This window comes from Streptomyces sp. A1136, assembly GCF_004795055.1.
GTDB lineage: Bacteria > Actinomycetota > Actinomycetes > Streptomycetales > Streptomycetaceae > Streptomyces.
The window spans coordinates 342168-399227 of sequence record NZ_SSBJ01000001.1 but is presented as its reverse complement, the minus strand read 5'-3'; the positions used below and the strand labels follow the sequence as shown (position 1 = coordinate 399227).

44 protein-coding genes, 10 tRNA genes, 1 other RNA gene and 1 pseudogene (2 of these 56 running past the window's edge) are annotated in these 57060 nt (G+C 72.6%); 28 read left to right on the top strand and 28 right to left on the bottom strand.

Going from position 1 to position 57060, the window contains the following annotated elements; translation table 11 throughout:
- Nucleotides 1-138 carry the end of an MFS transporter gene (locus E6R62_RS01885; RefSeq protein WP_136210623.1) on the top strand. It extends 1152 nt beyond the left edge of the window, so only the last 138 of its 1290 coding nucleotides appear in the window; the start codon falls outside the window, past its left edge; its stop codon occupies nt 136-138.
- 84 nt (nt 139-222) lie between these two features.
- Here the strand turns inward: E6R62_RS01885 and E6R62_RS01880 are convergent, their stop codons facing one another.
- Nucleotides 223-1956, bottom strand: coding sequence for an ATP-binding SpoIIE family protein phosphatase (locus tag E6R62_RS01880; protein WP_136210679.1), 1734 nt, complete (start codon nt 1954-1956; stop codon nt 223-225).
- Nucleotides 1957-2112: 156 nt separating this feature from the next.
- Nucleotides 2113-3564 (bottom strand): NAD(P)/FAD-dependent oxidoreductase, encoded by a 1452-nt coding sequence (locus E6R62_RS01875; RefSeq protein ID WP_136210621.1) that lies wholly within the window; start codon nt 3562-3564, stop codon nt 2113-2115.
- 341 nt (nt 3565-3905) lie between these two features.
- Here E6R62_RS01875 and E6R62_RS01870 point away from each other — a divergent pair, with 341 nt between their 5' ends.
- On the top strand, nt 3906-4670 hold the full coding sequence (locus tag E6R62_RS01870) for a TetR/AcrR family transcriptional regulator (protein WP_136210619.1): 765 nt from the start codon (nt 3906-3908) through the stop codon (nt 4668-4670).
- A 312-nt stretch (nt 4671-4982) separates the two neighbouring features.
- Nucleotides 4983-6902 carry a sigma-70 family RNA polymerase sigma factor gene (locus E6R62_RS01865; protein WP_136210617.1) on the top strand — a complete coding sequence of 640 codons (1920 nt, stop codon included), beginning with the start codon at nt 4983-4985 and terminating at the stop codon, nt 6900-6902.
- A 661-nt stretch (nt 6903-7563) separates the two neighbouring features.
- On the opposite strand, the gene E6R62_RS01860 is transcribed toward E6R62_RS01865, so the two are convergent.
- Nucleotides 7564-9822 carry an asparagine synthase-related protein gene (locus tag E6R62_RS01860; RefSeq protein WP_240801426.1) on the bottom strand — a complete coding sequence of 753 codons (2259 nt, stop codon included), beginning with the start codon at nt 9820-9822 and terminating at the stop codon, nt 7564-7566.
- A gap of 655 nt (nt 9823-10477) precedes the next feature.
- Here E6R62_RS01860 and E6R62_RS01855 point away from each other — a divergent pair.
- From E6R62_RS01855 to E6R62_RS01840, 4 genes are all read left to right on the top strand, one after another.
- Nucleotides 10478-12169 carry a sporulation protein gene (locus tag E6R62_RS01855; protein WP_136210613.1) on the top strand — a complete coding sequence of 564 codons (1692 nt, stop codon included), beginning with the start codon at nt 10478-10480 and terminating at the stop codon, nt 12167-12169.
- Nucleotides 12170-12236: 67 nt separating this feature from the next.
- Complete coding sequence (lhgO, locus tag E6R62_RS01850) at nt 12237-13439, top strand: L-2-hydroxyglutarate oxidase (RefSeq protein ID WP_136210678.1); 1203 nt, start codon at nt 12237-12239, stop codon at nt 13437-13439.
- A gap of 416 nt (nt 13440-13855) precedes the next feature.
- On the top strand, nt 13856-14668 hold the full coding sequence (gene trmB, locus E6R62_RS01845) for a tRNA (guanosine(46)-N7)-methyltransferase TrmB (RefSeq protein WP_240801425.1): 813 nt from the start codon (nt 13856-13858) through the stop codon (nt 14666-14668).
- Between the two features lie 67 nt (nt 14669-14735).
- Nucleotides 14736-16019 (top strand): PrsW family intramembrane metalloprotease, encoded by a 1284-nt coding sequence (locus E6R62_RS01840; RefSeq protein WP_240801433.1) that lies wholly within the window; start codon nt 14736-14738, stop codon nt 16017-16019.
- A gap of 50 nt (nt 16020-16069) precedes the next feature.
- Here the strand turns inward: E6R62_RS01840 and E6R62_RS01835 are convergent, their stop codons facing one another.
- From E6R62_RS01835 to E6R62_RS01825, 3 genes are all read right to left on the bottom strand, one after another.
- Nucleotides 16070-17122 (bottom strand): M23 family metallopeptidase, encoded by a 1053-nt coding sequence (locus E6R62_RS01835; protein WP_136210609.1) that lies wholly within the window; start codon nt 17120-17122, stop codon nt 16070-16072.
- A gap of 347 nt (nt 17123-17469) precedes the next feature.
- Entirely contained in the window at nt 17470-18639 is a 1170-nt protein-coding gene (locus tag E6R62_RS01830) for a PP2C family protein-serine/threonine phosphatase (protein ID WP_240801432.1), read from the bottom strand.
- Nucleotides 18640-18904: 265 nt separating this feature from the next.
- A tRNA-Met gene (locus E6R62_RS01825) sits at nt 18905-18978 on the bottom strand.
- Nucleotides 18979-19303: 325 nt separating this feature from the next.
- On the opposite strand from E6R62_RS01825, the gene E6R62_RS01820 reads away from it, so the two are divergent.
- Nucleotides 19304-19376 (top strand) — tRNA-Lys (locus E6R62_RS01820).
- Nucleotides 19377-19523: 147 nt separating this feature from the next.
- Here the strand turns inward: E6R62_RS01820 and E6R62_RS01815 are convergent.
- Nucleotides 19524-21800, bottom strand: a complete 2277-nt coding sequence (locus E6R62_RS01815) for a DEAD/DEAH box helicase (RefSeq protein ID WP_240801424.1) — start codon at nt 21798-21800, stop codon at nt 19524-19526.
- 274 nt (nt 21801-22074) lie between these two features.
- On the opposite strand from E6R62_RS01815, the gene E6R62_RS01810 reads away from it, so the two are divergent.
- Nucleotides 22075-22338 carry a hypothetical protein gene (locus E6R62_RS01810; protein ID WP_136210605.1) on the top strand — a complete coding sequence of 88 codons (264 nt, stop codon included), beginning with the start codon at nt 22075-22077 and terminating at the stop codon, nt 22336-22338.
- A gap of 434 nt (nt 22339-22772) precedes the next feature.
- On the opposite strand, the gene E6R62_RS01805 is transcribed toward E6R62_RS01810, so the two are convergent.
- From E6R62_RS01805 to E6R62_RS01795, 3 genes are read right to left on the bottom strand one after another with little or no spacing between them, the layout of a single operon-like run.
- Complete coding sequence (locus E6R62_RS01805; RefSeq protein ID WP_136210603.1) at nt 22773-23147, bottom strand: CrcB family protein; 375 nt, start codon at nt 23145-23147, stop codon at nt 22773-22775.
- Nucleotides 23144-23617, bottom strand: a complete 474-nt coding sequence (locus E6R62_RS01800) for a CrcB family protein (protein WP_136210601.1) — start codon at nt 23615-23617, stop codon at nt 23144-23146. Before E6R62_RS01800 ends, E6R62_RS01805 begins: the two co-directional genes overlap by 4 nt.
- Nucleotides 23614-23964: a metallopeptidase family protein gene (locus tag E6R62_RS01795; RefSeq protein WP_206308618.1), complete on the bottom strand. Its 351-nt coding sequence runs from the start codon at nt 23962-23964 to the stop codon at nt 23614-23616. The genes E6R62_RS01800 and E6R62_RS01795 overlap by 4 nt, the downstream gene beginning before the upstream one ends.
- Before the next feature lie 111 nt (nt 23965-24075).
- On the opposite strand from E6R62_RS01795, the gene E6R62_RS01790 reads away from it, so the two are divergent.
- The 3 genes from E6R62_RS01790 to E6R62_RS01780 all read left to right on the top strand — a co-directional run bounded on the left by E6R62_RS01790 (nt 24076) and on the right by E6R62_RS01780 (nt 24359).
- Nucleotides 24076-24148 (top strand) — tRNA-Glu (locus E6R62_RS01790).
- Nucleotides 24149-24186: 38 nt separating this feature from the next.
- Nucleotides 24187-24260, top strand: a tRNA-Asp gene (locus tag E6R62_RS01785).
- Between the two features lie 22 nt (nt 24261-24282).
- A tRNA-Phe gene (locus E6R62_RS01780) sits at nt 24283-24359 on the top strand.
- A 37-nt stretch (nt 24360-24396) separates the two neighbouring features.
- Here E6R62_RS01780 and E6R62_RS01775 read toward each other — a convergent pair.
- Genes E6R62_RS01775 through E6R62_RS01765 form a run of 3 tightly spaced genes read right to left on the bottom strand, consistent with a single transcriptional unit; the run spans nt 24397 to nt 26412 of the window.
- Complete coding sequence (locus E6R62_RS01775) at nt 24397-25257, bottom strand: cytochrome c biogenesis CcdA family protein (RefSeq protein ID WP_136210597.1); 861 nt, start codon at nt 25255-25257, stop codon at nt 24397-24399.
- Nucleotides 25254-25985 (bottom strand): thioredoxin domain-containing protein, encoded by a 732-nt coding sequence (locus tag E6R62_RS01770; protein WP_136210595.1) that lies wholly within the window; start codon nt 25983-25985, stop codon nt 25254-25256. The genes E6R62_RS01775 and E6R62_RS01770 overlap by 4 nt, the downstream gene beginning before the upstream one ends.
- Nucleotides 25986-26043: 58 nt before the next feature.
- A complete protein-coding gene (locus tag E6R62_RS01765) occupies nt 26044-26412 on the bottom strand; it encodes a hypothetical protein (protein ID WP_206308617.1) in 369 nt (122 codons plus the stop codon).
- 118 nt (nt 26413-26530) lie between these two features.
- On the opposite strand from E6R62_RS01765, the gene hrpA reads away from it, so the two are divergent.
- Both hrpA and E6R62_RS01755 read left to right on the top strand, forming a co-directional pair.
- Nucleotides 26531-30484 (top strand): ATP-dependent RNA helicase HrpA, encoded by a 3954-nt coding sequence (gene hrpA, locus E6R62_RS01760; protein ID WP_136210593.1) that lies wholly within the window; start codon nt 26531-26533, stop codon nt 30482-30484.
- A 70-nt stretch (nt 30485-30554) separates the two neighbouring features.
- Nucleotides 30555-30628 (top strand) — tRNA-Asp (locus E6R62_RS01755).
- A gap of 630 nt (nt 30629-31258) precedes the next feature.
- On the opposite strand, the gene bldC is transcribed toward E6R62_RS01755, so the two are convergent.
- Together bldC and E6R62_RS01745 are read right to left on the bottom strand one after the other, a co-directional pair.
- Nucleotides 31259-31465, bottom strand: coding sequence for a developmental transcriptional regulator BldC (bldC, locus tag E6R62_RS01750; RefSeq protein ID WP_003949541.1), 207 nt, complete (start codon nt 31463-31465; stop codon nt 31259-31261).
- Nucleotides 31466-32146: 681 nt separating this feature from the next.
- Nucleotides 32147-33001, bottom strand: a complete 855-nt coding sequence (locus tag E6R62_RS01745; protein ID WP_206308616.1) for a hypothetical protein — start codon at nt 32999-33001, stop codon at nt 32147-32149.
- A 195-nt stretch (nt 33002-33196) separates the two neighbouring features.
- Here E6R62_RS01745 and E6R62_RS01740 point away from each other — a divergent pair, with 195 nt between their 5' ends.
- Nucleotides 33197-34306, top strand: a complete 1110-nt coding sequence (locus E6R62_RS01740) for a Glu/Leu/Phe/Val dehydrogenase dimerization domain-containing protein (protein WP_136210591.1) — start codon at nt 33197-33199, stop codon at nt 34304-34306.
- Nucleotides 34307-34617: 311 nt separating this feature from the next.
- On the top strand, nt 34618-34881 hold the full coding sequence (locus E6R62_RS01735; RefSeq protein WP_136210589.1) for a DUF3073 domain-containing protein: 264 nt from the start codon (nt 34618-34620) through the stop codon (nt 34879-34881).
- A 94-nt stretch (nt 34882-34975) separates the two neighbouring features.
- Here E6R62_RS01735 and purM read toward each other — a convergent pair whose 3' ends face one another.
- Nucleotides 34976-36046: a phosphoribosylformylglycinamidine cyclo-ligase gene (purM, locus tag E6R62_RS01730; RefSeq protein WP_136210587.1), complete on the bottom strand. Its 1071-nt coding sequence runs from the start codon at nt 36044-36046 to the stop codon at nt 34976-34978.
- A gap of 136 nt (nt 36047-36182) precedes the next feature.
- Nucleotides 36183-37700 carry an amidophosphoribosyltransferase gene (gene purF, locus E6R62_RS01725; RefSeq protein ID WP_136210585.1) on the bottom strand — a complete coding sequence of 506 codons (1518 nt, stop codon included), beginning with the start codon at nt 37698-37700 and terminating at the stop codon, nt 36183-36185.
- Between the two features lie 147 nt (nt 37701-37847).
- Between purF and E6R62_RS42165 the strand changes: the two genes are divergently transcribed.
- Both E6R62_RS42165 and E6R62_RS01720 read left to right on the top strand, forming a co-directional pair.
- Nucleotides 37848-37943: a putative leader peptide gene (locus E6R62_RS42165; RefSeq protein WP_368773865.1), complete on the top strand. Its 96-nt coding sequence runs from the start codon at nt 37848-37850 to the stop codon at nt 37941-37943.
- A 183-nt stretch (nt 37944-38126) separates the two neighbouring features.
- Entirely contained in the window at nt 38127-39569 is a 1443-nt protein-coding gene (locus E6R62_RS01720; RefSeq protein WP_136210583.1) for a sulfatase, read from the top strand.
- A 4-nt stretch (nt 39570-39573) separates the two neighbouring features.
- Here E6R62_RS01720 and E6R62_RS01715 read toward each other — a convergent pair whose 3' ends face one another.
- The 5 genes from E6R62_RS01715 to purS all read right to left on the bottom strand — a co-directional run bounded on the left by E6R62_RS01715 (nt 39574) and on the right by purS (nt 44216).
- The gene (locus E6R62_RS01715) at nt 39574-40083 is read right to left on the bottom strand and encodes an META domain-containing protein (RefSeq protein WP_136210581.1); all 510 of its coding nucleotides are present in this window, start codon (nt 40081-40083) and stop codon (nt 39574-39576) included.
- Nucleotides 40084-40121: 38 nt separating this feature from the next.
- Nucleotides 40122-40913: a maleylpyruvate isomerase family mycothiol-dependent enzyme gene (locus tag E6R62_RS01710; protein WP_136210579.1), complete on the bottom strand. Its 792-nt coding sequence runs from the start codon at nt 40911-40913 to the stop codon at nt 40122-40124.
- Nucleotides 40914-41041: 128 nt separating this feature from the next.
- Nucleotides 41042-43291 carry a phosphoribosylformylglycinamidine synthase subunit PurL gene (gene purL, locus E6R62_RS01705; RefSeq protein ID WP_136210577.1) on the bottom strand — a complete coding sequence of 750 codons (2250 nt, stop codon included), beginning with the start codon at nt 43289-43291 and terminating at the stop codon, nt 41042-41044.
- Nucleotides 43288-43968, bottom strand: coding sequence for a phosphoribosylformylglycinamidine synthase subunit PurQ (purQ, locus tag E6R62_RS01700; protein ID WP_136210575.1), 681 nt, complete (start codon nt 43966-43968; stop codon nt 43288-43290). Before purQ ends, purL begins: the two co-directional genes overlap by 4 nt.
- Nucleotides 43969-43970: 2 nt before the next feature.
- The gene (purS, locus tag E6R62_RS01695) at nt 43971-44216 is read right to left on the bottom strand and encodes a phosphoribosylformylglycinamidine synthase subunit PurS (RefSeq protein WP_042801325.1); all 246 of its coding nucleotides are present in this window, start codon (nt 44214-44216) and stop codon (nt 43971-43973) included.
- A 349-nt stretch (nt 44217-44565) separates the two neighbouring features.
- Between purS and E6R62_RS01690 the strand changes: the two genes are divergently transcribed.
- From E6R62_RS01690 to E6R62_RS01665, 6 genes are all read left to right on the top strand, one after another.
- On the top strand, nt 44566-44883 hold the full coding sequence (locus E6R62_RS01690) for an Lsr2 family protein (protein WP_136210573.1): 318 nt from the start codon (nt 44566-44568) through the stop codon (nt 44881-44883).
- Nucleotides 44884-44971: 88 nt separating this feature from the next.
- Nucleotides 44972-45043 (top strand) — tRNA-Gly (locus E6R62_RS01685).
- A gap of 80 nt (nt 45044-45123) precedes the next feature.
- Nucleotides 45124-45196: transfer RNA gene (locus E6R62_RS01680), tRNA-Gly, on the top strand.
- Nucleotides 45197-45282: 86 nt separating this feature from the next.
- Nucleotides 45283-46524: a sensor histidine kinase gene (locus E6R62_RS01675; protein WP_168713939.1), complete on the top strand. Its 1242-nt coding sequence runs from the start codon at nt 45283-45285 to the stop codon at nt 46522-46524.
- A complete protein-coding gene (locus E6R62_RS01670; protein WP_136210569.1) occupies nt 46521-47132 on the top strand; it encodes a response regulator transcription factor in 612 nt (203 codons plus the stop codon). Before E6R62_RS01675 ends, E6R62_RS01670 begins: the two co-directional genes overlap by 4 nt.
- Nucleotides 47133-47154: 22 nt before the next feature.
- Nucleotides 47155-47227: transfer RNA gene (locus tag E6R62_RS01665), tRNA-Gly, on the top strand.
- Nucleotides 47228-47336: 109 nt separating this feature from the next.
- On the opposite strand, the pseudogene E6R62_RS01660 reads toward E6R62_RS01665, so the two are convergent.
- The 6 genes and pseudogenes from E6R62_RS01660 to ffs form a co-directional block, all read right to left on the bottom strand.
- Nucleotides 47337-48236: pseudogene (locus tag E6R62_RS01660) on the bottom strand (phosphoribosylaminoimidazolesuccinocarboxamide synthase); the annotation flags it as partial.
- 228 nt (nt 48237-48464) lie between these two features.
- Complete coding sequence (locus E6R62_RS01655; protein ID WP_136210564.1) at nt 48465-49943, bottom strand: N,N-dimethylformamidase beta subunit family domain-containing protein; 1479 nt, start codon at nt 49941-49943, stop codon at nt 48465-48467.
- Between the two features lie 162 nt (nt 49944-50105).
- Complete coding sequence (locus tag E6R62_RS01650; RefSeq protein ID WP_136210562.1) at nt 50106-51713, bottom strand: hypothetical protein; 1608 nt, start codon at nt 51711-51713, stop codon at nt 50106-50108.
- Nucleotides 51714-51990: 277 nt separating this feature from the next.
- Nucleotides 51991-53244, bottom strand: a complete 1254-nt coding sequence (purD, locus tag E6R62_RS01645; protein WP_136210560.1) for a phosphoribosylamine--glycine ligase — start codon at nt 53242-53244, stop codon at nt 51991-51993.
- A gap of 60 nt (nt 53245-53304) precedes the next feature.
- A complete protein-coding gene (locus E6R62_RS01640) occupies nt 53305-55500 on the bottom strand; it encodes a DNA polymerase III subunit gamma and tau (protein ID WP_136210558.1) in 2196 nt (731 codons plus the stop codon).
- A gap of 65 nt (nt 55501-55565) precedes the next feature.
- Nucleotides 55566-55664, bottom strand: an RNA gene (ffs, locus tag E6R62_RS01635) — signal recognition particle sRNA small type.
- 108 nt (nt 55665-55772) lie between these two features.
- Between ffs and E6R62_RS01630 the strand changes: the two genes are divergently transcribed.
- The 4 genes from E6R62_RS01630 to E6R62_RS01615 form a co-directional block, all read left to right on the top strand.
- Nucleotides 55773-55857 (top strand) — tRNA-Ser (locus tag E6R62_RS01630).
- A gap of 138 nt (nt 55858-55995) precedes the next feature.
- Nucleotides 55996-56178 carry a hypothetical protein gene (locus E6R62_RS01625; protein WP_136210556.1) on the top strand — a complete coding sequence of 61 codons (183 nt, stop codon included), beginning with the start codon at nt 55996-55998 and terminating at the stop codon, nt 56176-56178.
- A gap of 71 nt (nt 56179-56249) precedes the next feature.
- Entirely contained in the window at nt 56250-56693 is a 444-nt protein-coding gene (locus E6R62_RS01620) for a luciferase family protein (protein WP_136210554.1), read from the top strand.
- Between the two features lie 44 nt (nt 56694-56737).
- Nucleotides 56738-57060 carry the beginning of an ATP-grasp domain-containing protein gene (locus tag E6R62_RS01615; protein ID WP_136210552.1) on the top strand. Its footprint extends 466 nt past the window's final position, so the window shows 323 of its 789 coding nt (coding positions 1-323); its start codon is at nt 56738-56740; its stop codon lies off the right edge, out of view.

The following is a 57060-nucleotide window of genomic DNA, read 5'->3' as shown; positions in this document are numbered from 1 at the left end:
GTCTCGCTCGGGATCTCGTGGCTGGCCCTGCGGATAGGCGGGCAGCTGACCGCGGTGCAGGACAACCCGTCGACGGCCAAGGTCGCGGTGCGCGTGGAGCCGGCCGCGGTCCGGGTGCCGGAGCCCGTCGCCGTGTAGTCCGTGGGCGTGGGTGGAGGCGTAGGGGTGCTGTGGGGAGAAGGCCCGGTCCGAGGGGACCGGGCCTTCGGCGTGTCCGGCCGGCTAGGTGGTCGGCAGGGCGAATTCGCACCAGACGGCCTTGCCTCCGCCAGGGGTGCGGCGCGTGCCCCAGCTGGAGGCGATGGTCGCGACGATGGAGATGCCGCGGCCGGTCTCGTCGGCCGGTTCGGCGCGGCGGCGGCGCGGGAGGTGGTCGTCTCCGTCGGTGACCTCGACGATCAGCCGGCGGTCGGTGCGCCGTAGCCGCAGCCGCATGGGTGGGGTTCCGTGCTGGAGGGAGTTCGCCACGAGCTCGCTCGCGGCCAGGACCCCGAGGTCGCACAGGTCGACCGGGAAGCGCCAGGAGGTCAGGACGCCTTGCGCGAAGGCGCGGGCGCGCGGGGCGGCCTCCACTCCGCCGAGGAGTTCGAGGGCTGCGTTGTGGAAGAGCTCGGCGTCCGCGCCGGTGCGGGCGGGCTGCTGGAGGACCATGACGGCGACGTCGTCGTCGTGGTCGGCGTCGATGCCGAGGGCGCGCATCAGGCGGTCGCAGATGACGGCCGGGGTCCCTTGGGCGCCGGAGAGGGCGCGTTCCAGGGCCGCGACGCCTTCGTCGATGTCCTCGCCACGGCGTTCGACCAAGCCGTCGGTGTAGAGGACGGCGGTGGAGCCGGGGCCGAGCGCGATGGTGCCGGAGGTGTGGAGCCAGCCGCCGGTGCCGAGCGGCGGGCCGGTGGGGTCGGCGGCGCGGCGTACGGTGCCGTCCTCGTCGCGGACCAGGATGGGGAGGTGCCCGGCGGAGGCGTAGGCGAGCAGGCCTTCGTTGGGGTCGTGGACGGCGTAGACGCAGGTGGCGATCTGGCTGGCGTCGATCTCGGCGGCGAGGCCGTCGAGGAGTTGGAGCACCTCGTGGGGCGGCAGGTCGAGGCGAGCGTAGGCGCGGACGGCGGTGCGCAGCTGGCCCATGACGGCTGCCGCGCGGACGCCGCGGCCCATGACGTCGCCGATGACGAGGGCGGTGCGGCCGGCGCCGAGGGTGATGACGTCGTACCAGTCGCCGCCGACGGCCGCCTCGGTGCCGCCGGGCTGGTAGGTGGCGGCGATGCGGAGGTCGTCGGGCTGTTCCAGTTCCTGCGGGAGGAGGGAGCGCTGGAGGGTGACGGCGGCCTCGCGCTGGCGTCGCTCGCTGGCGCGCAGGCGTTCGGCGGCCTCGGCGTGGTCGGTGACGTCGGCGAGGTGGACCAGGACACCGGTGTGGTGGGGGTCGGTCGCGCCCTCGCCGCCGGCCTTGGGGAAGGCGACGGGGGTGCAGGTGACGGTGTAGGAGCTGCCGCCGCCGGGCGCGGAGCGGTTCTTGGCGGTACGGGGCTTGCCGCTGCGCTGGACCTGGTCGAGGAGCGGGAGCAGGCCGAGTGCGCCGAGTTCGGGGAGGGCGAGGTGTGCGGGGGCGCCGGTGGGGCGGGCTCCGAAGCCGGCGGTGTAGGCGTCGTTGACGTAGGCGACGCGGTGCTCGGGGCCGTGGACGAGTGCGACGAGGGTGGGGAGCAGGCCCAGGACTTCCCGCGCGGAGAGCTCGTCGAGGGAGGGCACTGCCGTGAGGGGGCCGCCCGTGCCGGTGCCGCGGACGGTGGGGTCGGCGGGGGGCCCGTCCGGGGGCGGCGGGGAGGAGGAGGCCGCGCCGCGGGCCGCCGGGACCGAGCCCTCACCCCGTTTGGCCTGGGCGGCGGCGTGTTCGGTCCGGGCGGCGGCGCGGCGCTGCGTTCCGGGGAACCGTGCGCTCCAGCGCGTGAAGTTCACTGCGTTCAAGCCTCGTGGTGTCGCAAGTGGTCGCTGTGTCTGCCCCAGCAACGGCCGGGAGCTGCCCCCAGGGTCGAGCGCTGGACGGTGTCACTCTGTGCAGGTGTGAGCCCACCTATGGTCACACGTCCAGTGTGGCCGGGCACACTGACAGCGTCAGTCCCCCTTGTCTTTCGGGGGGTTGGCGACGGGGCCCGGTGGGGGCGCGGGCGGCGGTGGCGGTGTGGACGCGGGCGGGGGCTTGGGCGTGCCGCCTGCGGCGAGTTCGAACTCGGCGCGGGGGTGTTCCAGGGAGCCGAGGGAGACGATCTCCCGCTTGAACAGGCCGGAGAGGGTCCATTCGGCGAGCACGCGCATCTTGCGGTTGAAGGTGGGGACGCGGCTGAGGTGGTAGGCGCGGTGCATGAACCAGGCGGGGTAGCCCTTGAGCTTGCGGCCGTAGATGTGGGCGACGCCCTTGTGGAGGCCGAGCGAGGCGACCGAGCCGGCGTACTTGTGTGCGTATTCGGTGAGCACCTCACCGCGGAGCGCGGCGACGAGGTTGTCGGCGAGGGCCTTGGCCTGGCGGACGGCGTGCTGGGCGTTGGGGGCGCATTCGCGGCCGGTTTCGTCCGCGGTGATGTCGGGGACGGCGGCGGCGTCGCCGGCGGCCCAGGCGTGTTCGACGCCTTCGACGGTGAGGAAGGCGGTGCAGGCGAGGCGGCCGCGTTCGTTCTTGGGCAGGTCGGTGGCCGCGAGGATCGGGTGCGGTTTGACGCCGGCGGTCCACACGACGGTCCGGGTGGGGAAGCGGGAGCCGTCGCTCAGGACGGCCACGCGGTTCTCGCAGGATTCGAGGCGGGTTTCGAGGCGGACGTCGATGTTGCGCCTGCGCAGTTCACGGATGGTGTAGACGCCCATCTCCGGGCCCACTTCGGGGAGGATCCGGTCGCTGGCCTCGACCAGCACCCACTTCATGTCCTCGGGCTTGATGTTGTGGTAGTACCGGGCCGCGTAACGGGCCATGTCCTCCAGCTCGCCGAGCGCCTCGACGCCGGCGTAACCGCCGCCGACGAAGAGGTAGGTGAGGGCGGCGTCGCGGATCGCGGGATCGCGGGTGGAGGAGGCGATGTCCATCTGTTCGATGACGTGGTTGCGCAGGCCGATGGCCTCTTCGACGCTCTTGAAGCCGATGCCGTAGTCGGCGAGTCCCGGGATGGGGAGCGCGCGGGAGATGGAGCCGGGCGCGAGGACGAGCTCGTCGTACTCGATGTGCATCGGGCCCGTTCCCTCGTCGGCGGTGGCGAGGGTGGAGACGGTCGCGGTGCGCTTGGCGTGGTCGATGTGCTCGGCTTCGCCGATGACGATCCGGCACTTGTCCAGGACGCGGCGCAGCGGCACGACGACGTGGCGCGGGGAGATGGCGCCGGCGGCCGCCTCGGGGAGGAAGGGCTGGTACGTCATGTAGGGGTCCGGGGTGACCACCGTGACCTCGGCTTCGCCCGGTCTCAGCTTCCGCTGGAGCCGGAGGGCCGTATACATGCCGACGTACCCCCCGCCGACGACGAGGACGCGCGCGCGGGGCGGGGTGCCGGGTGCCGTGCCCGGGGAGTTAGCAGCCTTCACCATCCCATGACGCAACGTGGCTGGGAGTTTGTCCACAGGCTGGGCAAATTGTGTGACCGGAGGGAGGGGTGGGACGGGGCTGTACCGGGGTCCGGATACGAGGGAAGCACCGCAGGTCAGAGGGTACGGAGGTGATGGTTCCGGAGGCTGCCGCCGGAAAAACGGGGGTGAATGCTCCGATCGGGCGGTGCTCCGTGCGGGGCTGCCTCTTCTGAATTGACTCTGGCTCAACTATGTTCGTATCTCGTCGAGGAGCAGGACCGGGGCCCACTGACCGTGGCCCACCTCGACACGAAGGCGGGGAGTGTCTCCGGGGGGAGACAAATGATTACCGGGGGATACATATGAACATGTCCGATTTCCATGGCTCTGCGACCGCTCTGTCCGCTGACAGCGGCCGCGTGATGACCGGCGCGACGACGCACGGCGTGGGCCGTTCCACGCCCCTTCGCGTCGACGCCCAGCGCAACCTCGAACACGTCCTGCGCGCGGCGCGCGAGGTGTTCGGCGAGCTGGGCTACGGGGCGCCGATGGAAGACGTGGCGCGGCGGGCGCGGGTCGGTGTCGGCACCGTGTACCGGCGTTTCCCGAGCAAGGACGTGCTGGTCCGGCGCATAGCCGACGAGGAGACCGCCCGACTGACCGACCAGGCGAAGGCCGCGCTGGGTCAGGAGGAGGAGCCGTGGCAGGCCCTCTCCCGCTTCCTGCGCACCTCGGTGGCGTCGGGAGCGGGGCGGCTGCTGCCGCCGCAGGTACTGCGGGTCGGTGCCGCCGAGGAGGACGGCGTCGAGGAGGCGGACGCCGTCCGTGTTCCGCACCAGCGGCAGGCCGTCGTGACGGGGGCCCCGGACCTGCGTGTGGTCGGCTCGCGGGCCGCCCGGGAGGAGCCGGCCGAGGAGTCCGGGGCGGTCGCGCTGCTGGAGGTCGTGGGTCGGCTCGTGGACCGCGCCCGGGAGGCGGGCGAGCTGCGTGCCGATGTCACGGTGGCCGATGTGCTGCTGGTGATAGCGACCGCGGCTCCGGCGCTCCCGGACCCGGCGCACCAGGCCGCCGCGTCCGCGCGGCTGCTCGACATCCTGCTGGAGGGGCTGCGCTCGCGGACGGCGTGACGTCCGGGCCGGTCGTGACGGTAGTGGCTGGCGACGTGGGTGATCCGAGCGGGGGCCCGCCGGGATTGGGCGGCGCCCGCTCGGCTTGACCTCTGGGCTGCCCGCCGCGGCTCGACCGGGGACCTGACCGAGTGGGCGGCCGGGAGGCTCCTCACTCGAACGACCGCCACTCGAACGGGTGGGGACCGGTGCGGTGCCCGGCCGGATCTTCCCCGGACGGGTGGATGGTGCGCAGAGCCGCCCGGGGCGCCGGTGCCGTGTGCCACGCTGAGCCGGTGTACCGGTTGAGTGTGGCGTGCGGAGGCTTCCGCGATGAGCGTTGACGGGCGGGGCGAGTCGGTCGGTGACGCCGGTGACACGGCGGAGGCGGGCGAAAGGCCCGCCCGGCAGGTGCCGGCGCAGCGTGACCGCGCCGGCCGGCACGCCGCCGCGGGTGGATCGGGCGGGGAACGCCCGCCCTCCGATGCCGACTTGCTGGCCCGGATGCGCGCCGGGAACGACGGCGCCTACGAGGAGTTGTTCCGCCGGCACGCCGATGCCGTACGGCGCTACGCGCGCACCTGTTGCCGGGACGCGCACACCGCCGACGACCTGACCGCCGAGGTGTTCGCGCGGACGCTGCAGGCGGTACGGGGCGGGGCCGGGCCGGACCACTCGGTGCGGGCGTACCTGCTGACGACCGTACGACGGGTCGCCGCGGCCTGGGCGAAGACGGCCAAGCGGGAGCATCTGGTCGAGGACTTCGCGGTGTTCGCCGAGCAGGCGGCCGCCGGTACGGAGGCCGGTGGCGGACTCGGCGGGCTGTCGGGGGACGACACCCTGGAACTGGGCGCCGACGTGCGGGCCATGCACGAGGCCGAGCGGTCGCTCGCGATGCAGGCGTTCCGCAGCCTGCCCGAGCGGTGGCAGGCGGTGCTCTGGCACACCACCGTGGAGGAGTCCACGCCGAGTGCGATCGCCCCGTTGTTCGGGCTGAGCGCCAACGCCACGGCGGTGCTGGCCGTCAGGGCCCGCGAGGGTCTCAAGCAGGCATACCTCCAGGCGCATGTGAGTTCGGCGCTGAGTGAGGGCGGTGACTGCGCCCGGTACGCGGACCGACTGGGCGCGTACGCCCGGGGCGGCCTGCGGCTGCGGGCGGAGCGGGGGCTGCGCAGGCACTTGGAGGAGTGCGCCAAGTGCTGGCTGGCCGCACGGGAGTTGAAGGACGTGAACGCGGGGATTCCCGCACTGCTGCCCGTCGCGGTCATCGGGTGGTTCGCCGCCGGATACGCGGCGAAGGCGGCCGGTGTGGTGGCGGGTGGGGCATTCGCCGCCGGTGGGGCCGGGGCGGCCGCGGCGGCGGCCGGAGGTTCCACGGCGGGTGCCGGAGCGGCGGGAGCGGGAGCGGGGGCTGCGGGCGGGGCGGGGGGAGGGGCCGGGGGCGCGGTGGTGTCCGAGGGGCTGGGAATGCCCGCCAAGGCCGCCATCGCCGCCGGGCTCGCGGTCGCGGCGGCCGCCGGGGTGGTGTTCGCCCTCGCCGGGGACGATCCCGAGCAGCAGTCCGCGGCGCCGCCGCCGGGGGTGGTGGCGCCGGTGCGGCCGGTGCCCGGGTCTGCCTCGCCGCCCGTGGCGGAGCCGGGGCCGCCGGAGGCGGAGTCACCGGCGGCGGAGGTGCACGTACCGTCACGGCCGAGCGTGGCGGCGCCGTCCCCGAGGCCGGTGGCCGAGCGGCCGGCTCCCGCCTCTCCGTCGCCGTCGCCGTCGTTTTCGAGGTCGCCGTCCGCGTCCCGGTCCCCGCGGCCCGCGCCCAAGCCGCCGCAGGGTTTCCAGCTGGCCCGGCTGGATCACTCCTTGTACGGGCGACACACCGGGCCCGAGCTGGAGACCTGGCGCAGCAGTTGGGTGTGGCAGCGCTGGGGGCTGGTCGTGGGCGGCCGACGGTTCGCGCAGGGGATCACCGTCGACTCCCGTTCGTCGGTGGAGATCAGCCTCAACCGGCAGTGCCGCGCCTTCTCGGCGCGGGTCGGGGTGGACGGCATGTCCCTGCTGACCGACGGCGAGGTGCGGTTCTCGGTGTATGGGGACGGCCGGCGGCTGTGGCGGTCCCGGGCCCTCGGCCACGACGACGCCCCGGTCGACGTCGACGTGTCCCTGGCGGGGACCCGGACGCTGCGGCTGGTGGTGGAGCGGGCCGGGGAGGGACGGCTGCCTGCTCTCGCGAGCTGGGCGGACGCGGTGGTCGACTGCGGCTGAGCGGCCCCACGACCGCGGCCGGGGAGAGTGCGGCGCCCGCCGTCTCCTCCTCGGCGTGGCGGGCCTGTCCGAGTGCGGCGAGGTTCCTGCCCGGGGGCGCCCGCAGTGCGGCGGTCTCCGGGACGGACCGCGGCCGGCCCGCACGCCAGGCGGTGGCGACCGCCAGGACCCGTACGGATTCGGCGTGGCGCCCGGCGGAGGCGAGCAGCCAGGCCGCGGTCTCGGCGAGCGAGGCCAGGACGCGTTCGGCGCAATGGGCGGTGACGGCCGCCTCCAGGGCCGGCCCGATCCAGGCCGGTCCGGTGATCGGGCCGTGGTCGCGGGCGCGGGCGGTCAGGATGGCTTCGACGTTGTCGAGTCCCGGGCGGGGGCGGGCGTGAGTGCGGGCCGCCGTACGGGAGGCACGGGCCGCGCCGGGCGTCGCGGGGCCGGCCCGCGCCGCGAGCGTCGGCGAGGGTGGACCCGCACCGAAGCCGGCTGCGTCGGGTCGCCGCCCCCATGACGGCACGCGCGGCACCCCGACGCGAGCGGTACGACGGGCCCCGAGCAGGGTGCGGTGCGGTACGGGATCGTCGGGCGGGCGGGCACGGCCCCGCGCCTCGGAGGCCGGCGAGGCCGAACGCGGCCTGGCCGGGGTGGCCGCGTAGTGGGGAGTCGGGGGTCAGGAGAGGGCCGGGCGGCGGTGCGGGAGGCCGGTGGGGACCGCGCGGCGGCGCGGGGTGGAGGTGCCCGTCCAGCAGGTGCCGCGGCGGGCCAACAGGCGGCGGAGCCACAGTTCCATCGAGACGAGTTCCGCCAGCCCGTCCAACGGGACCAGCCGCCCGTCCGCCGCGTCGAGCAGGGCCTGGCGCACCACCCGGGCCTCGATCAGGCCGGCGTCCGCCAACAGCGGTGCGGTGAACAGGGACAGCAGGGAGGTCAGGGCGGCGCGCAGACCCAGGCGGGTCGCCGTCTCGTTCGGCTCGGGGGAGCTCACCCCCCAGCCCGGCGGGAGTTCCCGTACCCCGGAGGCCGACAGCACGCTGCGCAGGATCGCCGCCCGGGCCCCGGGCTGTACCCGCAGGGACTCGGGCAGGGCCCGCGCGGCCCGTACGACCTGGTTGTCGAGGAACGGGGCGTGCAGGCGCTGGCTGCGGACCTCGACGGCCTGCTCGAAGACCCGGTGGTCGGCGGCGTGTCGGGTCAGGGCGGCGCGGGCCCGGGCCTCGCCGGGGCGCAGGGACAGCGGTGGCCGGCCCGCGGCGGTGGCGAGCCGGATCGATACTTCCGCCAGGGCCTCGCCGGTCAGCCAGCCCGCCGCCGGTCCCGGCCGGGACCAGGTCAGGGCTGCGAGCGAGGCATCCACCGGCCCGCCTGCGGCGGTCGCGACCGCCCCTTCGCGCAGCCGGGTCGCGGCTGCTTCCATGCCCGCGCGGTAGGAGGTGCGGGCGAGTCTGCGGGCCGCGGCGTAGACGGTCAGCGGCACCAACAGGGAGTGGGAGTCCGCGGACGCCGTCCGCGCCAGCGCGGCCACCGGGCGCAGCAGGTGGCGTCTGCGGCGGTCCATCAGGAGGTCGGCCAGCCGGGCGGGGTGCGCGTCGAGGACCTGGCGGGCGCCGTGCCCGGTGAAGTGGTCGGCGGAACCGGCGGCCAGGCGGCGCCGCTCGCGCGCGGCGAAGACGAGGGAGGGGCCGGGTTCGTCGGTCAGCGGTCCGTCGAGGTCGGCGTACGGGAGGGCTTCCTCGGCGGCGGCCACGACGACGTGGTGGAGCCGGGGGTCGGTCGCGATGGCGTGGGCCCGTTCCAGTTCGGCCTCGCGCCCCCGGGGCGTGGCGAGGTCGTTGAAGGTGACGGCGAGGAGCCGTGAGCCGGTGCCGGGCAGGGTGCCGGGTACTCCGGGCAGGCCGGCCGCGAGGAGTGCCAGGGTCGCGGAGGCGCTGCCGCCGGAGAGGTCGGCGCCGACTCCGGGCACGGGCGCGGGGGCGCCGCGTGCCGCGCGCCGGTCGGCGGGGCCCATTCCGGGCACCGGGCCCGGGTCGGGACCCGGTGCGTCGGGAGCATGCCGGGGCGCCGTGAGCCGGGCGCGCACCGCGTCGACCAAAGCTTCCCGTACGCCCTCCACCGCGCGCTCGGGGTCGGCTTCGGGGGCGGCGACCGCGAGGGAGGCGACCGGTTCGTATCCGGCGATCTCCCTGGAGCCCTCGCGCAGGATCAGCGTGTGGCCGGGCGGGATGCGTCGGACGCCGACGTACGGTGTGCCGTCGCCCAGTGCCTCGGTGCTGTCGGGGCAGGCCAGCAGGGCGGCGAGGTGGCCGATGTCGAGCTGTGCCTCGATGAGGTCGGCGAGCGGCAGCGCCGCGGTGGCGTACGCGGTGCCGCCCGCCCAGGGCGTGTAGAAGACGGGTCGGGCGCCGGCGAGGTCGCCGAGGACGGTGATCCGGCGGCCGGCCTGTACGACGGCGGTGTAGCTGCCGGACCACTGGGTGAGGTGGCGCAGCGCCCCGCCGCGGGCGGCGTACAGCGCACGGCGCAGTTCGGCGTCGGTGGCGCCGCAGCAGCCGAGGACGGCGAGCCGGGTGAAGGGGTCGGCGGGGTCGGCGGTGATGGTGCGGATCTCGTCGGGGCGCCAGTCGCCGACGGCCCAGAGCGGGTCGGGGTCTCCCCACAGGAGTTGCGCCCCGACGGGGTGGACGGTGCGTTCGGCGTCCTGGGCGGCCGGGTCGTCGGCGTAGGCGGCGTCCGCGAGGCCGCCGCGGGGGGTGTCCGAGTAGGGGGTCCCGGCGGTGGAGTCGTACGCGGTGGAGGTGTGGGCCGTCGATCCGTACGCGGACCCGCCCGTGGTCCCGTACGCCGACGTGGAGCCGGAAACGCCCTGGCCGGAGACCCTTCCGGCCGTGCCGAAGCTCGCGGCGATACTGCTCCACCCGACCAACCAGCGCACCGCCGCCGCCTCCCCAGCCTGTGGGCAAATGACCGGGGCACGGGCAGTGCGGTCGGCATGCGGGCACGACCGTCCGGGGCCCCGGGTGGCTCGGGGTCCATGCTGCCACGAGACATGGCGTGCGAGAGGGGTTCGGGGGGCGCACATGCAAACGAACACGCCCCCGGCACACGGTATTTGGCGTTCCGTTCCCACCGTCCCATAGGTCGGTTTCAGCCATTCTTCGGCCGTACTGAGGGGTCGTGACGGCCCGCGACGGCCCGTACGGTCCGTCGGCGGGGCGCGGGCCGGGGGGTGGGATGCACCCCCCGGCCCGTTCCGCCACCCGCGGGGATTGAGGCAGCGGCATCCCCCGGCCCACCCGGTTCCCACGGGATCCGCGCGGCGGGCCGACCCACGCACCGGACATCGAATCGTCGGGTCCGGCGGGCGGCCAGAGCGCACGGCCGGGCGCACGGCACCACGGGCGGAGCACGCGCTGACGCGTGCGCCCCGGGTACGGGCCCCCTCCCGCTTGTGCGTGCGGACAACAATCTCGCCATACGGAAGTCGGGGCCTTAACGCTTGGGAGGCGGGGAACTACGCTGGGTTTACGAAATGCCGGGCGCCTATGCCCCGGCGGCGTCTGCGTTCCGCGTGTGACGAGGGGTGGCGCATGTCCAGGGAGCTCCGCGAGCCCAATGAGAAGCTCGGCGCCGTGCTCGCCCTGGCGGGCATCAGCAACGCCGGGCTGGCCCGGCGGGTGAACGACCTCGGCGCGCAGCGCGGCCTGACGCTCCGGTACGACAAGACCTCGGTGGCCCGGTGGGTGTCGAAGGGGATGGTGCCGCAGGGCGCGGCGCCGCATCTGATCGCCGCGGCCATCGGCGCGAAGCTGGGGCGGCCGGTGCCGTTGCACGAGATCGGCCTGGCGGACGCGGACCCGGCGCCGGAGGTGGGGTTGTCCTTTCCGCGTGACGTGGGGGCGGCGGTGCGGTCGGCCACCGATCTGTACCGGCTGGACCTGGCGGGGCGGCGCGGAGGCGGCGGGATCTGGCAGTCGCTCGCCGGTTCGTTCGCCGTGTCGGCGTACGCGACGCCCGCTTCCCGCTGGCTGATATCGCCCGCCGACACTTCGGTGGCGCGCGAGCCGGGGGGCGCGGGACAGGGGCGGGAGACGACTGCGGAAGCCGCCGCGGCGACGGAGTCCGCGGTGTCGGCGGGGCCCGCGGTGGCCGTCGGTCCCCCGGCGCCTGCCCCGCACAGCCCGCGCCCCGGGCACGCGCCGCGTGAACCGGGTACGGAAGCGGCACGCCCGACAACGGGCGGCACGGCGACGGGCAGCACAGGCACCGGAAGCACAGGTCTGGCGGGCGCGGGTTCGGGGAGCGCGGGTTCGGCGTCGGGAAGCTGGGCGGGTGGCGGCGGCGGGTTCTCGGACGCCTCGCCGCAGCGCGTCGGGCACAGCGATGTGACGAAGCTGCGCGAGGCCGCCGAGGACGCCCGCCGCTGGGACTCCAAGTACGGCGGCGGCGACTGGCGTTCGTCCATGGTGCCGGAGTGCCTGCGGGTGGACGCGGCTCCGCTGCTGCTGGGCTCCTACACGGACGAGGTGGGCCGGGCGCTGTTCGGCGCGACCGCCGAGCTGACCCGGCTGGCGGGGTGGATGGCCTTCGACACCGGGCAGCAGGAGGCCGCCCAGCGCTACTACATCCAGGCGCTGCGGCTCGCCCGCGCCGCCGCCGACGTGCCGCTCGGCGGGTACGTGCTCGCCTCCATGTCCCTCCAGGCCACCTACCGGGACTTCCCCGACGAGGGCGTCGACCTCGCCCAGGCGGCCGTTGAGCGCAATCGCGGTCTGGCCACCGCCCGCACCATGAGCTTCTTCCGCCTCGTGGAGGCGCGGGCGCACGCGAAGGCGGGCGACTCCGCGGCCGCCGGGTCGGCCCTGCGGGCCGCGGAGGGCTGGCTGGAACGGGCCCGGGACGGCGATCCCGACCCGACCTGGCTGGGTTTCTACTCGTACGACCGTTTCGCGGCCGATGCGGCGGAATGCTACCGGGACCTCAAACTCCCCCGGCAGGTACGCCGGTTCACCGAGCAGGCGCTGTCCCGTCCGACGGAGGAGTACGTGCGCTCCCACGGGCTGCGCCTGGTGGTCAGCGCGGTCGCCGAATTGGAGTCGGGCAACCTCGACGCGGCGTGCGCGGCGGGCACCCGGGCGGTGGAGGTCGCGGGCCGCATCTCCTCCACCCGGACGAACGAGTACGTACGGGACCTCCTGCACCGGCTGGAACCGTACGGGGACGAACCACGCGTCGCGGAACTGCGCGAACGGGCCCGGCCGCTGCTGGTGACACCCGCGTAGCCGCGCTGTCGGTGGCGGGGTGCAGTATGCAGGGGTGGGAGGTGTCGGCTTGGGCGGCGGCGTGGGCATGGGCGTGGGCGTGGACTGTGACGTGCTGGTGATCGGTGGCGGGATCGTCGGTCTGTCGACAGCACATGCCTTGTCACGCCTGGCCCCGGGCACCCGGGTGGTCGTCCTGGAGAAGGAAGCCGGTCCCGCCCGGCACCAGACGGGCCGCAACAGCGGGGTGATCCACAGCGGGATCTACTACCGCCCCGGCTCGCTGAAGGCACGGTTCGCGGTGAGCGGTGCCGCCGAGATGGTCAAGTTCTGCGCGGAGCACGACATCGCGCACGAGGTGACCGGGAAGCTGATCGTCGCCACCGAGCGGGACGAGTTGCCGCGGCTGCACGCGCTGGTGCAGCGGGGGCGGGAGAACGGCATTCCGGTGCGGGAGCTGGGACCGGCACAGATCGCGGAGTACGAGCCGGAGGTGCGGGGCCTGGCCGCGATCCATGTCGGCACGACCGGGATCGTGGACTACGGACGGGTCGCGGCGCAGCTGGCGGAGTCCTCGGGCGCGGAGATCGTCTACGGCGGGACGGTGGACCTGATCTCGCGCCGCCCGGCCGGGGTCGCGGTGCGCACGACGGCGGGGACGGTGGTGCGCTCGCGGGTACTGGTGAACTGCGCGGGCCTGCAGTGCGACCGGATCGCCCGGCTCGCCGGGGACGAACCCGGGATGCGCATCGTGCCGTTCCGGGGCGAGTACTACGACCTGGTCCGGCCGTCACTCGTGCGCGGGCTGGTCTACCCGGTGCCGGACCCGGCCTTCCCCTTCCTCGGGGTCCATCTGACCCGGGGCATCGGGGGCGGGGTCCATGTCGGGCCGAACGCGGTACCGGCCCTCGCGCGGGAGGGGTACGGCTGGGGCACGATCTCGCCGCGGGACCTCGGCGACGAGCTGGCCTGGCCGGGATCGTGGCGGATGGCCGCACGGCACTGGCGGTACGGCACGGGGGAGATCCGGCGTTCGCTGTCGAAGCGGTCCTTCACCGAGGCGGTACGGCGCCTGCTGCCGGCGGTCACGTCGGCGGACCTGGTGCCGGCGGCGGCGGGGGTGCGGGCGCAGGCCGTACTGCGCGACGGAACGCTGGTGGACGACTTCCTGATCCGGGAGGCCCCCCGCACGGTGCACGTCCTGAACGCCCCGTCCCCGGCGGCGACGGCCTCGCTGCCGATCGGCCGTGAGGTCGCCCGCCGGGCCTTGGCGGCGCTCGCCGCGGGCTGATCCTCCCCGGCGGTCCTTGGAGCCGGCCCGTCCGTCGCCGGGAGCCGACCCCACGCCCGGAACCGGCCTGCCGCCGGGCCGCCACGCCACGACGGCGCCGGTGCACGGCCTGATCAGGCGGGGACGGCCCGGGCGGTCGGGGGTGTGTCGGTCCAGTGTCCCGGTCCAGTGTCCCGGTCCAGGCGTGCCGCTCCAGCGGACCGCCCCCTACCGACCCTGCCCCTGCCCTCGCCACTACCCCGGGGCAGAGTCCGCTCCCCGAGCCGGTCCGTGCGTACGCGTCCGACAGGACTGCACCCCGCCAGCCCGCGGCCGGGGCCGGCGGGGCCGCGCGCGAAGCCGGCGCCGCCCGGCGGGCCGGTGCCCAAGGCGCCGGGCGGAGCCGAGTGGTGCCCGCGTCGTAGAATCGGCACATTGTGTCTGAGTCCCTGAACCCCCAGCCGTCGAGCGCCGACGACCCCGCAGAGGGCGCCGCCTCGTACACGCCCCCGAAGTGGCGCAGCGAGCCCCGCTTCCCCGACGGGCCCGCCCCCGACCCGGCCGGCTCGCACCACGAGCGCCGCATCCGCAGCTTCCAGCCGCGCCGCAGCCGGGTGACCACCGGGCAGGGCGAAGCCTTGAAGCGGCTCTGGGGCACCTGGGGCCTGGACATCGACGGGCACGAGGTCATCGACCTCAAGGCCATGTTCGACGGACTCCCGGTCGTCCTGGAGATCGGCTTCGGCATGGGCGAGGCGACCGCCCAGATGGCCGCCGCCGACCCGGACACCGGCATCCTCGCGGCCGACGTGCACACCCCCGGCCAGGGCAACCTCCTGGCCCTCGCCGAGCGGGGCGGGCTGACCAACGTCCGGGTAGCCAACGGCGACGCCATCATCCTGCTCCGCGAGATGCTGCCGCCGGACTCCCTCGCCGGGCTGCGCGTCTACTTCCCCGACCCCTGGCCCAAGGCGCGCCACCACAAGCGGCGCCTGATCCAGCCGGAGTTCCTCGACCTGGCCGCCACCCGCCTGGCGCCCGGCGCCGTCCTGCACTGCGCGACCGACTGGGAGCCGTACGCCGAGCAGATGCTCGAAGTGCTCACGGCGCACCCGCGGTTCGAGAACACCCAGCCTGACGGCGGCTATTCACCCCGCCCCGACTTCCGCCCCCTCACCCGCTTCGAGGGTCAGGGCCTCGACAAGGGGCACGTGGTACACGACTTGCTCTTCCGTCGCACGGAGAACTGACAACGTCACTCCCCGTGTCAGACCGGATCGCTAGGGTGATGACGTGGAGTTCCGAGCGCTCTCAGGTGTGCTCGCACGTCCGTCGGACCCGGTCCGTACGCGCGTGCTCGTCGTCCTGCTCGCCGCGCCCGGCGTCGCAATCCTCGAACTGGTACGGCAGCAGACCGGCACGGCGGGCTTCTGCGTGGGCCTCGCCCTGGCCGTGCTGCCGGTACCGCCGCTCATGGCGGCGTTCCGGTGGCTCGGGCGGGCCGCGCCCGGCCCTTGGCGGCAGTTGTTGTTCTGCTGCGGCTGGGGAGCCTGCGCCGCGGCGCTGATCGCCATACTGGCCAACAGCTTCGCCACCAAGTGGATAGCCGCGGCCACCGCCGACCCGTCCGACGCCGATCAGCTCGGCTCGGTACTGATCGCCCCCGTGGTCGAGGAGAGCGCCAAAGCGGCGGCCCTGCTGCTGGTGTTCGTGTTCCGCAGAAGACAGCTGGCCGGGCCGGCCGACGGATTCGTCATCGCCGGGTTCACCGCCACCGGCTTCGCCTTCACCGAGAACATCCTCTATCTGGGCAACGCCTTCGACGAGGACGTGGCCGACGGTACCGGGGTGCTCGATTCCGTCACTGCGGCGACCTTCTTCGTACGGATAGTGCTGTCGCCGTTCGCGCACCCGCTCTTCACGGTGCTCACCGGGCTCGGCTTCGGCATGGCCGCGCTCGGCCGACGCCGCCGGAGTCGGATCGGCCTGCCGCTGCTCGGGCTGGTCGCCGCCATGTGCCTGCACGCGCTGTGGAACAGTTCCTCGCGGTTCGGGGAGTACGGGTTCTACGTGGTCTACGGCTGCGTGATGGTCCCGACGTTCGGGCTGCTGCTGTGGCTGGCGGTGTGGATACGGGAGCGTCGACTGCGGGCCGTCGCCGCCGAGCTGGCGGTGTACGCCGCCGCGGGCTGGCTCGGTCCGGCCGAGGTCCCGGCCCTGGCGTCCATCCCGGCCCGTTCGCTGGCCCGTTCCCTCGCCCGGCGGACCGGTGGCCGGGCCGCGGGCAGGGCCGTCGCCCTGTACGAGGCGGACGCGGCCGCCCTCGCCCTGCTACGTCACCGCGCCCGCCGGGGCGGCCCGGTCCGGGAGAGGGACTTCGCGGTGCACGAGCGGGAGTTGCTGCGGGGCCTGTGGCTGCGCCGGGCGACCGCCGGACCCGCTCTGTCCCGGGCGGCGGTGATGGAGGAACTCCTGCCACCGTGGTTCGACCCCGTACCCGCACCGGCCCGGCCCGTCGTCGTACCGAGCCCCCGGCCGGCGCAGGCCAGGACCCCGGACACCGGCGCCCCGCGTACCGACACCGCACACACCCGGGCTTAGGACGTCCGAACTTCGGACAGCCGGGCTTCGGACACCCGGGGCCACGGGCGCTAGACGTTGAGGCCCTTGGACGTCAGCCACGCCAGCGGGTCCATCGTGGAACCGTCACGGCGGACCTCCAGGTGGAGGTGGGCGCCGGTGACGTTGCCGGTCGCGCCGACCCGGCCGATGGTGTCCCCGGCGCCGACCGCGCCGGAGGTCACGGCCATCGACGACAGGTGGCAGTACCAGATGTCCGTGCCGTCGTCGAGGCGGAGGACGATCCGGTAGCCGTACGCACCGGACCAGCCCGCCGAGATGACGGTCCCGCCGCCCACGGCCTTGACCGGGGTGCCGGTGGGCGCGGCGAAGTCGAGGCCGGTGTGGTGGCCGGAGGACCACATGGAACCGGAGTCCCCGTAGTGGGAGGTGAGGGTGTAGGCGGAGGTCGGCAGCGCGTATCCGCCGGCCGCCTTCGCCGGGGCCGCTCCGCCCTCGTGGGCCCCTCCCACCCGGGCCGCAGCCTTCGCCGCCGCCTGCTGCTCGGCGGCTTCCCGCTCGGCGGCCTGCTTCTCGGCGGCCGCTCGGGCCTCGTCGGCCGCCTTCTGGGCCGCCTCCCGCTGCGCCCTGGCCTCCTGGGCCGCGGCTTCGCGCGCCACCCGCTCCGCCTCCGCCCGGGCCTGGCTCTCGGCGGCGTCCTGCTGTGACTCGGCCTGCTGGAGAATCCGGTGGCGCAGCGCCTCGCCGGCGTCGGCGTGCCCGAAGGCCGACCCCGGGCCCTGCTCTCGGGCCGGGGCGTCCGCCACGGCGGACGGCGTCCCGACGGCGTGGCGGGCTCCCTCGTCCGTTCCCCCGCCGCCCGTCAGATCCGGGAACGAGGGCAGGGATATGGCGGCTTGGGGCCGGTCCTGGGCCGTGGCGATGCCGCCCGCGCCGACCGCCGCGATGACGCCCACGCCGAGGACGGTCGAGCTGCGGGCCAGTCCACCGCGCGGCTTGGGCACCCGGTGCTTGCCGCGGACCGGGCGGGCCGAGTCCTCGGTCGGGTTCCACTCGCCCCAGGCGCCGGCGGTGGGCGCTTCCTGGATGTCGGTGCCTTCGTGGGCAGGCGAGTTGGAGGCCACGGGGGCACACTCCTCATGGGCGGGAACGCGCACGGCGCCGTCTCTTGCGACGGCTGGGACGACCGCGCTGCGTTATCGAACGGTAATAGACGCGGGGGAGTGATTCCAAGCTGTGGCGATTGATCGTTAACCCCAATCGGCCACCCCTCGCACAGCTTTGGCCGGAACATTGCGGCTATTGACCGCCATAACGGGCGAACCGTGACCTAGGAGCGCCTATTTCACGCCACGCCGGCCGAACCGCCCCTCCCGCCACCCCACCTCACGCAAGGGCGCCGATCGATTACATCGGGTGACCGGAGGCCGATCCGATGTGGGCGGTCCCCGCAGGGGCGGGCCCTCGGGGCCTACGTTCCGCCGCGCCGCACCACCGGCACCGTGCGGCGGCGGTCCGGCTGCCCCCGCGCCGGACGGCCCACGGCCAACAGCGCCATGTCGTCCGTGGCTCCGCCACCCGTGTGCCTGCGCACATCGCCCGCCAACGCGTCCAGCAACGCGTCCGGCCCCGGGAAGATCCGCCCGGCGAGCCGGGCCGCCGGATCGTAGAACTCCCCCGCCGCGTCCCGCGCCTCCGTCAGCCCGTCCGTGTACAGCAGCAGCGTGCTGCCCGCCGGGAACGGCCCTTCCTCCGCCCGGTCGGGCCACGCCCCCAACTCGCCCATCCCCAGCGGCAGCGCGGGTTCGCTCGGCGCCAACACCTCCAGACGGCCGTCGGGATAGAGCAGCAGCGGCTCGGGGTGGCCGCGGTTGACGATCCGCAGCGCCTCCCTGCCCGCCGGGACCTCGACCAGTACACAGGTCGTGAACCCCTCCACCGCGTCGAGGGTGTCCCGCCGCACTCCCTCCCGGGCCAGGGCGCGCTCCAGCCGCTGTGCGAGCGCCTCCAGCGTCGGCTCGGTCTCCGCCGCCTCCCGGAAGGCGCCGAGCACGACCGCGACGGCCTCCACGGCCCCCAGCCCCTTTCCCCGTACGTCACCCACCACCAACCGCACCCCGTACGGGGTGTCCTGCACGGCGTAGAGGTCCCCACCGATGAAGGCGTCGGCCCGCGCGGCCTCGTACCGGGCGGCGACCTGCAACCCCCCGATCCGCTCGGCCGGCGTGGGCAGCACCGCGCGTTGGGCGGCCTCGGCGATCTCGCGCGCCGAGGCGAGCCGCTCCCCGCTGCGCCGCACGACCCGGTTGATCAACAGCGCCATGCCGGACACGGTGACCACTGTGGCCAGCTCCGTCAGCGCCTCGGCCCGCCGTCCCGTGTCGGCGTACGCGCGCAGGACGACCACAGCGAGCGAGGCGGCACAACCGGTCAGCGCGGTCGCCCGGAACGAGTAGAGCGGCGCGGCGATCAGGGGAGCGGCGGAGAAGAACGGTGAGCCCGTGTAGCTTGGTGGTGACGCCAGGTCGAAGACGAAGCCCAGGACGATCAGGAGGAACGGCAGCGACCGGACCACCCGCCGGGCCACGCCGTCGCCGCCGCCCGTCCCGAGCTCGTCGCTGCCCTGCCGGCTCCGGCCCACCACGCTGTCTCCTGCCGCCAGGTCCCTCGCGGGGTGCGGGCACACCGCCGCCTCGCCCCCCAAGGCTCCCGCCGGCCGGGCCCGTACGGCGACCCGGCAGAGGCCGTCCGGGTGACGGCGTCGACGGCGGCAGCGGCGCCGGCCACGCGGAAGAGGCCGAGGGACACCTGCACGGACGCCGGTGACGGACACCCGGGGGCCGGGAACGGGGCCCGGTTACGACGAAGGCCCGGCTCCCCAAGGGGAACCGGGCCTTCGTACTGAGTAGCGGGGGCAGGATTTGAACCTACGACCTCTGGGTTATGAGCCCAGCGAGCTACCGAGCTGCTCCACCCCGCGTCGGTAAACACAACTCTACGTCATTCGGGGGACGGCTCTTGCCAATTAACCTCCCGAACCTCCCTCAACCAGCCATAACCGCAGGTCAGGGCCGCGCAGAAAGGTTCCGCAGAGCAGTTCCCGCCGCCGGACGCCCCCACCCGGCACGACACGCGACAGGGCTGAACACCGGGCCGACCGGTGGAAGTTGCCGCCCCCGGAGGCGCGATCACCGCCCCCGCCGCACCCGTCGACGCCCCCGGCCGGAAACAGCCGGGTCCGTTCCGGTCGATACCCGATCGGCCTTGCGCCCCTCTGCGGCTATGCTCTGGGGTGAGCACGCCGAGGGCCATTAGCTCAATTGGCAGAGCAGCGGACTTTTAATCCGTTGGTTGTCGGTTCGAGTCCGACATGGCCTACTGCTCCACGCAGCGCCCCGTCCGGTGGAAACCGGGCGGGGCGTTCGTCGTCCCCATGGCCGACCGGGCCGGGGCCGGGAACGGGCTCGGCCCCCACCGCACCGGAGTGCCGTGGGGGCCGAGTCTTCGTCAGAGGGCGTTCAGCCGTCAGCCGTTGCGCTTCCAGCGCGGCTTGTCGTCACGACGGCCGCCGAAGGAGCCGGTGGAACCGGAGCCGGAGGGGCGGTTGTCGTCACGACGGCCGTAGGGGCGGTCGCCGCCACCGGAACGGAAGCCACCACCGGACGGACGGTCGCCGCCGGAGCGGAACCCACCGGTCGGGCGGTCGTCGCGACGGAAGCCGCCACGGTCGCCACCGCGGTCGTCACGGTTGAACCCACCCGAGGGACGGTCGTCGCGACGGAAGCCACCACCACGGTTGTCACCACCCCGGTCGTCACGACGGAAGCCACCGGTCGGACGGTCGCCGCCGGAGCGGAAGCCGCCACGGTCGCCACCGCGGTCGTCACGGTTGAACCCACCCGAGGGACGGTCGTCGCGACGGAAGCCACCACCGGACGGACGGTCGCCGCCGGAGCGGAACCCACCGGAGGGGCGGTCGTCGCGACGGAAGCCGCCACGGTCGCCACCGCGGTCGTCACGGTTGAACCCACCCGAGGGACGGTCGTCGCGACGGAAGCCACCGCCACGGTTGTCGCCACCCCGGTCGTCACGACGGAAGCCACCGGAGGGGCGGTCGTCGCGACGGAAGCCGCCACGGTCACCGCCACGGTCACCACCGCGGTCGTCACGACGGTTGTCGCGACGCTCGTAGTTGCCACGCTCGTCACGGCTCTGGAAGGCCGGGCGCTCCTCGACGACCGGCTCGGCCGCGACGGCGGCCGCGACCTCGGCGACAGCGGCCTCGGCCACCTCGGCGACAGCGGCCTCCGGGTCCTCGCCGCGCTCACGGGCGGAACGGGCGACGAGGCGGTCGGCCTCCTCGCGCAGCTCGGCGGCGCGACGGGTCGCGCGCTCCAGCTGCTTGGTGAGGTCGGCGACCTCGCGCTCGGCCTGCTTGGCGGCGTTGTTCGCGGAGTCGGCCTGGACCTGCGTCAGCGAACGCGCACCGGTGATCTCGGCGACCTCGGGGTCGAAGGCGCCGACGCCCTGGACGATGTGGCGCGAGGCGTCGACGCCCGCGTCCTCCATCAGGCGGAAGATCTGGCGGCGCTGGTGCGGGAGCGCCAGCGACACGACGACACCGGACTTGCCGGCGCGGGCGGTACGGCCCGAGCGGTGCAGGTAGTCCTTGTGGTCACCGGCCGGGTCCACGTTCAGGACCAGGTCGATGCCGTCGACGTGGATGCCGCGGGCGGCGACGTCGGTGGCGACGAGCGCGTTGACGTAGCCGTCCTTGAAGTCGGCGAGGACGCGGGTGCGGGCACCCTGCGTCATGCCGCCGTGCAGCGCGTCGGCCTTCACTCCGGACTCGATGAGCTGCTCGGCGATCCGGTCGGCGCCCAGCTGGGTGCGGACGAAGATGATGGTGCGGCCCTTGCGGGCGGCGATGGCAGCCGTGACCGGCGCCTTGTCCTTCGGCTTCACGACGAGCACGTGGTGCGTCATGGTCGTGACGTTGCCCTGGGCGCTGTCGACCTCGTGCGTGACGGGGTTGGACAGGTAGCGCTTGACCAGGGTGCCGATCTCGTTCTCCATGGTGGCGGAGAAGAGCATGCGCTGGCCGCCGCCGGGGATCTGGTCGAGCAGCTCGGTGACCTCGGGCAGGAAGCCCAGGTCGGCCATCTGGTCGGCCTCGTCGAGGACCGCGATCTTGACGTTCTCCAGGGAGCAGGCGCCGCGGTTGATGATGTCGCGCAGGCGGCCGGGGGTGGCGACGAGGACGTCGACACCGCGCTCCAGGGCGTAGATCTGGTTGCCCATGGAGGTACCGCCGCAGACGACCTTCATCTTCAGGCCGAGGACGTCGCCGTAGGGCTGGAGGGCGTCCGCGACCTGCATCGCGAGTTCACGCGTCGGCGTGAGGATGATCGCGCGGGGCTTCTTCTTCTCGGTGTGGCCGCCGGCCAGCGAGGCCAGGGTCGGCAGACCGAAGGAGAGGGTCTTGCCGGAGCCGGTGCGGCCACGGCCGAGGATGTCCTTGCCGGCCAGGGCGTCCGGGATGGTCGCGGCCTGGATCGGGAAGGGGGCGGTGACACCGTTCTGGGCGAGCTTGCGCACGATGCCCTCGGGCAGACCGAGGTCGCCGAAGGTGATGCCGGGCTCGGCGTCGGCCTCGTCGGAGGCGGTGTCGGTGGACTGGTCGGTCGTCACATCGGCCTCAAGAGCCTCGATGATGTCGTTCGCCTCGGCGGCCTCGATGGCCTCGGTGACCACAAGGGCCTCAACGGCGTCGACGATCTCGTTGGAGTCGTTCTCGGGCATGACGGCACGGTCAGAACTGGAAATGGACATGCGAAATGCGAAACCTTCCGGAGTCTCGGCACGCGCCCAAACTCCGTGAATCGCAAATCGACCGCCTCAATGCGGTCAGCCACGGCTAGGGAGAGTACGCGCCACACGGCGCTCTTCGGATTCGGCGCCGGGCAATGGGATCAAACGATCTATAACCATACGCACCCTCCCCGGGGTCTGGCAAGTTCCGCCCAAAGAAAGGTTCTGACCTGCGGCGATGTCCGGGGGTGGAGTGCGTGCGGCGGTGCGTGAGAGGCCGCCGAACCGTTCCTACGCCCCCGCGGGGGTGCTCGGTTCGGGCTGGGGCGGGGTGGTGGGCGTCGGCGTGGGTTCCGTCACAGGCGGCTGGGTGGGCGGCTGGGTGGTGGGCGATGCGACGGGCCCGCCGGAGCCCGACCCCGACCCGGAACCCGAGCCGGACCCGGACCCGGAGCCCGAGCCGGACCCTCCGGAACCGGAACCACCACCGGCCCCGGACCCACCGCCCGAGGGCACCTGGGACCCCTGACCGCCCGCCCCGCCACCCGGCCCGGCCGACGGCGAGGGGACACCGGGCCGCCCGGCCGGTGCGCCCGGGCTCGGCGAGGCACCCGCCCCACCACCGGCCTTGCCGGCCTCCCCGGGCTTGCCGGACGGGTTGCCGGACGCGTCCTTCGCGCCGTGGCCGTCACCGTGCACCCCCGACCCCCGGCCGGAAGTGCCGCCCCCGACGGCCGCGGCGGCGTCCTTGCCGCCCACCGAGGAGGAGGGACCGGGCTTGGCTGCGTCCTCGCCGACGCTCATGCAGCCGGCAGACGCCGCGACCGCGAGCGCGGCAGCGGCCAGTCTGAGGGAAGCGGACAACTGGCGCACGGGTGGCACCTCCGGAAGGGGACGGGGAGCGCGGCCCGCACCGGGCGGGTCAATGTGCCCAACTCCCTTTACCCCGTAAGAGACACGCCCTCAGGCGAACAGCGCTCGCGCTACCTCGGACCCGAGGTGTACGGAGCCCAGCCCGACCAGCACCGAGGCCAGCACGTTGGCGACGGCCAGGAAACCCCAGCCACGCTCGGCCAGCCGCAGCGTCTCGTACGAGAACGTCGAGTACGTGCTGAGCGCCCCGCACAGCCCCGTCCCGAGCAGCGGACCGAGCCGCGAGGGCGCCGCACCGACGAGCAGCGCCCCCGTCAGCAGGCCCAGCACCAGGCAGGCGACGGCGTTCACCACGAAGGTTCCCCAGGGGAAGACCGAGTCGTGCCGGGCCTGTACCGCCCGGTCGGTGAGGTAGCGCAGCGGCGCCCCGACCACCGCGCCCGCGATCACGAGCAGCCAGTTCACCCGCGCCCCCGCACCGCGCGGCGGGTCGCGGTCGCCGCCGCCCAGACCGCTCCCAGCGCGGCGATCACCGTCAGCGCGGCGTACCCGAGCGCGGTGGCGGCCGCGCCCTCGTCCAGCAGCCGCGAGAAGTCGACCGCGTAGGTGGAGAAGGTGGTGAAACCGCCCAACACGCCCACCCCCACGAACGGCCGGACCAGCGGGTGCGGCGCCGTCCGGCCGCCTTCGCTGATGAGCACCATGAGGACGCCGATCAGCGCGCAGCCGACCACGTTCGTCCAGAAGGTCGCCCACGGGAAGGTGCCGGGCCCCACCGGCCAGAGCACGGCGAGGCCGTACCGCGCCGACGCGCCCACGGCCCCGCCCGCCGCGACGGCGGCGAGCACCCGCCCCCGTGGTTCGGCGCGTTGCTGCGGCACATGGAGGTCGACGTCCGGGTCGATCGCCTCCGCGCCGCGGACCGGCCGGGTCATCCGTAGCCCAGGTCGTGGAGTCGCTCGTCGTCGATCCCGAAGTGGTGGGCGATCTCGTGCACGACCGTGACCTCCGTCTCCGCGACCACGCTCTCCCGGTCCTCGCACATGCGCAACGTGGGGTTGCGGTAGATGGTGATCCGGTCGGGGAGGACCCCGGCGTACCACTCGCCGCGGTCGGTCAGGGGCGTGCCCTCGTAGAGACCGAGCAGCTCCGGGTCCTCCGCGGGCGGCTCGTCCTCGACGAAGACCGCCACGTTGTCCATCAGTCGGGTGAGCTCCGGCGGGATCCGGTCCAGGGCCTCTGCGACGAGTTCCTCGAACTCCTCGCGCGTCATCTCCAGCACCCGGTCATTGTCCCTCCGGGACACTCGCGGAAACCGTTTTGGCGATAGGTCCCGACATCCCATATGCTTCTCACGTCCCCGACGCGCTGAAAAGTGCCCGGCGGGCCTTTAGCCCTCATCGTCTAGTGGCCCAGGACGCCGCCCTTTCAAGGCGGTAGCACGGGTTCGAATCCCGTTGGGGGTACGCAACACCATGTGCAAGACTTGTTCTTGCACAAACCAGGTCCTGTGGAGCAGTTGGTTAGCTCGCCACCCTGTCAAGGTGGAGGTCGCGGGTTCAAGTCCCGTCAGGATCGCTGAGGCTGGAAACAGTCTCGTGGCTGGGTAGCTCAGTTGGTACGAGCGATCGCCTGAAAAGCGATAGGTCGCCGGTTCGACCCCGGCCCCAGCCACCACAGGAAGGCCCCGTCCATCGGACGGGGCCTTCTCGCGTTAGCCGGCCCGCTCGGGAGCGGTCGTGTCCGCAGCGGTCGCCTCCCGGGTCTTGCGGCGCCACCGCGTCACGCCCACGACGGGTGCTCCCACGGCGACCAGCGCCAGTACCGCCCAGTCCGGTACGGCCTGCGCCACCGACCGCACCCACCGCTCCACGGCGAACGAGTCGTCCACGTCCAGCAGCCCGGGCAGGGCGCTCGCGCCGTCGTAGAGCAGGAACAGCGCGCCCAGGGTGACGAAGAACAGGCCGGAGAGCAGCGAGGTGGTGTGGAACCCGTACCGGCCGACCCGGACGGCCCGGCCGCGCAGCAGGCGCCGCCCGCCCAGGTCGAAGCGCTCCCACAGCAGCGCCAGCAGGAACAGCGGTACGGCCATCCCCAGCGCGTACACCGCCAGCAGCAGCCCGCCGTAGACCGGGCTGCCGCCGACCGCCGCCACCGTCAGCACGCTGCCCAGGATCGGCCCGGCGCAGAATCCGGCCAGCCCGTAGAGCGCGCCCAGCGCGTACACCGACAAGGCGGTGGTCGGACGGATCCGGCCCGAGAGTTCCGCGGCCCGTTTGGAGGCGAAGCCCAGGCCGAGGATCTGGGCGAGACCGAGCGCGATGATCAGCCAGCCGCCCACCAGGACGAGCGCGTCCCGGTGGCCGTGGAAGAACCGGCCCGCGTACGAACCGGCCGCGCCCAGCGGTACGAGGGTGCTCGCGAGGCCCGCGTAGAAGATCCCGGTCCGGGCGAGCAGCCGGGAGGCGGAATCGATCGAGTACGCGAAGAAGGCGGGCAGCAGCAGCGCGCTGCACGGGCTGAGCAGCGCCAGCAGGCCGCCCAGCAGGGCGGCGAGGTATCCGATGCCGTTCACTTCGGGGCCTTCGCGGACGTCTTGGCCCGGGCGATCGCGGCTTCGAAGGCGTCGAGCGGTTGCGCGCCGGCCAGCGGCTCTCCGTTGATCAGGAAGGACGGGGTGGAGGTCACCCCGATGCGGTAGCCCTCCTCCTGGTCCTTCCGCAGGGCGGCCGAAACCCCCGGACCGGCCATGTCCCGGCGGAAGCGGTCGAGATCGGGCACCCCGGCCTGTCGCGCCAGTTCGACCAGGCGTTCCTCGCCGAAGCCCTTCTCCTTGGCCCCGTCGGCGTAGGCGGCCGCGTGGAACGGTGCGAACCGGTCCTGGCGGCCGGCGGCCCAGGCCGCCTTCGCGGCGGCCTCGGACTCGGCTCCGAAGATCGGGAAGCCCCGCCACTCGATGCGCAGGGTGCCGTCCGCCACGTACTCGCGGATCAGCGCGGGTTCGGTGTCGCGGGCGAACTTGCCGCAGTAGCCGCACTTGAAGTCGGAGTACTCGATCAGCACCACGGGCGCGTCGGCGCGTCCGACTGCGGTCTTGTCGTCGGGGTCGCGGCGGGCGAGGGCCGCGAGCGGGTCCGGGGCTTCGGCGGCCTCGGGTGCGGAAGCCGCCGAGGAGGAAGAGGAGGGGGCGACGGGCCGGTCCCGGGACTCGGCGGCCTGCCAGGACACCACCCCGAGGGTGATCGCGGCGAGGGCGGCCCCGGCGGAGTACAGCAGGGGCTTGCGGGAGGGGGCGGAAGGCATACGGGTGCTCCAGAGCGGTGATGCGGGAGGGTGAGGGACCGGCGGGAAGGCCGGTCCGCTACACCCGCATCACGGACAGCTCCAGTGGTCCCGGTGCCGGGCGGTCCGGCCCGCGTACGCGCACCCCCGCCGGCGCGGTCCGGCCGCCCGGGTCCGGCTCGGCGGGGAGCCGCCCGGCCGGGACGCAGGCGTGGTCGCGTCCGTCGCGCGGCGGCACCGCCGGGGCCTGACCGTGGTTGCCGGAGCCGGGCGAGCAGGCCGGGCCCTGCCCCTCGTACGCCACCGCGGTGGCCTCGGCCGCCGCGGAGGCCACGCCGGCCACACCGGGAGCCCCCGGTGCCGCGGGCGCCGCCTGGACCGGGCCCGCCGACAGCACCGCGAGGACGGCGCCGAGCAGCAGCCACCACACTCCACGGGCGCGGGACATGGCGGGCCTCTCACTCACAGGACGGGCGGTTTAAGGTGATCTCGTCCCGAAATGGTACGGGTAGGTGCGACAAATGCGTTCGCCACCCGACGCTCCCGGGTGAGATCCTCGATCAGGTATGTCTACTTCCTTCGCCGCCCTGCAGACGCTTCTCGGTGAGATCTCCCTCCGTGACGCGCACCGCCTCGGCCGCCGCCTCGAAGGCGCCCGCCGTATCCGCAAGCCCGAGGCCAAGCAGGCCGTGCTCGACGAGATCGCCGCGGAGGCCGAGAAGGCCGCCGCGCGTCTGGCCGGCCGCGCCTCGCGCAGACCTATGGTCACGTATCCCGAGAACCTGCCCGTCAGCCAGAAGAAGGACGAGATCGCCGAGGCGATACGCGACCACCAGGTCGTGATCGTCGCCGGCGAGACCGGCTCCGGCAAGACCACGCAGATCCCCAAGATCTGCATGGAGCTCGGCCGCGGCGTACGGGGCATGATCGGCCACACCCAGCCCCGCCGGATCGCCGCCCGCACGGTCGCGGAGCGCATCGCCGAGGAGCTGAAGTCCGAGATCGGGCAGACCGTCGGCTGGAAGGTCCGGTTCACCGACCAGGTCGACCAGGACGCCACGTTCGTGAAGCTGATGACGGACGGCATCCTGCTCGCCGAGATCCAGACGGACCGTGAGCTGCGCGCCTACGACACGATCATCATCGACGAGGCGCACGAGCGGTCCCTGAACATCGACTTCCTGCTGGGCTACCTCTCCCAGCTGCTGCCGAAGCGCCCCGACCTCAAGGTCGTGATCACTTCGGCGACCATCGATCCGCAGCGGTTCTCCCGGCACTTCGGGGACGCGCCGATCGTCGAGGTCAGCGGTCGGACGTATCCGGTGGAGGTGCGCTACCGGCCCCTGCTCGAAGGGGGAACCGAGGACGAGGACGCCGACCGCGACCAGATCACCGCGATCTGCGAGGCCGTGGACGAACTCCAGGCGGAGGGCCCGGGCGACATCCTGGTGTTCCTCTCCGGCGAGCGGGAGATCCGCGACACGGCGGACGCCCTGAACAAACGGCTCCTTCCCCGCGGCGGAGCCGCTCCCGGGCACGGCACCGAGGTCCTCCCCCTCTACGCCCGCCTCTCGCACGCCGAGCAGCACCGCGTCTTCCAGCAGCACACGGGCCGCCGGATCGTCCTGGCCACGAACGTCGCCGAGACCTCGCTGACCGTGCCCGGCATCAAGTACGTGATCGACCCGGGCACCGCGCGGATCTCCCGCTACAGCCACCGCACCAAGGTGCAGCGGCTGCCCATCGAGCGGATCTCGCAGGCCAGCGCCAACCAGCGCAAGGGCCGCTGCGGCCGTACCAGCGACGGCATCTGCATCCGGCTCTACTCCGAGGACGATTTCGAGGCCCGCCCGGAGTTCACGGACGCCGAGATCCTGCGCACCAACCTGGCCTCCGTCATCCTGCAGATGACCGCGGCCGGCCTCGGCGAGATCGAGAAGTTCCCCTTCATCGACCCGCCGGACCACCGCAACATCCGCGACGGCGTGCAGCTCCTCCAGGAACTCGGCGCGCTGGACCCGTCCGAGAAGGACGCCCGCAAGCGGCTCACGCCGATGGGCCGCCAGCTCTCCCAGCTCCCGGTCGACCCGCGCCTGGCGCGCATGGTCGTCGAGGCGGACAAGAACAACTGCGTCCGCGAGGTCATGGTGATCGCGGCGGCCCTGTCCATCCAGGACCCGCGCGAGCGGCCCTCCGACAAGCAGACGCAGGCGGACCAGAACCACGCCCGCTTCAAGGACGAGACGAGCGACTTCCTGTCGTTCCTGAACATGTGGCGCTACGTCCGCGAGCAGCAGAAGGAGCGCGGCTCGTCGTCCTTCCGCCGGATGTGCAAGCAGGAGTACCTGAACTTCCTGCGCATCCGCGAGTGGCAGGACATCTACTCGCAGCTGCGTACGGTCGCCAAGACGATGGGCATCCACGTCAACGACGCCGACGCCCCCGAACAGAACGTCCACGTCTCGCTGCTGGCGGGACTGCTCTCGCACATCGGGCTCAAGGACACCGACAAGAACGAGTACCTCGGTGCCCGGGGTGCCAAGTTCGCCGTCTTCCCGGGCTCGGCGCTGTTCAAGAAACAGCCGAGGTTCCTGATGTCGGCGGAGCTGGTCGAGACGTCGCGGCTCTGGGCGCGGGTGAACGCCAAGGTGGAGCCGGAGTGGGTGGAGCCGCTCGCCCAGCACCTGATCAAGCGCACGTACAGCGAGCCGCACTGGGAGAAGGACCAGGCCGCCGTGATGGCGTACGAGAAGGTCACGCTGTACGGCGTGCCGATCGTCGCCCAGCGCAAGATCAACTACGGCCGGATCGATCCCGAGGTCTCGCGGGAGCTGTTCATCCGCAACGCGCTGGTCGAGGGCGACTGGCGGACCCACCACAAGTTCTACGCCGACAACCGCAAGCTCCTCACCGAGGTGGAGGAGCTGGAGAACCGGGCCCGGCGCCGGGACATCGTCGTGGACGACGAGACCCTGTTCGACTTCTACGACCAGCGCATCCCCGACCACGTGGTCTCCGGGGCGCACTTCGACTCCTGGTGGAAGCACAAGAAGCGCGAGGAGCCCGAACTCCTCGACTTCGAGCGCGAGATGCTGCTGACCGAGAAGGCGGCCGGGGTCACCAAGGCCGACTACCCGGACACCTGGCGGCAGGGGCCGCTGAAGTTCCGGGTGACCTACCAGTTCGAACCGGGCGCGGACGCGGACGGCGTGACCGTGCACATCCCGCTCCAGGTGCTGAACCAGGTCACCGACGAGGGCTTCGACTGGCAGATCCCGGGCCTGCGCGAAGAGGTCGTCACCGAGTTGATCCGCTCGCTGCCCAAGCCGATCCGCCGCCACTACGTGCCCGCGCCGAACTTCGCGGCCCGTTTCCTGGCGACGGCGCGGCCCCTCCAGGAGCCGCTGCACGTGACACTGGCGCGCGAGCTGCACCGGATGGTCGGGGTGCCGGTCTCGGCCGAGGACTTCGACCTGGGTCGGGTCCCGGACCACCTGAAGATCACCTTCCGGATCGTCGACGAGCGGCGCAAGAAGCTGGCCGAGGCCAAGGACCTGGAGGCGCTGCGCCTCCAGTTGCGGCCGAAGGCCCGCCAGGCCCTGTCCCAGGCCGCCGCGGCCACCGCCGAGCGGGCGGGCGGGGAGTCGGTGGAGCGGACCGGTCTGACGGACTGGACGATCGGCACGCTCAGCAAGGTCTTCGAGACCCGGCGCGCCGGTCAGCCGGTGAAGGCGTATCCGGCGCTGGTGGACGCCGGCGAGAGCGTGTCCGTACGGCTCTTCGACACCGAGGCCGAGCAGCAGCGCGCGATGTGGCTCGGCACGCGGAAGTTGATCCTCCTGGGCATCCCGGTCAATCCGGCGAAGTTCGCCTCGGACAAGCTGACCAACCAGCAGAAGCTGGCCCTGTCGCGCAACCCGCACGGTTCCATCCAGGCACTGTTCGACGACTGCGCGACGGCCGCGACGGACAAGCTGATCGCCGACCACGGGGGCCCGGCATGGGACGAGGCCGGCTTCCGGAAGCTGTTCGACGCGGTACGGGCCGATCTGGTGGACACGACCGTACGGACCGTCGGGCAGGTGCAGCAGATCCTGGCCGCCTGGCAGGCCTGCGAGCGGCGGGTGAAGTCGACCAACAGCCTGGCTCTGATGGCGAACGTCCAGGACGTGAAGGCGCAACTGGCCGAGTTGATGCCGGCCGGCTTCGTGACGCTGACGGGGCTGCGGCGGCTGCCCGACCTGATGCGGTACCTGATGGCGATCGACCGGCGGCTCCAGCAGATGCCCACGGGGGTCCAGCGGGACACGACCCGCATGGAGAAGGTCCACGAGATGCGGGACGAGTACCTGTGGCTGCTGGAGCAGTTGCCGAAGGGCCGCCCGGTGCCCGAGGCGGTCACCGAGATCCGCTGGATGATCGAGGAACTGCGCGTCAGCTACTTCGCGCACGCGCTCGGCACGGCGTACCCGATCTCCGACAAGCGGATCGTGAAGGCGGTGGACGCCGCGGCCCCGTGATCGGTTCGACTGCACCCCCTGAGCTGCTGTACAGTCTGATTCGCAGCCGCCCGACGGGTGGTCGCATCGAGGACCTGTGGAGCAGTTGGTTAGCTCGCCACCCTGTCAAGGTGGAGGTCGCGGGTTCAAGTCCCGTCAGGTTCGCAGAAACGTCAGGGCCCGCATCCCCCAGGGATGCGGGCCCTGACGCGTTGTCGGATGCGTGCCGCGTGCCGTGCGCCGCGCCCGTGCCCTGTCCGGTCGTCCCGGCGCGAGTCGCCCTCGGCGGCCGCGTGGGCGCTCCCGGGGGCCGACCGTGAGTCTCGGGCGCCCACGGGGCCGTACAGGTCCTCCTGGGGCGCGTGCGGCGTAGCGGGGGCGGAAAGACCCGGGCGCGCTCCCGAATCCCTCCTTCGCGTGAACCGCGGGTGCGACACGTCCCCTTGCGGGCGCATTGCCGGATGCACCAGAGTCATCAGATGTGACGGGTGTCACCATACGAGTTTTCGCGAGTCCCACATTTATCGCACCCATATGCCGACTCAATTTAATATGTGCAATGGCACCCGCTCGGCACGACCCCGGGGCGCCGGCGATTCGAATCCCCTTCCGGGCATAAAAAAGATCGCGCTGGACCCGGCGGAGTCCAGCGCGATCGAACAACGAGAACCTGTTGGGGCAGGTCCCGCCGTTTGAAGCCTTGTGGGTTTCCTCGGATTGGGGGATCCGGTTCACGCCCTCCCCCGGCCGTCAGCCGGGAGTGTCCCCAAAAAAAATGGGGTGGTGCCGCGAGCCTCAGGCCTCGCTGCGCTGCTGCGGAATTCCCGCGAGCAGTGCGCGGACCTCAGCCTCGCGATAACGGCGGTGTCCACCCAGGGTGCGGATGGACGTGAGCTTGCCAGCCTTGGCCCAGCGGGTGACCGTCTTCGGGTCCACGCGGAACATCGTGGCAACCTCAGCCGGGGTCAGCAGCGGCTCGGCATCAGGGGTGCGAGCGGTCATGAGCGGCCTCCTCGGGAGAACCGAACCATCTCGGTTCTTTCCTCTAAATTCTGCACCTTGGCCCACGTTGCCCGAAATGGACATACGCAGGCCGAGTCGGTTATAGGACGAACGGCTTGTCCTCGGCACTACAACTACACCATCTGTCCAGCCTTGACGGCCAAACCGATGGAATTGCCCTCCGAGGTGTTCATCAGCGGCGGAAGCCGATGGACCGTCCCATAACGGACAGTCACCCCACTGTGACGATCAGTCACAGAGCGATCAGGAGTCGTCAGACCCCCCGTAGAGTGCAATACCGAGCATTCCGCCCAAAGTTGGGTGGAAGGAACCCTCCCCGGACTCCTTGTCCTATTTTGGCACGAGGGTAGGGGAAGGGCGCAAGGGTGTGGTTAGTGCGGTCCGTCACGCTTGAGTCAATGGCCCGGATCGGGACGTAGGTCCTGGAACAAAGACCCAAATGCCGCGATCAAGCCTCTGATCTGCGTTTTACGGCCGATCGGACGATACGGGTGACCCGGCGGCCTCCGCTAGGGACAATCCGGGCCGGTTCGGCAGATGCCGCCCCCGGGATCGGGCCGGACGCCCTGTGGGGCCCTTCGCCGGCCCCCCGGAAACGGGCACGAGCCACGTTCCCGCGCGCGGCCGGTCCTGCGGCGCCGGCGACCCGCCGGTCGGGTCCTAGTTGGCGAAGAGCCGCTCGCGCACCGCCCTCCAGCGCTCGGCCAGATCCGCGAACCCCTCGGCCGCGCCCTCCGTGTCCCCCGCCCGCAGCGCCGCGAGGCCCGTCGCCATGTCGCGGGCCGAGTGGTCACCGGCCAGGCCGGCCTCCGACAACGCGTGCGGCAGCCCGCCGTAGTCCAGCTCCACCATCGAGCGCGGGTGGAACTCCTCCAGCCAACTGCCGACCTCCACCAACCCCTCCGCGAGCGACCCGTACCCCTCGGCGGACCGCAGCGTCCGCAACCCGCGCGCCAGGCGCCGCCGCGCCTGCACCATCGGCGTCCGGTAACGCAGCCGCTCGCCCGGCAGGTACTCCCGCTCCTCGTCCGCCACCAGCACGAACCAGCGCAGCGGGACCTGCCAGACCGCCGTCCGGATCCAGGGGCGCCCCTCCGGGTTCCGCTCGCGCCAGGCCTCGTACGCCGCGGTCGCCGAGCGCCGGGCCGACGGGGGCAGGGCCGCGTCCAGCACCGGGCGCGGGAAATCGGCCTCCAGTTCCCGCAGCGCCAGCCAGCCGCGCAGCCGGGTCCGCCAGGGGCACACCAGCAACGCCCCGTCCAGCTCCGCCGTGAAGGCGTCCCCGCTCTCCTGCGCCGGCACCCCGACGACGGGCACCCGGACCAAGTCCACCAGCGACCTGTGCAGTTCGTCCTGGGCCGTGAGGGCTTGCCCGCGCCGGGCGTACCCCGCCCAGTGCGCGCGTTCGGCCACGGGGAAGGCGGCCAACGGCTCGTAGACTCGCAGGTAGGAGGCGTACGGGACGGTCGGCCCGGTGCGCGCGGAAGGCAGTCGGCGGTCGGGGTATTCGCTCACGCTCTCGTACTCCCCCGCCCCGCCCGGCCGTACTCCGGACTAGGGTCCCCGCATCGCCGGTAACCCGGAGGTGTTCCGATCTACGGACAGGGAGTTCCCATCGGCCTCCCAGGTCTTACGCTGCTCCCAGCGCGCCCTCCCCCACCCGCAGGGCGGGCGTCTTTCCGCCGCATCTCTTCCATGGGAGTCACCACCGTGACCGAAATGACCGACGGCGTCCTGCACACCCTGTTCCGTACGGAACAGGGCGGCCACGAGCAAGTCGTGCTGTGCCAGGACCGAGCCACGGGCCTCAAGGCCGTCATCGCCCTCCACTCCACCGCCCTGGGCCCGGCCCTCGGCGGTACGCGCTTCCACGCGTACGCCTCGGACGAGGAAGCCGTCCGTGACGCGCTGAACCTCTCGCGCGGCATGTCGTACAAGAACGCCCTCGCCGGTCTCGACCACGGCGGCGGCAAGGCCGTGATCATCGGCGACCCGGACACCCTCAAGAGCGAGGAACTGCTGCTGGCCTACGGCCGGTTCGTGGACTCCCTCGGCGGTCGCTACGTGACCGCCTGCGACGTCGGCACGTACGTCGCCGACATGGACGTCGTGGCCCGCGCGACCCGCTGGGCGACCGGGCGCTCCCCCGAGAACGGCGGCGCCGGCGACTCCTCGGTGCTCACCTCCTTCGGCGTGTTCCAGGGCATGCGCGCGAGCGCCCAGCACCTGTGGGGCGACCCGACGCTGCGCGGCCGCAAGGTCGCCGTCGCGGGTGTGGGCAAGGTCGGCAAGCACCTGGTCGAGCACCTGCTGGAGGACGGCGCGGAGGTCGTGATCACCGATGTCCGCCAGGAGTCGGTGCAGGCGATCCTCGACAAGCACGCCAGCGGGAAGTACGCGGGCCGGGTCACCGCCGTCGCCGGCACGGACGCGCTGATCCGCGTGGAGGGCCTGGACATCTACGCCCCCTGCGCGCTGGGCGGCGCCCTGAACGACGAGTCGGTGCCGGTCCTGACCGCCAAGGTCGTGTGCGGCGCCGCGAACAACCAGCTGGCGCACCCGGGTGTGGAGAAGGACCTCGCGGACCGCGGGATCCTCTACGCCCCCGACTACGTGGTGAACGCGGGCGGGGTCATCCAGGTCGCGGACGAGCTGCACGGTTTCGACTTCGACCGCTGCAAGGCCAAGGCGGCGAAGATCTTCGACACCACGCTGGCCATATTCGCACGTGCGAAGGCGGACGGCATCCCGCCGGCCGCGGCCGCCGACCGGATCGCCGAGCAGCGCATGTCGGACGCCCGCGCCGCGCGGGCCGTCTGACCCTCCCGCCACCCCGGGGGGACCCTTCCGCCGGCGCCGGAAGGGTCTCCCCGGGCGCGGGGGAGACGGAACTCACTGTGCTTCGGCGGGTCGCCGGCCCGGAACGGGTTAATATCGCAGCTGACCAGCGAGTACGGGGTGTCTCGTTGGTCCTGCACCGGGGCGCGTCATGCGGGCGGCGTACCGTATGGCCGCGGAAGCAGGTACCGTTGAACCCCTACGGACGGTCTCTTCACGGAGAGCCCGCTCCGAACCATGAACGCGTGTCAGACTCTGGGGCCGTCGAGCCCCGTCACCGAGGGGGTCGAGCCATGGGGCGCGGCCGGGCCAAGGCCAAGCAGACAAAGGTCGCCCGCCAGCTGAAGTACAACAGCGGCGGGACTGACCTCTCGCGTCTGGCCAATGAGCTGGGCGCATCGCCGACAGAGCCGCTGCCTATCAGCGCGCCGGTCGAAGTCGATGACGATCTGGACGACGACGACCCGTACGCCAAGTACGCGGAGCTGTACAACAGCGATGACGACGAGGACGAGGACGAAGAGTCCGGTCCGTCGGCGCACCGTCGCGGCGCTTGACGCCTAGCGCGTCTGCACCCGCTCAGAGTCTTGAGCGACTCGAAGTAGTGAAACCCGGTCCAGGGCATCGCCCCGGACCGGGTTTCAGTGCTGCTCAGCTCGCGTAGGAACCTGTGAGGGTCGCGCCTTCGGCGTGGTTCCCGCGGTCCAGGATCTCGCCCGCGACCCAGGCGTCGACGCCCCGGTCGGCCAGCGCGGTCAGGGCCACGTCCACCGACTCCTGCGGGACGACGGCCATCATGCCGACGCCCATGTTCAGGGTCTTCTCCAGCTCCAGCTGCTCCACCCGGCCGGTCTTGCCGACCAGGTCGAAGATGGCGCCGGGGGCCCACGTCGAGCGGTCCACCGTGGCGTGCAGGTGGTCCGGGATCACCCGGGCCAGGTTGGCCGCGAGGCCGCCGCCCGTGATGTGCGAGTAGGCGTGGACCTCGGCCGTACGGGTGAGGGCCATGCAGTCCAGCGAGTAGATCTTGGTCGGCTCCAGCAGTTCTTCGCCGAGGGTCCGTCCGAGCTCGTCGACGTGCTGTTCCAACGGCATCTTCGCCTGGTCGAGGAGCACGTGGCGGACGAGCGAGTACCCGTTCGAGTGAAGACCGGACGAGGCCATCGCGATGACGGCGTCACCCGTACGGATGCGATCGGCGCCCAGCAGCCGGTCGTACTCGACCACACCGGTGCCCGCGCCCGCCACGTCGAAGTCGTCCGGGCCCAGCAGGCCGGGGTGCTCGGCGGTCTCGCCGCCCACCAGGGCGCAGCCCGCGAGGACACAGCCCTCGGCGATGCCCTTGACGATGGCCGCGACACGCTCGGGGTGCACCTTGCCGACGCAGATGTAGTCGGTCATGAAGAGCGGCTCGGCGCCGCAGACGACGATGTCGTCCATGACCATCGCGACCAGGTCGTGGCCGATGGTGTCGTACACGCCGAGCCGGCGGGCGACGTCCACCTTGGTGCCGACGCCGTCGGTGGCGGACGCGAGCAGGGGGCGCTCGTACCGCTTGAGGGCGGAGGCGTCGAAGAGGCCGGCGAAACCGCCGAGGCCGCCGAGGACCTCGGGGCGCTGCGTCTTCTTCACCCACTCCTTCATGAGCTCGACGGCGCGGTCTCCCGCTTCGATGTCGACACCTGCTGCTGCGTAGCTGGCACCGGTGGTCTTCTCTGTCATGACAGGAGAGAGCTTTCGTGTCGTTACTGCGGGTGGTGCACGGCCCTGGGAAAAGCCTGAAAGACAGGGCCGGGCGCAGGTTGTACGGGGTGCGCGGAGCGGACCCGTCCGTGGGAGGGGACGGGTCCGGTGCGTCCTACGGGCGCCGGAGCGCGTCGGCGGCGTCGGTGCCGCCCGCGAGCTCGGTCTCCAGGAGCTGCTTGCCGAGCAGCTGCGGGTCGGGCAGCTCCATCGGGTACTCGCCGTCGAAGCAGGCACGGCAGAGGTTGGGCTTCTGGATGGTGGTCGCCTCGACCATCGCGTCGAGCGAGATGTACGAGAGCGAGTCGGCGCCGAGCGACGTGGCGATCTCGTCGACCGTCATGCCGTTGGCGATCAGCTCGGCCCGGGTGGCGAAGTCGATGCCGAAGAAGCACGGCCACTTCACCGGCGGCGAGGAGATCCGGATGTGGACCTCGGCCGCGCCGGCCTCGCGGAGCATCTTGACCAGGGCGCGCTGGGTGTTGCCGCGGACGATCGAGTCGTCCACGACCACCAGGCGCTTGCCCCGGATGACTTCCTTGAGGGGGTTGAGCTTGAGTCGGATGCCGAGCTGGCGGATGGTCTGCGAGGGCTGGATGAACGTCCGTCCCACGTAGGCGTTCTTGACCAGGCCGGAGCCGTACGGGATGCCGCTGGCCTCGGCGTAGCCGACCGCGGCGGGCGTGCCGGATTCCGGCGTCGCTATCACCAGGTCCGCTTCGACCGGGGCTTCCTTGGCCAGGCGCCGGCCCATCTCGACCCGCGAGAGGTAGACGTTCCGGCCGGCGATGTCGGTGTCCGGGCGCGCCAGGTAGACGTACTCGAAGACACAGCCCTTGGGCTTCGCTTCCGCGAATCGAGAGGTCCGAAGACCGTTCTCGTCGATCGCGATCAGCTCGCCCGGCTCGACCTCGCGGACGAAGCTGGCGCCACAGATGTCGAGGGCGGCGGTCTCGCTCGCCACCACCCAGCCGCGCTCCAGGCGGCCGAGGACCAGCGGGCGGATGCCCTGCGGGTCACGGGCGGTGTAGAGGGTTCCCTCGTCCATGAAGACCAGCGAGAACGCGCCCTTGACCTGAGGCAGGACCTTGGCGGCCGACTCCTCGATGGTCAGGGGCTTGCCCTCGTCGTCGGTCTGGCCGGCCAGCAGGGCGGTGACCAGATCGGTGTCGTTGGTGGCCGCCACCTGCGTGGCACGGCCGTCCTGACGGGGGAGGTCGGCGACCATCTCGGCCAACTCGGCGGTGTTCACCAGGTTGCCGTTGTGACCCAGGGCGATGGAGCCGTGGGCGGTCGCGCGGAAAGTCGGTTGGGCGTTCTCCCAGACGGAGGCCCCGGTGGTCGAATAGCGGGCGTGACCGACCGCGATATGACCCTGGAGCGAGCCGAGAGAGGTTTCGTCGAAGACTTGGGAAACGAGGCCCATGTCCTTGAAGACGAGGATCTGGGAACCGTTGCTCACAGCGATTCCCGCGGACTCTTGTCCGCGGTGCTGTAGTGCATACAGTCCGAAGTAGGTGAGCTTGGCGACCTCTTCACCCGGAGCCCAGACACCGAAGACGCCGCAAGCGTCCTGGGGGCCCTTTTCGCCGGGGAGCAGGTCGTGGTTGAGTCGTCCATCACCACGAGGCACGCTTCCGAGTGTAGGCGAGATCGACCACTGGTCCGAATTGGCGACGGCCGGGAAATCTCACAGCACACAGGGTGACCGGACGCTTCCGTCTCGGTATCCGGAACTCCTTGTTGACAGGTACGCGGGCATTCGACAGGCTCTCGCCCCATGCAGCCCCTCGGTGACCACGCCGTCACCCTCGTCGAGCGCCGACACGTGGACCTGGTCCGTGTCGCGAGCGCCATCTGTCGCTGCCCCGCGTAGTCACACGCCGCCGGGCGTAGTCACACGCCGCTGACCCGCGCGCTTCCCGCGCCGCCTTCCGTTCCCTTTCGCGCTCCCGTCCGCGCGCCCCCTTACCGCTCCCCGCCGGAGCCCGTTCCGCCGTGCCGTGCGCCGTCCCGCGCCGCCCGGAGCCGGGCCGGCGGGCCGTGCCTTGGAGTACTTGTGACCACGTACGAATCCCCCCTGTCCCGGCGTGCCTTCGGCGGCGCGGTGGGTGTGAGCGCGGCCGCCGCCGCGGTGGGCCTGGGCTCGGCGCCCGCCGCTGCCCTGGCGCGGGAGGACACCGCCGCCGGGACCCCGGAGGCCGCCCGCGGCGAGCAGGAGTTCCGGGCGGCGCGGGGACGTCACTCCCGGCGCCCGAACATCCTGTTCATCCTGGGTGACGACCTCGGCTGGGCGGACCTGTCCTCCTACGGCTCCCCGCACATCAAGACGCCGAACCTGGACCGGCTGGGCCGCCAGGGCGTCCGCTTCACCGACGCCTACTCGGGCTCCGCGACCTGCTCCCCGACCCGGTTCAGCCTGTACACGGGCCGCTACCCGGGCCGTACGAAGGGTGGCCTGGCGGAGCCGATCGCGGACAAGTCGGCCGGTCTGGAGCCCACGCACCCGACGTTGGCCTCGCTGCTGCGCGACTCCGGGTACGCCACGGCGCTGATCGGCAAGTGGCACTGCGGCTACCTGCCCGACTACAGCCCGACCCGCTCGGGCTGGGACGAGTTCTTCGGCAACTTCGGCGGGGCGCTGGAGTACTACTCCAAGCTGGGCCTGAACGGCGAGTACGACCTGTACGAGGGCGACACCGAGTACAAGGACCTGCGGTACTTCACGCGGATCATCACCGAGCGGGCGAGCGAGTACGTCTCCCGCGACCACGGCAGGCCCTGGCTGCTGAACCTCAACTTCACCACCCCGCACTGGCCGTGGATCGCGGAGGGGGACACCGCGGAGAGCGCCGAGATCGTCCGGCGGATCAAGGCGGGCGACCCCCGGGCGCTGTGGCACCAGGACGGCGGGTCGGTCGAGAAGTACAAGCAGATGGTGGAGGACCTGGACCGCTCCGTGGGCGAGGTGTTGAAAGCACTCGAACGGTCGGGGCGACAGGAGGACACCCTGGTCGTCTTCGCCAGCGACAACGGCGGCGAGCGCTTCTCCTACAACTGGCCGCTGTCGGGGAACAAGGCGTCCTTGCAAGAGGGTGGCATCCGGGTGCCGACGCTCGTGCGCTGGCCCGCCCGGCTCGACGGCGGTCAGGTCAGCCGCGTCCCGGTGTTCAGCCCGGACTGGACGGCGACGCTGCTGGAGCTGGCGGGCGCCCGACCGCACCCGGCCTATCCGCTGGACGGGGTGAGCCTCGCGGGGTACCTGCTTCGCGGGGAGCGGCTCGCGGAGCGGGACCTGTTCTGGCGGGTGCGCGGGGAGCGGGCGCTGCGTCGCGGGGACTGGAAGTACTACCAGGGCAAGAGCGGGCGCGACCAGCTCTTCAACCTGGCCGGGGACGTGCGCGAGCAGGCCGACAAGGCGGCCGTGGAACCGGAGCGGTTGGCCCGGTTGCGGGCGGCGTGGGAGGAGACGAACGCGGGGCTGTTGCCGTACCCGGGGTGAGGCGTCACTCCGCCGCGGAGGCCGCCTCGGCGGTCAGGCCGGAGCCGTCCGCGCCGGTGATGGTCAGGGTCCGGCCGTGGACCTGCCAACCGAGTGGGCCACCGCCGAACAAGGCGGTCAGGGCCCGTTCGACCTCGTCGGCGCCCCCCGCGCAGGCCATGCGGGTCGAGGCGATCGGCCCGAAGGTGAGTGAGGCGCCCTCGACGGTGGCCTTCGCCGTGAACCGGTTGCAGCCGAGGCCGCCGCTCGCCGCGCCGTCGGGGGCGAGGGTGAAGCGTGCCCTGCCATCGGCGTCCGCGGGCACGGGGGAGCGTTCGGCGCCCCGGTCCAAGGCGGTGACGACCCACGAGGTGGCCGTCAGCGGGGCGTCGGCGGCCGGGGAGGGTTTCCCGTCGACGGTCCCGGAATGTACGGGCCGGGGCGAGGCGTCCTGCGCTCCGCAGGCGGTGGCGCCGGCAGCCGACAGGACGAGGGCCAAGGCGACGGCGGGCAGCGAGGGGCGTGGGGTACGCATGTCCTTGTGACGGACCGGCCGCCCGGCCGGTTCCCCGCTCAGCTCATCAAGGGCAGCAGCGCCGACAGGTCCGCCCGTTCTCCACTGGCCCGTACGTGCGCCTCCCGCACCGCCTCGGCCCAGCCGGTGCGGCCCGTCGCGAGCCGCAGCCAGGTCAGCGGGTCGGTCTCGACCACGTTCGGCGGGGTACCCCGGGTGTGGCGGGGTCCTTCGACGCACTGGACCACCGCGAAGGGCGGAATCCGTACCTCGACCGACCCGCCCGGCGCGGTGACGGCGAGGGCGTCCGCGAGCAGCCGGGTGCACGCGGCGAGGGCCTGCCGCTCGATCGGTACGGCCAGCCCCGTGGCCCGGTTCAGGTCATCGGTGTGCACCACCAACTCCACGGTCCGGGTGACCAGGAAGTCCCCCAGGGTCATGGCCCCGATCCACAGGCTCAACACCCGGCGGTCCGGGTTCGCGGCGAGCTGCTCGGCCAGCCGGGCCCCGGCGCGCTCGTACAACTCGGGCAGGGGCGCCCCGATCAAGGTCTCCTTCGCCGCCTCGGCGATCTTCCCGGCGAGCGACGCGGTGACGGAGGGCCACTCGACGGCGGTCAGCTCCGGCACGGCGGCGGGCGGCCGGGCGAGACCCGCGGCCAAGGAGTCCGCGATCCACGCGATGTGCGCGGCCAGGTCCCCGACCGTCCACTGCCCCAGCCCGCTGGGCCGGGCCAGCTGCTCGGGGGTCAGTTCCCGCACGGCGTCCGCGACATGGCCGAACTGGGCCGTGACGGCGGCGCGGATCCTGGCGGAGTCGTAGGTACGCGTTTTCCTCTTGGCGGGCGGCATGGCCCGACCCTACTTCGGCCGCGGCCCGGCCCGCGGCCTGCTCCGCACGGCGTGCGCGGGACGGTGGGCACACGCCACGAGGCCCCCGCCCGGAACTGCCGGGCGGGGGCCTCGTGGCGGGGGACGTCTCAGGCGAGGAGCGCCGGGATCGTCGCCTCGTGGGCGGTGCGCAGTTCCGCGAGCGGGATGGTGAACTCGCCCTGGACCTCGATCTCCTCACCGTCGACCACGCCGATGCGGGTCGCCGGCAGGCCCCGCGCACCGCACATGTCGGTGAAGCGGAGCTCCTCGCTGCGCGGGACCGCCACGATGGCGCGGCCCGCCGACTCGGAGAACAGGAAGGTGAAGGCGTCCAGGCCTTCCGGGACCACGACCCGCGCGCCGTTGCCGCCGCGCAGGCAGGACTCGGTGAGCGCCTGGATCACGCCGCCGTCCGACAGGTCGTGCGCGGCGTCGATCATGCCGTCGCGCGAGGCCGAGATCAGGATCTCGCCGAGCAGCTTCTCGCGGCCGAGGTCGACCTTGGGCGGCATGCCGCCCAGGTGGTCGTGGACGACCTGGGACCACGCCGAGCCGCCGAACTCCTCGGCCGTGTCGCCGAGCAGGTACAGCAGCTGGCCGGCCTCCGCGAACGCCATCGGCGTACGGCGGTTGACGTCGTCGATCACACCGAGGACCGCCACGACCGGGGTCGGGTGGATGGCGATGTCGCCGGTCTGGTTGTAGAGCGAGACGTTGCCGCCGGTCACCGGGGTGCCCAGCTCCAGGCAGCCGTCCGCGAGACCCCGCGTGGCCTCGGCGAACTGCCACATGACGCCCGGGTCCTCGGGGGAGCCGAAGTTCAGGCAGTCGGAGATCGCCAGCGGCTTGGCGCCGGTCGCGGCGACGTTGCGGTACGCCTCCGCCAACGCGAGCTGCGCGCCCGTGTACGGGTCGAGCTTGGCGAAGCGGCCGTTGCCGTCGGTGGCCATCGCGACGCCGAGGTTGGTCTCCTCGTCGATGCGGACCATGCCGGCGTCCTCGGGCTGCGCGAGCACCGTGTTGCCCTGCACGAAACGGTCGTACTGGTCGGTGACCCAGGACTTCGACGCCTGGTTCGGGGACGAGACCAGCGCCAGGACCTGCGCGCGCAGCTCCTCCGAGGTCTGCGGCCGGGGCAGCTTCCCCGCGTCGTCCGCCTGGAGCGCGTCCTGCCACTCGGGGCGGGCGTAGGGCCGGTGGTAGACCGGGCCCTCGTGGGCGACGGTGCCCGGGGGCACGTCCACGATCTGCTCGCCGTGCCAGAAGATCTCCAGCCGTTCCCCGTCGGTGACCTCACCGATGACGGTGGCGATGACGTCCCACTTCTCGCAGATCTCCATGAAGCGGTCGACGTGCTGCGGCTCGACGATCGCGCACATGCGTTCCTGCGACTCGCTCATGAGGATCTCCTCGGGCGAGAGGGTCGCGTCGCGCAGCGGCACGGTGTCCAGCTCGACTCGCATGCCGCCGGAGCCGGCGGAGGCCAGCTCGCTGGTGGCGCAGGACAGCCCGGCGCCGCCGAGGTCCTGGATGCCGGCGACCAGCTTCTCCTTGAAGATCTCCAGGGTGCACTCGATGAGGAGCTTCTCCTGGAAGGGGTCGCCGACCTGGACGGCGGGGCGCTTGGTCGGCTTGCTGTCGTCGAAGGTCTCCGAGGCCAGCACGGAGACGCCGCCGATGCCGTCGCCGCCGGTGCGGGCACCGTAGAGGATGACCTTGTTGCCCGGGCCGGACGCCTTGGCGAGGTGGATGTCCTCGTGCTTCATCACACCGATGCAACCGGCGTTGACCAGCGGGTTGCCCTGGTAGCAGGCGTCGAAGACGACCTCGCCGCCGATGTTGGGCAGGCCCAGGCAGTTGCCGTAGCCGCCGATGCCCGCGACCACGCCCGGCAGGACGCGCTTGGTGTCGGGGTGGTCGGCCGCGCCGAAGCGCAGCGGGTCCACGACGGCGACCGGGCGGGCGCCCATGGCGAGGATGTCGCGGACGATGCCGCCGACGCCGGTGGCCGCGCCCTGGTAGGGCTCGATGTACGAGGGGTGGTTGTGCGACTCGACCTTGAAGGTGACCGCGTAGCCCTGGCCGACGTCGACGACGCCGGCGTTCTCGCCGATCCCGACGAGCATGGCCGTGTTCTCGGGGGCCTTCTCGCCGAACTGCTTCAGGTGGACCTTGCTGCTCTTGTACGAGCAGTGCTCGGACCACATGACGGAGTACATGGCCAGCTCGGCGCCCGTGGGACGGCGGCCGAGGATCTCCCGGATGCGGGCGTACTCGTCCTCCTTGAGGCCGAGTTCCTTCCACGGCTGCGCCGCGTCCGGGGTGCCGGTGGCGTTCTTGACGGTATCGAGGGTCATGCGGAAACCAGCTTCTTCAGGACCGACGTGAAGAACGGGAGGCCGTCGGTGCGGCCGGTTCCGATCAGCGGCTCGACCGCGTGCTCGGGGTGCGGCATGAGGCCGAGGACGTTACCGGCGGCGTTGGTGATGCCGGCGATGTCTCGGAGCGAGCCGTTCGGGTTCCCGTCGAGGTACCGGAAGGCCACTCGGCCTTCGGCCTCCAGTTCGTCGAGCGTGTGCTCGTCGGCGGTGTAGCGGCCGTCCATGTTCTTGAGCGGGATGGAGATCTCCTGGCCGGCGCTGTAGTCGCCGGTCCACGCGCTCCCCGCGTTCTCCACGCGCAGCTTCTGCTCGCGGCAGATGAAGTGCAGGTGGTTGTTGCGGAGCATCGCCCCCGGCAGCAGGTGGGCCTCCGTCAGGACCTGGAAGCCGTTGCAGATGCCCAGGACGGGCATGCCTGCCTTCGCCTGGTCGATGATGGTCTCCATCACCGGCGAGAAGCGGGAGATGGCCCCGGCGCGCAGGTAGTCCCCGTAGGAGAAGCCGCCCGCGAGGACGACCGCGTCGACCTGGTGGAGGTCCTTGTCGCGGTGCCACAGCGAAACGGGCTCGGCCCCGGCGAGGCGCACGGCGCGCAGCGAGTCACGGTCGTCGAGCGTTCCGGGGAACGTGACGACTCCGATGCGAGTGGTCACCGTCAGGCCTCGACCTTCACGGTGAAGTCTTCGATGACGGTGTTGGCGAGGAACGTTTCGGCCATCTTGTGGATGCGGTCGAGGGCGGCCTGGTCGACCGGTCCCTCCACCTCCAGTTCGAAGCGCTTCCCCTGGCGGACGTCGGCGATCCCGTCGAAGCCCAGGCGCGGCAGTGCACGCTGCACCGCCTGGCCCTGGGGGTCGAGGATCTCCGGCTTGAGCATGACGTCGACTACGACGCGTGCCATCGGGCACTCCCGTGTGGTGGTTGGTGCGAAGGCGGTTCCTCCAGCGTACCCGCCCGAAATTTCTACGCGGGTAGATATCTCCGGCCCCCTCAGGCACGCCGTTTGGGCTTCACCAACGCTTCGCAAAATCCACCGGAAAACCACTCGCCCGGCATTGCGGCCGGACACGCGGAGAGAATTAACTGGGCTTCGCAATTCAATGAGAATCGCGGTACAAAGGAATCCCTCGGTTCGCGGACATTTTTCACCCCGCGACCGGGACGGATTGACGCATTGCTCCGAAACATCCACACAGGCGACATCACCGCACGTCAGCACGTGGTGACCTCGCACGAAGGGACCGATATCCGTGGCGCAGCGCGTAGTAGTCACGCTCTCCGATGACATCGACGGCGGAGAAGCGGCGGAAACGGTCTCGTTCGCCTTGGACGGTAAGTCGTACGAGATCGACCTCAATCCGGCCAACGCAAAGAAACTGCGGAAGAGCCTGGCGCCCTACGTGGCCGCCGGCCGCCGGCAGGCCCGCTCGGGCAAGGCGTACCGGCACACCAGCATCGCCCCCGACCCGGCCGCCGTCCGCGCCTGGGCCCGGTCCCACGACCACGACGTGCCGCCGCGCGGCCGCATCCCGAAGCGGGTCTACGAGGCCTACAACGCTGCCCACTGACCCCGGATTTGCCATCCACCCCCTCTGATCGGCTAGTGTGTGGATCACGCCGAGGGGCCAGACCGCAGGTCAAAGCCCCGAAGGTCGTGCGGGTGTAGTTCAGTAGCAGAACACCCCCCTTCCAGGGGGGAGGCGCAGTGTGCAATCCCTGTCACCCGCTCTGCACGCTTTACCGACCACGGTTGTGGATCGGGTAGAGTGTTGCACGCACCGCGACGGCATTCGTGTCGTGGCGAGCATGCGGACGTAGCTCAGTTGGTAGAGCACCACCTTGCCAAGGTGGATGTCGCGCGTTCGAGTCGCGTCGTCCGCTCAGTCGGTAAAGGCCCTGATCACAGATCAGGGCCTTTGTCGTATGTCGGGGTAGCCGGGAACTCGGGAGGCCGGGACGTGCCCACAATGACCGGGTGGTGGCGCAACCGCGGCAGCGCGGGCAAGGTCGAGCTTTACACCCGCTGGTCCTTCCACTTGTTCGTGGTGCTCGAAGTCGCGTCCTTCGGCCTGGGCGCCCTCGCGTCGGCGGCCGGTAATGACCCCACTCGGTCCTCCTGGCCCGTCGCCGGCGGACTGTTCCTGCTGGTGTGCGCCCAGGCCGTCCTCGTCGGCTTCCTCTCCTCCCGGGCGCTGGACTGGCTCACCGGGCGCCGTGCGCGCCCGGTGCGGCTCGCGGTAGCGACGGCGGTCTTCACGGGCGCCGCCTGCCTGACCGCCCTTCTCCTGGTGAGAACGGGCCGCGTGGACACGGCCGTGGTCCCCGCTCCGATGATCGGCATGACGGGCTTCGCCTGCGGATCGTTCGCCCTGTGCCTCGATCGGGCCCGGCAGATGAGCTACGCGCCGCTCGCCGCGGCCCTCCTCACCGGCGGGGCCTCGCTCGCCACGGGCCTCCCGGCGGCGGTCGCCCTCGGGTGCGCCATCGGGGTGTTGACGAGCGGCCTCTTCCTCAGCGCCACCTCCGGCTTCTCCGCGTGGCTGGTGCAGACCGTGCGCGAGCTGGAGCGCTCGCGGGAGTACCAGGCGCGGCTGGCGGTGGCCGAGGAGCGGCTGCGGTTCGGCCGGGACCTGCACGACGTGATGGGCCGCAACCTCGCCGTGATCGCCCTCAAGAGCGAGCTGGCCGTGCAACTGGCCCGACGGGAACGTCCGGAGGCGGTGGACCAGATGATCGAGGTGCAGCGGATCGCGCGCGAGTCCCAGCGGGAGGTACGGGACGTCGTGCGCGGCTACCGGGGAGCGGACCTGGCGGTCGAACTGGAGGGGGCACGGGGGGTGCTGAGCGCCGCCGGGATGGACTGCCGGGTCGAGTACGACGCCGGGCGCGCACTGCCGGCCGACGTGCAGTCCGCGCTGGGGTGGGTGGTCCGGGAGGCGACCACCAACGTCTTGCGGCACGGGGACGCCGGCAGCTGCCTGATCCGACTGTCGGCGGAGGAAGGGCCGGACGGCGCGCTGACGCTGCTGGTGGAGAACGACGGCGCCCGCGCGGGGGCGCCCGCCGGGCCGCCCGGGTCGGGACTCGCCGGGCTGCGCGAGCGGCTCGCGGTCGTGGACGGCGCCCTGCGGGCCGGCCCCGTGGAGGGCGGCCGGTTCCGGCTCGTCGCGCGGATCCCCGGCGCGCGGACGACGGAGGTGGACGCGTGAACCCCCTACGGGTCCTGCTGGCCGACGACGAGCACCTGATCCGCGGGGCGCTGGCCGCGCTGCTGGCCCTGGAGGACGACCTGCTGGTCGTCGCGGAGGCGGCCACCGGACCGGAGGCGCTCGCCATGGCCCGGGCCCACCGGCCCGACGTCGCGGTCCTGGACCTGCAGATGCCCGGAGCGGACGGTGTGAGTGTGGCCACATCGCTGCGGTCCGAACTCCCGGACTGCAAGGTCATGATCGTGACGAGCCACGGTCGCCCCGGTCACCTCAAGCGGGCCCTCGCGGCCGGCGTCCGGGCCTTCGTGCCCAAGACCGTCTCGGCGCAGCGGCTGGCCGAACTGATCCGGACCGTGCAGGCCGGAGGGCGTTACGTGGACCCCGAGTTGGCGGCCGACGCGATCAGCGCGGGGGATTCGCCGCTGACCGCCCGCGAGGCGGAGGTACTGGAACTGGCCGGGGACGGGGCGCCGATCGCTGAGATCGCGGAGCGGGCGCGCCTGTCCCCGGGAACGGTACGCAACTACCTGTCCTCGGCGGCGACGAAGCTGGGTGCGGAGAACCGGCACACGGCGGTGCGTCTCGCACGCGCGCGGGGTTGGGTATAGTGGGTACCGCGCTACGGCGCCTGCGGACATAGCTCAGTTGGTAGAGCACCACCTTGCCAAGGTGGATGTCGCGCGTTCGAGTCGCGTTGTCCGCTCAAAATGGGAAGCCCCCCGGTCCTGGACCGGGGGGCTTCCTCGTGTTCAGGACTCGGGGGTCGCGGGCGCCGCCTGGGACGCGGAGCGCGTGGGGGCGCCGTGTTGGGCGGCCCAGCTCAGGCCGGTGAGCCGCTCGTAGGCCTCGATGTACTTGGCGCGGGTCTGCTCGACGACCTCGCGCGGCAGCGCCGGCGGCGGGAGCTCGCCCTTCGGGTCCCAGCCCGACTCGGGGGAGTTCAGCCAGTTCCGCACGTACTGCTTGTCGTAGGAGAACTGCGTGCGGCCCGGCTCCCACTGGTCGGCGGGCCAGAAGCGCGAGGAATCCGGGGTCAACACCTCATCGGCGGCGACGAGGGCGCCGTCGGCCGCGTGACCGAACTCGAACTTGGTGTCGGCCAGGATGATCCCCCGGTCCCGGGCGATGTCCCGGGCGCGGCTGTAGACGGCGAGGGTGAGCTGGCGCAGCGCGGCCGCCGTCTCGGCGCCGACGGTGCGCGCGACCTCCTCGTAGGAGACGTTCTCGTCGTGCTCGCCGACCTCGGCCTTGGCGGCCGGGGTGAAGATCGGGGCGGGCAGCTCGGAGCCGTCGACCAGGCCCTCGGGAAGCGCGAGTCCGCAGACGGTGCGGGTCTGCCGGTACTCGGCGAGTCCGGAACCGGTGAGGTAGCCGCGGGCCACGCACTCGACGGGGACCATGTCGAGGTTGCGGCAGATCATCGTGCGGCCGGCCCAGTCGGCGGGGGCGCCGGCGGGCAGGTCCGTGCTGATGACGTGGTTCGGGACGAGGTCCGCGAGCTGGTCGAACCACCACAGGGAGAGCTGGGTGAGGACGCGTCCCTTGTCCGGGATCTCGGTGGGCAGCACCCAGTCGAAGGCGGACATCCGGTCGCTGGCGACCATGACGAGGTTGCCGTCCCCGTCTCGGTAGAGGTCGCGGACCTTCCCGGTGTGGAGGTGGACGAGGCCGGGCACCTGAACGGGCTCGGGCTTTTCGACGAATCCGGACACGGGGTCTCCCTGTGGTTCTGTACGAGCGCGCTCCTATTGTCCCGTACCCGGCCGGGCTGCCCGACGCGGGGCCCGGGCGCCCCGGCGTGCGAGCGGCACGTCGGGACGCGGGGCGGGGCCTGGACGGGGTCCGGGAGTCCGGGACGGGGGCTCCGGGGGCGTGCGAGGAGACCCGGGGCGCGCGGGCTCCGGGGGCGTGGAGGAGACCCGGGGCGCGCGGCTCTCCCGTCAGTCCCGTTTGCAGATCCGGTCGAGGAGGTTGGCGGTGGCGCGCTGCACCCGCTCGTCGACATGGCCCGGGCGGTCGAGCGCGGGCGACCAGGCGAAGGTCCCGGACGCGAAGACGAGGGCGCCGCTGGGGGCGCGGTAGAGGGACGTCTCCTGGTGGCGCTTGGCGCCCTCGCTGTCGAGGTAGGGCGAATGCGCGAGGAGTATCCGATCCTGGTGCTCGGGCAGCTGGGTGCGCGGGAAGTACCGGTCGGCCTCGCCGGCGACCAGACCGTCGAGTTCGTCGTTCTCGACGGCCCCGGTGGCGTCCCACAGCCAGTGGCCGGCGTTGCGGACGACGAGCGGCGCGGGTTCGGGGACCCGGCCCGCGTACTGGATGCCGAGGAGCTGCTGCTCCGGGCGGTCGACCTCGCGCCACAGGCCGGGTCGGCCTGGGCCGCGGCGTTTTCGGCAGGTGAGGAGGCGGTCGGGGACCCCGGAGGGCGAGGGGCCGAGCTCGACCTGCCAGTACATGGTGTTGGCGGACAGGAACACCAGGGAGGTGCCGTGCTCCCGGGCGCGCTCGACGGTCCGGCGCATGGGGGCCGACCAGTACTCGTCGTGGCCGGGGAAGACCAGGCCTCGGTAGCGGGTGGGATCGACGCGGCCGGCGTGCAGGTCGCGGGTATCGGCGTAGGCGAGGTCGTAGCCGTAGCGCTCGGCCCAGCGGATGAAGTCGTAGGCGTGGCCCACATGCAGGGGGAGGCCGGCGCCCGCGTACGGGCGGTCGAAGGAGACGGTGGTGGCGGCGTCCTGTTCGCCGAGCAGTCGACCCTCCTCGTCCCAGGCGTGGTACAGGCTCGCGCCGGTGCGGCCGTCCTCCGGGTAGAGGTTGTAGGCCTGCCAGGTGATGTCGGGCAACAGCAGGAGCAGGTCGGCGCGGTGGTCGTCCCGGACCGTGAAGGGGATGTGGGAGCGGTAGCCGTCGGCGGTGGTGAGGACGGCGACGTACGCGCCGAGGCTCCAGTACGAGGGCACCTGGAGCCGCCACGACAGCCACCAGTGGTGACACGAGACCGTGCGGTCGGCGGTGAGCGGGGCCGGCTGGACGATTCCGGAGAGGCGGGGGCTCGAATGGATCTTGCTCGCGCCGTCGCCGCCGTAGTGGCCGATGCGGTAGATGTCGACGGAGAACTGCTGGGGCGGATCGACTGTGATGTGGAAGTCGATGGCCTCGCCGGGGGCGACGGCACCGGTGGAGGCGAACCCCTTGATCTGCCGGTGCACGTCATCGGCGGTGCGGGGACCGCCGTTGCTGCGGGCGCGGGGGATCTGTCCGGGAGCGACGGCCGGGTCGACGTACCAGGGCACGACGTGGCCGGTGTCGTCGAAATACAGCTCGCTGCCCCGGAACCAGGGCAGCGGACCCTGGCCGAAGGGATCGGTCACCGCGTGCGCGAGCGCCCCCGACTCCCACCGCCGGATCTGGTCCGTAGCCATACCGTTGCTCCCCTCCCTCGTCCCCCGAACGCACATCCACGGCTTCCCAGCACATCACATAAAGCACGCGCTCCGTCACCGTTCGTCGCGAAAATACCTTCGCGAATTCAACTTCTCGGGGGAGCGTCGCCCGCACGGGGGAGCCGGCGAAGGCGAGAGGGCCTAGACGAGCCGGACCGGCTTCTCCGGGCGTACGCCGATCTTCGCGAGCCACGCCCGCAAGGGCTCCGGGTCGCCGTCCTCCACCAGGCAGAGCACGCTCGGCGCGAGGTCCGAGCGACGCTCGCCCGCCACTCGCAGCACCGGGCCGTCCAGCCAGTCCAGGCCCGGCTCCGCCCGGGCCGAGTCCACCGCCGCGCAGCAGACCAGCGCCGTCACGTGGTCGGTCAGCAGGTCCCGCCCGCTCCTCGGCTCCTGGAGCGGGAACAGCAGCACCGCGTCGGAGGCCCGCGCCGAGCCCCCGGCCGGCTCCGCACCGCCTCCGGCGGACCGTTCCTCCCGGGCCAGGCAACCGGCCAGGGACTCCCCGCGCGCCGCGGCCTCGGCGCCCTGCCCGCCGGTGGCGGTGAGGTAGCCGAGGACCCGCTCCACCGGCGGCCCCGCGGGCACGGCCAGCGCGTCGAGGGCCGCGTGCAGCCGGGCCGCCTCCAGGCGCCACTTGCGGTCCACGACCTGCTCGGGGTACTCCGCCCAGTCCACGGGCGACCACTGCGGCCCGGCCTCCGCCGGACCGCCGTGGAACAGCCGCGCGGCCAGCAGGGACGCGGCCTCGTCCACCGCGCCGGGCTGTTCCAGGAGATCGCAGGCCGGCCGCTCGCCCAGCCGGGAGGTGAAGCCCTCGGCCAGCCGGTCCCGCCGGGACAGCTCGGTCAGCGCGGAGACCACCCCGGCATCGAGCCGAGCCGGCCACCGTCCCATGCGCCAGGCCGGCAGCGCGACCCGGGTGAGCAGCCGGTCCCAGCCCGCGTAGGCCAGCCCGACCTGCTCCTGGGCCGTGATGCGCAGCCCGTAGTCCACGTCCTGGGCGCGGTCCGATGCGGCAGCCGCCACACCGCGTTCCATCTCCGCCGCGTCCACCCGGCACAGCCGCAGCAGCAGTCTCGCCGGCCGGGCGACCCAGCCCAGCCCGCGCCGGGAGCCCACGTCCACCGCGGCGTCCAGCCCGCGCACGAAGCCGCGCGCGTCGGCTATGTCCGGGTGCGCGGAAGGGCCGGTACCGGCGATGACGGGCGCCAGCACGGCGCGGAGCTCCGCGACCCGCATCCACCAGAGGAACGGCGAGCCGATCACCAGCACGGGGGCGGCGCCGGGCTCGGACTCCGGTCGGCCCGGCGACATGCCGGATCTCCGGTGGGCGGGGTGGGTCCGGTCCTCCAGCCAGCTGTCGCAGTCCGGGGTCAGGGCTATCGCGGAGGGCGCGGGGACGTCCATCCGGTCGGCGAGGTCCCGCACCAACCGGTACAGGTCGGGCGCGGCCGCCTCCGACAGCGGCACGGTCGGGGTGAGCGCCGGGCGGGCGCGCAGCACCACCGCGGCGAAGGTCCCGCCGACGAACAGCACCAGCGCGGCGACCACGCAGACGACGAGGGTCACGGCGGGCCACGGATCACCGACCAGCCGGCCCGTCAGCCGGGCGGCCACGAGCACGACGGCGACGGCGGCCGGGAGCAGTACGACGGCCAGCGCCCTGCTGCGCACCCGCAGCACGGCGAGGGCGCGGGAACGCGCGGACGGCACGCCCACTTCAGCGATCGACCCGATTCCGGACACGGCCGGACCTCACCCCCTCTGCCCTGCGGCGGCTTTGCTCACTCCCCCACTGTGACACCCGCCACTGACATCGCAATGCCGGTGGGCCATGTGCCGGAATGCTTGCGCCGCACCCTAGTTGGGGCGGGGCCGGGCGTCAGGCAGACCGCGGCACGATCACCCGATGGAATGGCTTTGGGTAAAGCTGGCCGCATTCGAACGCGGCTGGATGCACTCGCACGCGCGGGCCCGGGCGCGCTCTGCGCACCCGGGCCCGCGGGGAACCTGGAGCCGCTGCTCAGCGGCGCTCGGCCGCCTTGGCCGCGATGTCCGTGCGGTGCTGCGAGCCGTCGAGCCTGATCCGCGCGACGGCCTTATACGCCCGCTCGCGCGCCTGCGCCAGATCGGAACCGGTCGCCGTCACCGACAGCACCCGACCGCCCGCGCTGACGACCGCGTCGCCCTCGCGGCGGGTCCCGGCGTGCAGGACGTAGGCGTCGGGGGCGTCCTCGGCGGCCACCTCGGCGAGGCCCTCGATCGGGTCGCCGGTGCGCGGGGTGTCGGGGTAGTTGTGCGAGGCGATCACGACGGTGACGGCCGCGTCCTCGCGCCAGCTGAGCGCGGGCTCCGCGTGCAGGGTGCCCTGGGCGGCGTTCAGCAGCACGCTCGCCAACGGGGTGCGCAGCCGGGCCAGGACCACCTGGGTCTCGGGGTCGCCGAACCTGGCGTTGAACTCGATGACGCGGACGCCGCGCGAGGTGATCGCGAGCCCGGCGTAGAGGAGCCCGGAGAAGGGCGTGCCGCGGTGGCGCAGCTCGTCCACGGTCGGCTGGAGGACGCTCTCCATGACCTCGTCGACCAGCTTGGGGTCGGCCCAGGGCAGCGGGGAGTACGCGCCCATGCCTCCGGTGTTGGGGCCCTCGTCCCCGTCGAGCGCGCGCTTGAAGTCCTGCGCGGGCTGGAGCGGGAGGACGGTCACGCCGTCGGTGATGGCGAAGAGGGACACCTCGGGTCCGTCGAGGAACTCCTCGATGACGACGCGGTCGCAGGCGAGGGCGTGCGCGCGGGCCGCGGCCCGGTCCTCGGTGACCACGACGCCCTTGCCCGCCGCGAGACCGTCGTCCTTGACGACGTACGGCGCGCCGAAGGCGTCGAGGGCGGCGTCCACCTCGTCGGCCGTGGTGCAGACGTAGCTACGGGCGGTCGGGACCCCGGCCGCGGCCATCACGTCCTTGGCGAAGGCCTTGGAGCCCTCCAGCCGCGCCGCCTCGGCGGACGGGCCGAAGACGGGGATGCCGACGGCGCGGACGGCGTCGGCGACACCGGCGACCAGCGGGGCCTCCGGGCCGACGACGACCAGGTCGGCACCGAGTTCGGTGGCCAGGCGGGCCACGGCCTCGCCGTCGAGGGCGTCGACCGGGCGCAGCTCGGCCACCTCGGAGATGCCGGCGTTGCCGGGAGCGCAGTAGAGCGCGTTGACGTCGGGGTCGAGGGACAGAGAGCGGCACAGGGCATGTTCGCGGGCGCCGCCGCCGATGACGAGGACCTTCACGCCATGCAGCCTAGCCCGGCCGGCCGGACCCGTTTCGTGCGGCCACCCAATTACGGGCCCCTACTCGTTCGTGTATTCCTCTATGACGGTGGCTCCGAGCTCGCGCACGATCAGGTCGTGTCCGGTCAGCGCGCTCTCGACGAGATCGGGGTCGTCCTCCTCGGGGACGTCGTCCTCGGGGGCGACCGGCGGCGGCGCCTGCCGCGCCGGGGGCTGTGGCGGGGGCGGCGTCTGCTGGTGCTGCTGGGGCTGCGATTGCTGCTGGGCCGACTGGTGCCCGGACTGCTGCGGCGGGGCCGGAGGCTGGTGCGCCGGGGGTGCCACCGGGGCCGGCGGCGGCGTGTACGAGGTCGGGGCGGACCCGGTCGGCTGGCCTCCGCCACCTCCCACCACCGCGTCGATCTTCCAGTGGACCTGGAACTGCTCGGCCAAGACCGCCTTCAGGACGTCTTCGCTGCCGCTGCTCGCGAAGTTGTCGCGCGCGCCGATATTGGGGAAGCCGAGCTGGAGGGTCGTCCCGTCGAAGCCGGTGACCTGGGCGTTCTGGCTGAGCAGGATCCAGGTGAAGCGTCGGCGGTTCTTGACGGCCTCCAGCACACCGGGCCACATCGCCTGCACCTGGCCGACACCGGCCGCCATCCCCGGGGAGGGTGCGGCGGGTGCGGCGGGCTGCCGGGCCGGCTCGGGGGTGTGCGCGGAGGCCGGGGCGGACGCGGACGCGGCGGTGGGCCAGGCACCGGCGGTGGGCGCGGTCGGGCCGGCGGGGGTGGTCGGGCCGGCGGGGGTGGTCGCTCCCGGCCAGGCCCCGGGTGCGGCGGCGCCACCGCCCGGCTGCGCGGCCCCGGGCCAGGCACCGGGGGCGGGAGCAGGCGCGGCGGGCTGCTGCGCGGGGGCGGGAGCAGGGGTGGGGACCGGAGCAGGGGTGGGCTCGGGCTGCGGCTGCGCGTGCGGCTGCTGCGGCTCGGCCTCCGGGGGGCGTACGGCGGCACGCGCCGCGGCGACGCCCCCGGCGGGACCGACCGGAGCCATCGGGTGGGCCTCGGGGCCGGGGACGTACCCCATGGCCGGGGCGGTCGGCGCCCCGACGGGCGCGGCGAACCCGCTCCGCTCCAGCCGGTCGAGCCGGGCCTGGAAGGACCGCTCGTCGTCGAAGGCGGCGGGCAACAGCACCCGGGCGCAGATCAGCTCCAACTGGAGCCGGGGCGAGGTGGCCCCCCGCATCTCGGTGAGCCCGGTGTTGACCAGGTCGGCGGCCCGCGACAGCTCGGCCGCGCCGAACACGGAGGCCTGCGCCTGCATGCGCTCGACCACATCGGCGGGAGCGTCGATGAGGCCCTTCTCCCCGGCATCGGGCACGGCGGCCAGGATCACCAGGTCGCGCAGCCGCTCCAGCAGGTCGGCGACGAACCGGCGCGGGTCGTTCCCGCCCTCGACGACGCGGTCCACGACCTCGAAGGCGGCGGCCCCGTCCCCGGCGGCGAAGGCGTCGATCACCGAGTCCAGCAGCGAGCCCTCGGTGTAACCGAGCAGGGAGGTCGCCATGGCGTACGTCACACCCTGGTCGGCGGCGCCGGCGAGCAGCTGGTCCATCACGGACATCGAGTCGCGCACCGACCCGGCGCCGGCCCGCACCACGAGCGGCAGCACCCCGTCCTCGACGGTGGCCCCCTCCCGTCCGCAGACCTCGCCGAGGTAGTCGCGCAGGGTGCCGGGGGGAACAAGCCGGAAGGGGTAGTGGTGCGTGCGGGACCGGATCGTCCCGATCACCTTCTCCGGCTCGGTCGTGGCGAAGATGAACTTGAGGTGCTCCGGCGGCTCCTCGACCACCTTCAGCAGGGCGTTGAAGCCCGCCGAGGTGACCATGTGCGCCTCATCGATGATGTAGATCTTGTAGCGGCTGGAGGCCGGCCCGAAGAAGGCCTTCTCCCGCAGGTCACGGGCGTCGTCCACACCACCGTGCGAGGCGGCGTCGATCTCGATGACGTCGATCGAGCCGGGGCCGTTGCGTGCGAGGTCGCGGCAGGACTGGCACTGGCCGCAGGGATCCGGGGTGGGACCTTGCTCACAGTTCAGGCATCGGGCGAGGATGCGCGCGCTGGTGGTCTTGCCGCAGCCGCGCGGCCCGCTGAACAGGTACGCGTGATTGACCCGGTTGTTCCGCAGGGCCTGCATCAGGGGGACAGTGACATGCTCCTGTCCGATGACCTCGGCGAACGACTCGGGGCGGTAGCGGCGGTACAGCGCAAGGGACGACACGACTACGAGGTTATCCGGGCCCACCGACAACGGCGGCCGTCCGATACCCGCGCCCCTGCCCCGGAACGCAAAGCGCCCCCCACGCACCCGCCAGAGCCCACTTACCCTTGCTGCCTTCCGGCCCTGGGGGAGTTGGGTGAGATAGCGCCACGTGAGGGGCTGGCCCCCACCCTAGCGGATGGAACCCCCCGGAATCGACCCGCCTCCCACCGCGACCTCCGGCCGGCGATCACGTTCGCGAGCACCCCTCAACGTCTTGTATTGTTTGCGGCGGAGGATTCGCCTAGTGGCCTAGGGCGCACGCTTGGAAAGCGTGTTGGGGGCAACCCCTCACGAGTTCGAATCTCGTATCCTCCGCACTCGCCCGCAAGGGCAAACGAAGGACCCGACCGCGATGCGGTCGGGTCCTTCGTCGTTCGGGGGTTCCTCCCGCGGCGGGCCGCCCGTGGCCGTTGCCGCCCGCTCCGCTTCCTGTGATCCACGTCGCATGACGGCGTGCCGGGTCCGACTTCCGGGCGGCCCGTACCGCCCGGTCAGTCCGGTTCACCGAACTGGGCCCCACCCTCCGTCCCCGGCTCGCCGACCCGCTTCGCCGCCACCCTCCCCGCCGAGATCGCCGAAGTCGTCACCGGGCTCCGTCACGCCCTCGACCGGATCTCCACCAAGGCAAGAGCCTGATGGACACATGCTGCACGTCCGTCGACCATTCACGCCGGGGCCCGGCGGCCCGGCCGGAAAGGAACACCGCCATGCTCACCCTGACTCCCCGCGAAGGCGCGGCCCCGAGGGTCTTCGGCCCGGCCCCGCACGGCCAGGGCTCCCAGATCTCCCCGATCATGCTCCAGGAGGAGCTGTGGGGCCGGATGCGCTCGCTGCCCTACGTGTACATGGCCCCCACGCTCGTCTCGGTCCCGCACGCCCGTGCGCTCCACCTGCCCGAGGGCATCGGCACGGGGCCCGCCGAGGCCTTCCAGCGCGGTCGGGAGTGGGCCCACATCCACCCCCACCACGACGGCTCGCTCCACCTCACGCTGCCGAAGGAGGCCGAGGACGAGGTCGTCTCCGCGGGCTGGGGCGTGCACCACCCGGTCCAGGACGTGACGCTCGTCTACGGGCCCAGGACGTCGGCGGAGCTGGAGACGGTCTGGAAGATCATCCAGTACTCGTACCGGTACGCGGTCGGCGCGAGGTAGCAGCACCCGCAGGTCCTGCCCCGATGCCCCGACAGAATGGGGGCATGGTCACGGACTCGGTGTTCTTGGTTCCCGGACCGCGCGGCAGTACCGCCGAGTTGTTGTGCGCGGAAGCCGCGCGGCGGGGCATGGATGTGCGCGGGGCCGTCGGGGGGCCGCGGGGCGAGGTGTACTGGCGCGGGGGACCGGAGGCCGCCGGGCGCGTCGGGGCCGGCCTGGGGCTCGGGCTGCTGGAGCCGCGGGACGACTGGCTCGCGCGGCTGCCCGAACGTCTCACCGCGCGGCGCGTGCGGCTCACCACCCTCGGCGCCGCGCGCGGCTCGGCGGGTCCCGCGTTCGTGAAACCGCCGCGGGAGAAGTCGTTCCC

Bases quoted from the DNA above. Each gene is read 5' to 3' on its own strand.
- hrpA (WP_136210593.1), top strand. From the start codon at position 26,531: ATGTCTACTTCCTTCGCCGCCCTGCAGACGCTTCTCGGTGAGATCTCC.
- E6R62_RS01870 (WP_136210619.1), top strand. From the start codon at position 3,906: ATGAACATGTCCGATTTCCATGGCTCTGCGACCGCTCTGTCCGCTGAC.
- E6R62_RS42165 (WP_368773865.1), top strand. From the start codon at position 37,848: ATGCAGCCCCTCGGTGACCACGCCGTCACCCTCGTCGAGCGCCGACAC.
- E6R62_RS01765 (WP_206308617.1), bottom strand. From the start codon at position 26,412: ATGTCCCGCGCCCGTGGAGTGTGGTGGCTGCTGCTCGGCGCCGTCCTC.
- purL (WP_136210577.1), bottom strand. From the start codon at position 43,291: ATGACCCTCGATACCGTCAAGAACGCCACCGGCACCCCGGACGCGGCG.
- purS (WP_042801325.1), bottom strand. From the start codon at position 44,216: ATGGCACGCGTCGTAGTCGACGTCATGCTCAAGCCGGAGATCCTCGAC.
- E6R62_RS01675 (WP_168713939.1), top strand. From the start codon at position 45,283: ATGACCGGGTGGTGGCGCAACCGCGGCAGCGCGGGCAAGGTCGAGCTT.
- E6R62_RS01865 (WP_136210617.1), top strand. From the start codon at position 4,983: ATGAGCGTTGACGGGCGGGGCGAGTCGGTCGGTGACGCCGGTGACACG.
- E6R62_RS01855 (WP_136210613.1), top strand. From the start codon at position 10,478: ATGTCCAGGGAGCTCCGCGAGCCCAATGAGAAGCTCGGCGCCGTGCTC.
- E6R62_RS01800 (WP_136210601.1), bottom strand. From the start codon at position 23,617: ATGACCCGGCCGGTCCGCGGCGCGGAGGCGATCGACCCGGACGTCGAC.
- lhgO (WP_136210678.1), top strand. From the start codon at position 12,237: ATGGGCGTGGGCGTGGACTGTGACGTGCTGGTGATCGGTGGCGGGATC.
- E6R62_RS01735 (WP_136210589.1), top strand. From the start codon at position 34,618: ATGGGGCGCGGCCGGGCCAAGGCCAAGCAGACAAAGGTCGCCCGCCAG.
- bldC (WP_003949541.1), bottom strand. From the start codon at position 31,465: ATGACCGCTCGCACCCCTGATGCCGAGCCGCTGCTGACCCCGGCTGAG.
- purM (WP_136210587.1), bottom strand. From the start codon at position 36,046: ATGACAGAGAAGACCACCGGTGCCAGCTACGCAGCAGCAGGTGTCGAC.
- E6R62_RS01710 (WP_136210579.1), bottom strand. From the start codon at position 40,913: ATGCCGCCCGCCAAGAGGAAAACGCGTACCTACGACTCCGCCAGGATC.
- E6R62_RS01655 (WP_136210564.1), bottom strand. From the start codon at position 49,943: ATGGCTACGGACCAGATCCGGCGGTGGGAGTCGGGGGCGCTCGCGCAC.
- E6R62_RS01715 (WP_136210581.1), bottom strand. From the start codon at position 40,083: ATGCGTACCCCACGCCCCTCGCTGCCCGCCGTCGCCTTGGCCCTCGTC.
- E6R62_RS01770 (WP_136210595.1), bottom strand. From the start codon at position 25,985: ATGCCTTCCGCCCCCTCCCGCAAGCCCCTGCTGTACTCCGCCGGGGCC.
- E6R62_RS01620 (WP_136210554.1), top strand. From the start codon at position 56,250: ATGCTCACCCTGACTCCCCGCGAAGGCGCGGCCCCGAGGGTCTTCGGC.
- E6R62_RS01815 (WP_240801424.1), bottom strand. From the start codon at position 21,800: ATGCCCGAGAACGACTCCAACGAGATCGTCGACGCCGTTGAGGCCCTT.
- E6R62_RS01875 (WP_136210621.1), bottom strand. From the start codon at position 3,564: ATGGTGAAGGCTGCTAACTCCCCGGGCACGGCACCCGGCACCCCGCCC.